General features: G+C 63.4%; 45 protein-coding genes and 1 pseudogene (2 of these 46 cut by a window edge). 20 read left to right on the forward strand and 26 right to left on the reverse strand.

All coding sequences use genetic code 11. The features are described from left to right. The 11 genes from ABD906_RS15770 to ABD906_RS15820 form a co-directional block, all read right to left on the reverse strand. Nucleotides 1-2,016 carry the 5' portion of a sodium-translocating pyrophosphatase gene (locus ABD906_RS15770; RefSeq protein WP_345100621.1) on the reverse strand. The gene continues 123 nt to the left of window position 1, outside the view, so only the first 2,016 of its 2,139 coding nucleotides appear in the window; it begins with the start codon at nt 2,014-2,016; its stop codon lies off the left edge, out of view. 301 nt (nt 2,017-2,317) lie between these two features. Further along, nucleotides 2,318-3,532: an MFS transporter gene (locus tag ABD906_RS15775; RefSeq protein WP_345100623.1), complete on the reverse strand. Its 1,215-nt coding sequence runs from the start codon at nt 3,530-3,532 to the stop codon at nt 2,318-2,320. Then, on the reverse strand, nt 3,529-4,038 hold the full coding sequence (nusB, locus tag ABD906_RS15780) for a transcription antitermination factor NusB (protein ID WP_345100625.1): 510 nt from the start codon (nt 4,036-4,038) through the stop codon (nt 3,529-3,531). Before nusB ends, ABD906_RS15775 begins: the two co-directional genes overlap by 4 nt. A gap of 1 nt (nt 4,039) precedes the next feature. Continuing rightward, nucleotides 4,040-4,507 (reverse strand): 6,7-dimethyl-8-ribityllumazine synthase, encoded by a 468-nt coding sequence (gene ribH / locus ABD906_RS15785; RefSeq protein WP_165278747.1) that lies wholly within the window; start codon nt 4,505-4,507, stop codon nt 4,040-4,042. 186 nt (nt 4,508-4,693) lie between these two features. Continuing rightward, nucleotides 4,694-5,323, reverse strand: a complete 630-nt coding sequence (locus ABD906_RS15790; protein WP_165278748.1) for a riboflavin synthase — start codon at nt 5,321-5,323, stop codon at nt 4,694-4,696. Continuing rightward, complete coding sequence (ribD, locus tag ABD906_RS15795; RefSeq protein WP_345100629.1) at nt 5,323-6,453, reverse strand: bifunctional diaminohydroxyphosphoribosylaminopyrimidine deaminase/5-amino-6-(5-phosphoribosylamino)uracil reductase RibD; 1,131 nt, start codon at nt 6,451-6,453, stop codon at nt 5,323-5,325. Before ribD ends, ABD906_RS15790 begins: the two co-directional genes overlap by 1 nt. An 18-nt stretch (nt 6,454-6,471) precedes the next feature. After that, a complete protein-coding gene (gene nrdR / locus ABD906_RS15800) occupies nt 6,472-6,936 on the reverse strand; it encodes a transcriptional regulator NrdR (protein WP_165278750.1) in 465 nt (154 codons plus the stop codon). A gap of 105 nt (nt 6,937-7,041) precedes the next feature. Next, a complete protein-coding gene (gene glyA, locus ABD906_RS15805; RefSeq protein ID WP_165278751.1) occupies nt 7,042-8,352 on the reverse strand; it encodes a serine hydroxymethyltransferase in 1,311 nt (436 codons plus the stop codon). Between the two features lie 192 nt (nt 8,353-8,544). Beyond that, nucleotides 8,545-9,801, reverse strand: coding sequence for a L,D-transpeptidase family protein (locus ABD906_RS15810; RefSeq protein ID WP_165278752.1), 1,257 nt, complete (start codon nt 9,799-9,801; stop codon nt 8,545-8,547). Between the two features lie 231 nt (nt 9,802-10,032). Further along, nucleotides 10,033-10,548: a transcriptional regulator LdtR gene (gene ldtR / locus ABD906_RS15815; RefSeq protein WP_165278753.1), complete on the reverse strand. Its 516-nt coding sequence runs from the start codon at nt 10,546-10,548 to the stop codon at nt 10,033-10,035. A gap of 153 nt (nt 10,549-10,701) precedes the next feature. Further along, entirely contained in the window at nt 10,702-11,127 is a 426-nt protein-coding gene (locus ABD906_RS15820) for a DUF6163 family protein (protein WP_345100634.1), read from the reverse strand. 215 nt (nt 11,128-11,342) lie between these two features. Between ABD906_RS15820 and hemB the strand changes: the two genes are divergently transcribed. The 3 genes from hemB to ABD906_RS15835 all read left to right on the forward strand — a co-directional run bounded on the left by hemB (nt 11,343) and on the right by ABD906_RS15835 (nt 17,059). Further along, nucleotides 11,343-12,371: a porphobilinogen synthase gene (gene hemB, locus ABD906_RS15825; protein ID WP_345100636.1), complete on the forward strand. Its 1,029-nt coding sequence runs from the start codon at nt 11,343-11,345 to the stop codon at nt 12,369-12,371. 170 nt (nt 12,372-12,541) lie between these two features. Further along, nucleotides 12,542-13,306: an arginyltransferase gene (locus ABD906_RS15830; RefSeq protein WP_165278756.1), complete on the forward strand. Its 765-nt coding sequence runs from the start codon at nt 12,542-12,544 to the stop codon at nt 13,304-13,306. 264 nt (nt 13,307-13,570) lie between these two features. Continuing rightward, nucleotides 13,571-17,059 carry a hypothetical protein gene (locus ABD906_RS15835; RefSeq protein WP_345100638.1) on the forward strand — a complete coding sequence of 1,163 codons (3,489 nt, stop codon included), beginning with the start codon at nt 13,571-13,573 and terminating at the stop codon, nt 17,057-17,059. A 270-nt stretch (nt 17,060-17,329) separates the two neighbouring features. Here ABD906_RS15835 and ABD906_RS15840 read toward each other — a convergent pair whose 3' ends face one another. Beyond that, a complete protein-coding gene (locus tag ABD906_RS15840) occupies nt 17,330-19,792 on the reverse strand; it encodes a DUF7507 domain-containing protein (protein WP_345100640.1) in 2,463 nt (820 codons plus the stop codon). Nucleotides 19,793-20,592: 800 nt separating this feature from the next. Further along, nucleotides 20,593-22,848 (reverse strand): DNA topoisomerase IV subunit A, encoded by a 2,256-nt coding sequence (parC, locus tag ABD906_RS15845; protein ID WP_165278759.1) that lies wholly within the window; start codon nt 22,846-22,848, stop codon nt 20,593-20,595. A 197-nt stretch (nt 22,849-23,045) separates the two neighbouring features. On the opposite strand from parC, the gene ABD906_RS15850 reads away from it, so the two are divergent. Beyond that, nucleotides 23,046-24,230: a hypothetical protein gene (locus tag ABD906_RS15850; protein WP_345100642.1), complete on the forward strand. Its 1,185-nt coding sequence runs from the start codon at nt 23,046-23,048 to the stop codon at nt 24,228-24,230. Nucleotides 24,231-24,584: 354 nt separating this feature from the next. On the opposite strand, the gene aspS is transcribed toward ABD906_RS15850, so the two are convergent. Next, nucleotides 24,585-26,369, reverse strand: coding sequence for an aspartate--tRNA ligase (gene aspS, locus ABD906_RS15855; RefSeq protein WP_345100644.1), 1,785 nt, complete (start codon nt 26,367-26,369; stop codon nt 24,585-24,587). A 219-nt stretch (nt 26,370-26,588) separates the two neighbouring features. Between aspS and rnd the strand changes: the two genes are divergently transcribed. After that, on the forward strand, nt 26,589-27,764 hold the full coding sequence (gene rnd, locus ABD906_RS15860) for a ribonuclease D (RefSeq protein ID WP_345100646.1): 1,176 nt from the start codon (nt 26,589-26,591) through the stop codon (nt 27,762-27,764). A 336-nt stretch (nt 27,765-28,100) separates the two neighbouring features. On the opposite strand, the gene ABD906_RS15865 is transcribed toward rnd, so the two are convergent. From ABD906_RS15865 to ABD906_RS15875, 3 genes are all read right to left on the reverse strand, one after another. Then, entirely contained in the window at nt 28,101-29,360 is a 1,260-nt protein-coding gene (locus ABD906_RS15865; RefSeq protein ID WP_345100647.1) for a serine hydrolase domain-containing protein, read from the reverse strand. Between the two features lie 79 nt (nt 29,361-29,439). Continuing rightward, nucleotides 29,440-30,960: an exopolyphosphatase gene (gene ppx, locus ABD906_RS15870; RefSeq protein WP_345100649.1), complete on the reverse strand. Its 1,521-nt coding sequence runs from the start codon at nt 30,958-30,960 to the stop codon at nt 29,440-29,442. Between the two features lie 6 nt (nt 30,961-30,966). After that, entirely contained in the window at nt 30,967-33,171 is a 2,205-nt protein-coding gene (locus ABD906_RS15875) for an RNA degradosome polyphosphate kinase (protein WP_165278839.1), read from the reverse strand. 166 nt (nt 33,172-33,337) lie between these two features. Here ABD906_RS15875 and ABD906_RS15880 point away from each other — a divergent pair, with 166 nt between their 5' ends. Then, nucleotides 33,338-33,583, forward strand: a complete 246-nt coding sequence (locus ABD906_RS15880) for a zinc-finger domain-containing protein (RefSeq protein ID WP_165278764.1) — start codon at nt 33,338-33,340, stop codon at nt 33,581-33,583. Between the two features lie 14 nt (nt 33,584-33,597). Next, the gene (locus ABD906_RS15885; RefSeq protein WP_345100652.1) at nt 33,598-34,800 is read left to right on the forward strand and encodes an FAD-dependent monooxygenase; all 1,203 of its coding nucleotides are present in this window, start codon (nt 33,598-33,600) and stop codon (nt 34,798-34,800) included. A gap of 237 nt (nt 34,801-35,037) precedes the next feature. On the opposite strand, the gene ABD906_RS15890 is transcribed toward ABD906_RS15885, so the two are convergent. Both ABD906_RS15890 and ABD906_RS15895 read right to left on the reverse strand, forming a co-directional pair. Continuing rightward, nucleotides 35,038-35,484, reverse strand: a complete 447-nt coding sequence (locus ABD906_RS15890) for a DNA polymerase III subunit chi (protein ID WP_165278766.1) — start codon at nt 35,482-35,484, stop codon at nt 35,038-35,040. Nucleotide 35,485: 1 nt separating this feature from the next. Beyond that, nucleotides 35,486-36,982 carry a leucyl aminopeptidase gene (locus ABD906_RS15895; protein ID WP_345100654.1) on the reverse strand — a complete coding sequence of 499 codons (1,497 nt, stop codon included), beginning with the start codon at nt 36,980-36,982 and terminating at the stop codon, nt 35,486-35,488. A 295-nt stretch (nt 36,983-37,277) separates the two neighbouring features. Here ABD906_RS15895 and ABD906_RS15900 point away from each other — a divergent pair, with 295 nt between their 5' ends. The 6 genes from ABD906_RS15900 to rsmA all read left to right on the forward strand — a co-directional run bounded on the left by ABD906_RS15900 (nt 37,278) and on the right by rsmA (nt 44,818). Beyond that, nucleotides 37,278-38,483 carry an LptF/LptG family permease gene (locus ABD906_RS15900; RefSeq protein WP_165278768.1) on the forward strand — a complete coding sequence of 402 codons (1,206 nt, stop codon included), beginning with the start codon at nt 37,278-37,280 and terminating at the stop codon, nt 38,481-38,483. Beyond that, nucleotides 38,480-39,565 carry an LPS export ABC transporter permease LptG gene (gene lptG / locus ABD906_RS15905; RefSeq protein ID WP_165278769.1) on the forward strand — a complete coding sequence of 362 codons (1,086 nt, stop codon included), beginning with the start codon at nt 38,480-38,482 and terminating at the stop codon, nt 39,563-39,565. Before ABD906_RS15900 ends, lptG begins: the two co-directional genes overlap by 4 nt. 34 nt (nt 39,566-39,599) lie before the next feature. Next, a complete protein-coding gene (locus tag ABD906_RS15910; RefSeq protein ID WP_345100657.1) occupies nt 39,600-41,903 on the forward strand; it encodes an LPS-assembly protein LptD in 2,304 nt (767 codons plus the stop codon). Between the two features lie 73 nt (nt 41,904-41,976). Continuing rightward, nucleotides 41,977-42,936 carry a peptidylprolyl isomerase gene (locus ABD906_RS15915; protein ID WP_165278770.1) on the forward strand — a complete coding sequence of 320 codons (960 nt, stop codon included), beginning with the start codon at nt 41,977-41,979 and terminating at the stop codon, nt 42,934-42,936. An 18-nt stretch (nt 42,937-42,954) separates the two neighbouring features. Further along, complete coding sequence (pdxA, locus tag ABD906_RS15920) at nt 42,955-43,983, forward strand: 4-hydroxythreonine-4-phosphate dehydrogenase PdxA (RefSeq protein ID WP_345100659.1); 1,029 nt, start codon at nt 42,955-42,957, stop codon at nt 43,981-43,983. 7 nt (nt 43,984-43,990) lie between these two features. Continuing rightward, nucleotides 43,991-44,818: a 16S rRNA (adenine(1518)-N(6)/adenine(1519)-N(6))-dimethyltransferase RsmA gene (gene rsmA, locus ABD906_RS15925; protein WP_165278772.1), complete on the forward strand. Its 828-nt coding sequence runs from the start codon at nt 43,991-43,993 to the stop codon at nt 44,816-44,818. Nucleotides 44,819-45,062: 244 nt separating this feature from the next. Here rsmA and gmk read toward each other — a convergent pair whose 3' ends face one another. From gmk to fabD, 7 genes are all read right to left on the reverse strand, one after another. Next, a complete protein-coding gene (gene gmk, locus ABD906_RS15930) occupies nt 45,063-45,716 on the reverse strand; it encodes a guanylate kinase (RefSeq protein ID WP_165278773.1) in 654 nt (217 codons plus the stop codon). A 3-nt stretch (nt 45,717-45,719) separates the two neighbouring features. Then, entirely contained in the window at nt 45,720-46,604 is an 885-nt protein-coding gene (locus ABD906_RS15935) for a YicC/YloC family endoribonuclease (RefSeq protein WP_165278774.1), read from the reverse strand. A 128-nt stretch (nt 46,605-46,732) separates the two neighbouring features. Continuing rightward, on the reverse strand, nt 46,733-47,926 hold the full coding sequence (gene mltG / locus ABD906_RS15940; protein ID WP_345100663.1) for an endolytic transglycosylase MltG: 1,194 nt from the start codon (nt 47,924-47,926) through the stop codon (nt 46,733-46,735). Between the two features lie 98 nt (nt 47,927-48,024). Next, nucleotides 48,025-49,281, reverse strand: coding sequence for a beta-ketoacyl-ACP synthase II (gene fabF, locus ABD906_RS15945; RefSeq protein ID WP_165278776.1), 1,257 nt, complete (start codon nt 49,279-49,281; stop codon nt 48,025-48,027). A gap of 40 nt (nt 49,282-49,321) precedes the next feature. Then, a complete protein-coding gene (locus ABD906_RS15950) occupies nt 49,322-49,564 on the reverse strand; it encodes an acyl carrier protein (RefSeq protein WP_165278777.1) in 243 nt (80 codons plus the stop codon). Nucleotides 49,565-49,809: 245 nt separating this feature from the next. Then, a complete protein-coding gene (gene fabG, locus ABD906_RS15955) occupies nt 49,810-50,547 on the reverse strand; it encodes a 3-oxoacyl-[acyl-carrier-protein] reductase (protein ID WP_345100665.1) in 738 nt (245 codons plus the stop codon). A gap of 130 nt (nt 50,548-50,677) precedes the next feature. Further along, complete coding sequence (gene fabD / locus ABD906_RS15960; protein ID WP_165278779.1) at nt 50,678-51,619, reverse strand: ACP S-malonyltransferase; 942 nt, start codon at nt 51,617-51,619, stop codon at nt 50,678-50,680. A gap of 296 nt (nt 51,620-51,915) precedes the next feature. Here fabD and ABD906_RS15965 point away from each other — a divergent pair. The 7 genes and pseudogenes from ABD906_RS15965 to ABD906_RS15995 form a co-directional block, all read left to right on the forward strand. After that, nucleotides 51,916-52,841, forward strand: a pseudogene (locus tag ABD906_RS15965) (ABC transporter ATP-binding protein). Then, nucleotides 52,838-53,599, forward strand: coding sequence for an ABC transporter permease (locus ABD906_RS15970; RefSeq protein ID WP_345100668.1), 762 nt, complete (start codon nt 52,838-52,840; stop codon nt 53,597-53,599). The pseudogene ABD906_RS15965 and the gene ABD906_RS15970 overlap by 4 nt, the downstream one beginning before the upstream one ends. Before the next feature lie 296 nt (nt 53,600-53,895). Beyond that, the gene (gene rpsF, locus ABD906_RS15975; RefSeq protein WP_165278781.1) at nt 53,896-54,321 is read left to right on the forward strand and encodes a 30S ribosomal protein S6; all 426 of its coding nucleotides are present in this window, start codon (nt 53,896-53,898) and stop codon (nt 54,319-54,321) included. Further along, nucleotides 54,321-54,569 (forward strand): 30S ribosomal protein S18, encoded by a 249-nt coding sequence (rpsR, locus tag ABD906_RS15980; protein WP_011581252.1) that lies wholly within the window; start codon nt 54,321-54,323, stop codon nt 54,567-54,569. The genes rpsF and rpsR overlap by 1 nt, the downstream gene beginning before the upstream one ends. Before the next feature lie 196 nt (nt 54,570-54,765). After that, nucleotides 54,766-55,344, forward strand: a complete 579-nt coding sequence (rplI, locus tag ABD906_RS15985) for a 50S ribosomal protein L9 (RefSeq protein ID WP_165278782.1) — start codon at nt 54,766-54,768, stop codon at nt 55,342-55,344. A gap of 219 nt (nt 55,345-55,563) precedes the next feature. Then, nucleotides 55,564-56,823 (forward strand): cyclopropane fatty acid synthase, encoded by a 1,260-nt coding sequence (locus ABD906_RS15990; protein ID WP_378188501.1) that lies wholly within the window; start codon nt 55,564-55,566, stop codon nt 56,821-56,823. A 305-nt stretch (nt 56,824-57,128) separates the two neighbouring features. Next, nucleotides 57,129-57,671: the 5' portion of a replicative DNA helicase gene (locus ABD906_RS15995; protein WP_345100681.1), read on the forward strand. 948 nt of this gene lie beyond the right edge of the window; 543 of the gene's 1,491 nt are visible here — the first part of the coding sequence; the start codon lies at nt 57,129-57,131; its stop codon lies off the right edge, out of view.

Below are 57,671 nucleotides of genomic sequence, written 5' to 3' on the forward strand. Positions count from 1 at the left end.
CTTGTGCGCGTCGGAGGCCTTCTCGTGCCGCACCCCGTCCTTGTCGACGAAGCCGTCCTCGAAGCTCTTCTTGGCGTTGTCCCAGGCGCCGCCGCCCGAGGTCATGGAGATCGCCACGAACAGGCCGTTGACGATCACGCCGAGCAGCGAGGCGCCGAGCGCTGCGAAGGCCGAGGCCTTGGAGCCGGAGATGAGCAGAACGCCGAAATAGACCATGAGCGGCGCCAGCACCGGCAGCAGCGACGGGATGATCATCTCGCGGATTGCAGCCCTGGTGAGCATGTCCACCGCGCGGGCGTAGTCCGGCCGCTCCTTGCCGGTCATGATGCCCGGCTTCTCGCGGAACTGCCGCCGCACCTCCTGCACCACCGCACCGCCCGCACGGCCCACCGCCGTCATTGCGATGCCGCCGAACAGATAGGGGATCAGGCCGCCGAAAATGAGGCCGGCCACCACGTACGGATTGGAGAGGTCGAACGAGACCTCGCCCAGCCCTGCGAAATACGGGAACTCGCCGCTGTTGGCGGAGAAGTACTGCAGATCGTAGTTGTAGGCCGCGAAAAGCACCAGCGCGCCGAGACCGGCAGAGCCGATGGCGTAGCCCTTGGTGACAGCCTTGGTTGTGTTGCCGACCGCGTCGAGCGCGTCGGTCGAATGCCGGACCTCCTTCGGCAGGCCGGACATTTCGGCGATGCCGCCCGCGTTGTCCGTCACCGGACCGAAGGCATCGAGCGCCACGATCATGCCGGCGAGACCGAGCATGGTCGTCACCGCGATCGCCGTGCCGAACAGACCCGCGAGCTGGTAGGTGAAGATGATGCCAGCCACGATCACGATGGCCGGCAGCGCCGTGGACTCGAGCGACACCGCGAGGCCCTGGATCACGTTGGTTCCGTGGCCCGTTACCGACGCCTGCGCGATCGAGTTCACCGGCCGCTTGCCCGTTCCCGTGTAGTACTCGGTGATCATCACGATGAGGCCGGTGACGATCAGGCCGAGCAGGCCGCAGATGAACAGGTTGAGGCCGGTGATCGGAATACCGTCCACCACGCCGATCTCGCCCCAGCCGATGGTGAGCGATGTCGCAGCGCCCACGCCGAGGATGGAGAGAAGCCCGGTCACGATCAGTCCCTTGTAGAGAGCGCCCATGATCGAGCCGTTGGGACCAAGCTTCACGAAGAATGTGCCAGCGATCGAGGTGATGATGCAGGCGCCGCAGATGGCCAGCGGATAGAGCATGGCGCTGCCGAGAACCTCGCTGCCCCCGAAGAAGATGGCGGCCAGCACCATCGTCGCCACGGTCGTCACGGCATAGGTCTCGAAAAGGTCCGCGGCCATTCCGGCGCAGTCGCCGACATTGTCGCCCACATTGTCGGCGATGGTGGCAGGGTTGCGCGGATCATCCTCCGGAATGCCCGCCTCGACCTTGCCCACAAGGTCGCCGCCGACGTCAGCGCCCTTGGTGAAGATGCCGCCGCCAAGACGTGCGAAGATGGAAATGAGCGAGGCGCCGAAACCGAGCGCCACAAGCGCGTCGACGACGGAGCGGCTCGACGGGTCTAGCCCCATTGGACCGATGAGGATCCAGTAGTAGACGGAAACGCCGAGCAACGCGAGGCCGGCCACCAGCAGGCCGGTGATCGCACCTGCCTTGAAGGCGAGATCGAGGCCAGCCGCGAGACTGTTGGAGGCAGCCTGCGCCGTCCGCACATTCGCGCGGACCGAAACGTGCATGCCAATGAAACCGGCCGCGCCTGAAAGCACCGCGCCGATCAGGAATCCGAAGGCGGCTTCGGCATTAAGCAGCAACCAGGTCAGGATGAAAACGACTGCCCCCACCCCTGCAATGGTCGTGTACTGACGGGTAAGATATGCCTGCGCCCCCTCCCGAATGGCCGCAGCAATCTCCTGCATGCGTGCATTGCCCTGATCCGCCGCGAGGACGGATTGCGTAGCCCAAATGGCGTACAGGACGGAAAGCAAGCCGCAGGCAATGACTACATAAAGCATCGTCATGCCAATTTCCCTCTGATGTGGCCCAATGAACTCCTCCCGAGCCATGAGAAAAGCTGTAATTTTACGATAACAGCCCCACAGCAAATTTATGCGAGAGCCTTCCGGCAAGGTCAAGCCAATGAGGAAAAAAGAAAATTTCCGCTGCATCGCGGATAATGGACGCGCTTCATTCACGTATTCATTGCAGGTTTGAAATAAACATCACGGAAAATGCGCCCTTGTGGGGCGTGTCCAAAGATTAACCCTTGTCAAGTTCTTATCCAGGGCGCGAAGGAACGGCTGAGGCGGAAACCGCAGGCGGTCAGGCGCCGCGACGGGCCGGCTGCGCCCGCGTCCTGTTGAGCGCCAGGACGAGCAGGCTGAAGCCTGCGATCGGGAAGACGATCCAGTTCAGGGTCTCCCAGCCGAACGTGTTATAGACCGTTCCGGACAGCAGCGACCCGATCGACACGACCAGGAACAGCACGAAGTCGTGGACGCCCTCGACCTTGTTTTTCTCCGAGGGGCGATAGCAGTCGGCGAGCATCGCGGTCGCGCCGATGAAACCGAAGTTCCAGCCGACGCCGAGCAGGACGAGCGACAGCCAGAACTGCCACAGCTCGATACCGGAGAGCGCCACGGCCCCTGCCCCCATGATGAGGAAGAGACCGACTGCCACCATCAGGTCCTTGCCGAAACGCGTGATCAGGTGGCCGGTGAAGAAGCTCGGGCCATACATGGCCACCATGTGCCAGGAGATGCCGAGCGCGGCCTCGTCGGGGGAGAAGCCGCAGCCGATCATGGCGAGCGGCGCGCCGACCATGACGAAGTTCATGAGCGAGAAGGAGCTGACCCCGCAGACGACAGCGGTAACGAGCCGCCGCTGCCTCAGGATTTCGCCGAGCGGCCGCGCTGGCGCCGCGCCGCCCTGCCCTTCGGCAATCTTCAGTTCGGCAGGCTTGAGAAACGAGAGAATTGCCGCGCCAACGGCGGCAAGGCCGATGATGGACGCGAAGGAACCGGCGAACAGCACGGGCTCGAACAGGTCACGTGTATAGATGACGACCTGCGGTCCGAGCACGGCGGCAACGATGCCCCCGAGCATTACCCAGGAAATCGCCTTTGGCCGGAAGTCGGACGGTGCGCCGTCCGCGGCCGCGAAGCGGTACTGCTGAAGAAAGGAACTGCCGCATCCGATGATGAGCAGCCCGAGCGCGAACACCCAGAACAGGTTCTGGAACAGGGCGAGCGTGGCGACCAGCCCGCCGAGCGCCGTGACGCCCGCGCCCGCGATGAAGCCGGCGCGCCGCCCCGCCCGACGCATCAGCATTGCGGCGGGAATGGCGAAGAAGGCTGTTCCGAGGGTGAAGGCCGTGATTGGCGCAGTGGCCAGAGACTTGTCCGCGCCGAGCAGATATGCGCCGGCCAGTCCACCCATCGACATGACGATAGGCTGGCCAGCTCCTACCACCGCCTGGGCTCCAAACAGGACCCCCGCGTTATGCCTGGCGACGCGGTAGGAGTCGGCAACCGTCAAGAAGCAGTGCTCCGTTTGCGGGGCGCGCGGTGCTCGCGCGCGATGCGGTCCAGCACGGCGTTGACCAGCCTGGGCTCCTCGTCATCGCTCTCTGTATAGAACGCCCGGGCGATGTCGAGGTACTCCGTGATGATGACGGGAACCGGAACGTCGAGCTTCTTGAGGAGCTCGAACGTGCCCGCGCGCAGGATGGCGCGCAGCGTCGAGTCCAGGCGTGAGAGCGGCCAGTCCTCGGTCAGCGACTTGCGGATGATCGGGTCGATCAGCTTCTGGTTCTCGACCACGCCGGCGAGGATCGCGCGGAACCACTGCGGGTCCGCCTCGCGGTACTGGACCCCGTCGATCTCCTGCCCCAGACGGAAGGCCTCGTATTCGGCCGTGGTCTCCAGCAGGCCGGAGCCGCCAATGTCCATCTGGTAGAGCGCCTGCACCGCGGCAAGCCGCGCGGTGCCACGCTTGTTGGCCGGACGTGGATGTTCTTCGTTGTCCTTGGGAGCCGACGTCACATCACGCTCCGAAACGTTTCTTGAGGGCGATCATTGTAAGCGCGGCCTTGGCTGCCGCATAGCCCTTGCCGCCTTCCTTGCCGTCTTCGGTGCGGGCGATGCGCGCCAGCGCCTGCGCTTCGTTCTCGACCGTCAGGATGCCGTTGCCGATGGCAAGGCCGAGCATGGTCGAGAGGTCCATGATGCCGCGCGCGGACTCGTTGGCGACCACGTCGAAGTGATAGGTCTCGCCACGGATGACGCAGCCGAGGGCGACGTAACCGTCATAAACCACGCCGCCGTTCTCACCCGCTTCCGCGGCGAAGGCGATGGCAGCCGGGATCTCCAGCGCGCCCGGGACGGTGACGATATCGTAGCTCGCTCCCGCCTCGTCGAGCGCAGCCTTCGCACCCGCGAGCAGGCCGTCGGCCAGATGATCGTAAAAACGCGCTTCCACGATAAGAAGCTTCGGGGGATTGGTATCAGCCATTCGTAACTCCAGGATCGCGGCTGACTTAGGCCGAAGGCCAATTCTTATCAAGTCGTTCTTTTCGATTTCGGCAATGCTGTACACGCAACCCTGAGCAAAGCGCGCCGCGCGCTTTGCCGCAGCGAAGGCTATGCGAACACTACCCGGCAAGTATCGAGCCGGACCAGGGTCCGGCGCACGCCGCAATCAGGCGGAAGCCGCACCCGCCACGCTCTGAGCCTCGGCCAGCCGGGCAGCGTAACGGGCCATCGTATCCACCTCGAGGTTCACGGCATCTCCCACCTTCCGCTCGCCCCAGGTCGTTACCGCCAGCGTGTGCTGAATGATGAGCACATCGAACCGGTTGCCGTCGACCCGGTTGACCGTAAGCGATGTACCGTCGAGGGCAACGGACCCCTTGGGCGCGATGAACTTCGCGAACTCGTCCGGAGCTTCCAGGACGAAGCGCACCGCCTCACCCTCCTCCCGGCGCTCGCGGATAACGGCCTGTCCGTCCACGTGGCCTGAAACGATATGGCCGCCGAGTTCGTCGCCAACCTTCAACGCCCGTTCCAGGTTGATCCGCGTGCCCGGCTTCCAGGCGGAAGCAGTCGTGAGCCGCAATGCCTCTTCCCAGGCTTCCACCTCGAACCAGCGCTCGTTGGAGCCCGGGTCCGGCAGCGCGACCACCGTCAGGCAGACGCCGGCGCAGGCGATGGACGCACCGATGGCGATCGTGGCGGGATCGTAGTTCGTCGCGATCCGCAGCCTGATGCCCTTGTCGAGCGGCTGGATGGACTCGATGCGTCCAATGTCCGTCACAATGCCGGTGAACATCAGTCTTCCCTCACATACTCGAAATAGTCGTCCTCGCCGTAGCGCTCGCGGCGGATGAGCCGGAAGCCCTGCGGAATGCTCTCGGGCGTCACCGGCGCGACCACGGCCTCCTCGCCCTCCCCGAGGCGTATGGGGGCGACGAACAGACAGATCCGGTCCACCAGTCCGTCATTAAGGAACGCGCTCGCCGTGTAGGCACCGCCTTCCACCAGAAGCTTCGTGAAGCCCTTGGCGGCGAGGTCTTCGACCAGCTCCGGCAGAGCCACGTCGTTGTCCACGCTGTCGATCGCGATGAACTGGACGCCGGCTTCCGCATAGGCCTCCCGCCGCGCCACCGGACAATCGCTGGCGATGGTGAGGTAAAGCGGCACGCGACGCGCCGACGACACCAGCGTCGAATTGAGCGGCAACCTCAGGTGCCGGTCGAGCACGATGCGCGCGGGCGACCGGTGCTCCAGACCCGGCAGTCGGCAGGTGAGCGCCGGGTCGTCGTTCAGCGCCGTACGGATGCCGATCAGGATCGCGTCCGCCTCGGCGCGCATCATGTGCACCTGGCGGGACGCGATCTCGCCTGTGATCTGCACCTGGCCCCGGCCCTGGCGCCCGATCTTCCCATCGGCGGAAAGCGCCAGTTTCAGAGTCACTTCCGTGCGTTTCTTCTCGGACCGGATGAGATAGCCGCTGAGTACTTGACGAGCTTCTTCAGCAAGCACGCCGGACACGACCTCGATGCCAGCCTCGCGCAGCATCGCATAGCCGCGGCCAGCGACGCGGGGGTCGGGGTCGTCCGCCGCACCCACCACCCGGGCAATGCCGGCGCGGATCAGCGCCTCGGCACAGGGCGGCGTCTTTCCGTGATGCGCGCAGGGCTCGAGCGTCACATAGGCCGTGGCGCCCCGCGCCTTCTCGCCAGCCTCTTCCAGCGCCTGCGTTTCCGCGTGGGGCCGGCCGCCGAGTGCTGTCACGCCGCGCCCGACGATCACCGGCTGGCCGCCTTGCTCGGCAACGATGAGGGTTGCGACCGAAGGATTGGTTCCTGTCAGTCCGAGATGACGCCGGGAATAGCGGATTGCGGCGGCCATGAACCGGCAATCGCGCTGTTCCCGGCTTTCCGCTAGCGATGCTGTCATGTCCCCCCTGGGCATCAGCTATTCAACCTCCGGTTCGCCTTTGAGTTCGCCGAGCACTTCCTGGAAGTCGCGGGCTTCGCGGAAGTTGCGATAGACCGACGCGTAACGGACATACGCCACGTCATCGAGCGACTTCAGCGCCTCCATCACGAGAAGACCGATCTGCTCGGAAGGAATTTCGCTTTCGCCCGAGCTTTCGAGCTGCCGCACGATGCCGTTGACGGCGCGTTCCACGCGGTCGGGATCCACGTCACGCTTGCGCAGCGCAATGTCGAAGGAGCGCATGAGCTTGTCCCGGTCGAACGGCACCTTCCGGCCCGACTTCTTGATGACCGTCAGCTCGCGCAGCTGCACGCGCTCGAAAGTGGTGAAGCGGCCGCCGCAGACCGGGCAGGAGCGCCTGCGCCGGATGGCACTGCCATCGTCGGCAGGACGGGAATCCTTCACCTGTGTGTCTTCAGACTGGCAATAGGGGCAGCGCATCCGGTCCGGTTCCTCGCATGACCAATCGCCCTGAAGGCGATCTCTCCCTGTGGTCAGAAAAGGTTCCGGTCCCCCGCCAATGCAGGGGACCGGCAGAGCGTGTTATCAGAGATACTGATAGATCGGGAAGCGCTCGGTGAGCGCGATGACCTTCTGCTTGACCGCTTCCTCGACGGCATGGTTGCCCTCGTCGGAGTTGGCGGCCTTCAGGCCATCCAGCACCTCGGCGATGAAGCCGCCGATCTCGCGGAACTCGGCCTCGCCAAAGCCGCGGGTCGTCCCCGCAGGCGTGCCGAGGCGGATGCCGGACGTGATGAAAGGCTTCTCCGGATCGTAGGGAATGCCGTTCTTGTTGCAGGTGATGTTGGCGCGGCCAAGGGCAGCCTCGGCGCGCTTGCCGGTCGCGTTCTTGGGACGCAGATCCACCAGCATCAGGTGGTTGTCCGTGCCGCCGGACACGATGTCGAGGCCGGCCGCCTTCAGGCTCTCGGCGAGCGCCCGGGCATTGGCCACCACCTGCTTGGCATACTCCTTGAAGGTCGGCTGCAGCGCCTCGCCCAACGCCACGGCCTTGGCGGCGATGACGTGCATCAGCGGTCCACCCTGCAGGCCCGGGAAAACCGCCGAGTTGATCTTCTTGGCCATCTCCTCGTCATTGCAGAGGATCATGCCGCCGCGCGGACCGCGGAGCGATTTGTGGGTCGTGGTCGTGACCACATGCGCATACGGAATCGGCGACGGATGCACGCCGCCCGCAACGAGGCCCGCGATATGAGCCATGTCGACCATCAGATAGGCGCCGACGGAATCGGCGATCTCGCGGAAGCGCTTCCAGTCCCAGATGCGCGAATAGGCGGTGCCGCCCGCGAGGATCAGCTTCGGCTTGTGCTCGTGAGCCTTGCGCTCCACCTCGTCCATGTCGATCAGGTGGTCATCACGGCGCACGCCGTAGGAGACGACGTTGAACCACTTGCCGGACATGTTGACCGGGGAGCCGTGGGTCAGGTGACCGCCGGAGTTGAGGTCGAGACCCATGAAGGTGTCGCCCGGCTGCAGCAATGCGAGGAACACGGCCTGGTTCATCTGCGAGCCGGAATTGGGCTGCACATTGGCGAAGTTGCAGCCGAACAGCTGCTTGGCCCGCTCGATGGCGAGCTCCTCCACCACGTCGACATACTGGCAGCCACCGTAATAACGCTTGCCCGGATAACCTTCGGCATACTTGTTGGTCAGGACCGAACCCTGGGCTTCCATCACCGCGCGGGAGACGATGTTCTCGGAGGCGATCAGTTCGATCTCGTGCCGCTGGCGGCCGAGCTCGTTGCGGATCGCTTCGAAGACGGCCTTGTCGGCCTCCTCCAGCGGACGGGTGAAAAAGGCCTCGGTGACTTTCGGATCGGCTGAGGCAGTGGCCATAGCGCTATCTTCCTTTGACTTGCACTCATGATAGGGCGGCAGAATGTGGGCGGCTTAGCACTTTTCACCCCCCTCCACCAAGGACTATCCGCCGCATTTCGTATCGGGGCAGTGAATTTTTCTTTGCCCGCCGGCCAAAACAGCAAGGCCGCCCCTTGGGACGGCCTTGCAAAGCGGAACGGGTCGTGCCGGTCAGAGCGTGCTGGACATCTGCAGTTCGCGGGCGCCGTCGAAGCCGTAGATGTCGTCACGGAAGTGGACGACGCCATCGCCCGTGGCCCAGCTCGAGATGTAGACGAAATGCACCGGCACCGGATCGGCGACCGGGATATGCTTGTCGACCTCCGTCTGGATGGTGCGCTCGATGGTCCGGCGATCCCAGCCCGGCGTGTCGCGCAGGATCCAGGTGACGAGGTCGCGCACGTTCTGGACGCGCACGCAGCCCGAAGAATGGAACCGCTCCTGATCGCGGAAGATGTGCTGCTCGGGCGTGTCGTGCATGTAGACCGCGTGCGGGTTCGGGAAGTTGATCTTCACCGAGGCCATCGCGTTGATCTTGCCCGGATCCTGGCGGAAGCGGTACTTGGCCGCCTCGTCCGTGGACCAGTCGATCGTCATCGGATCGACCTCGCGGCCGTCCGGGGCGATCAGGCGGATGTTGTTGTCCCGCAGGTAGTTGGGGTTCTTCCGCATGACCGGGATGATGTCCTTCTTGACGATCGAAACCGGCGCATTCCAGTACGGGTTAAGGATGATCTCATTGATCTTCGAGGACAGGATCGGCGTCTGACGGTCGACCTTGCCGACCACGGCCGTATGGTTGAGCGCGACGCGGCCGCCCTCCACCGCCTGGATCTGCGCGGCGGGAATGTTGACCATCACGAACCTGTGGCCGAGGTCACGCGCCGTCCAGTCCATGAGGCGTTGCAGGTTGGTCTGCAGCTGCCCGAGGCGGACCTCCGCGCTGACATTCATGGCCGAATAGGTGTAGCGGCCCGTGACGCCATCGGCCGGCAGGCCGTGACGGGCCTGGAACCGCCGCAGCGCCGCCTCGACATAGGTGTCGAAAGCCGGCGACATGCCCGCCTGCGGGGAAAGGTCGCCGGAGATCATCAGACGGCGGCGCAGGATTTCCACGTCCGGATGGACGACGCCGATCTGCAGCTTGTTTTCGGGGGGCACCATCGGCCATCCGCCATTCGCGACGATCTGGGAGTATTGCGCGATGGCGTTCTGCACGTACCCGATGTTGATCGGATTGAGGATTGCCTGATTGCTAGACACGCGCTGCGCGGAGGAGACCCCCGCGTCGAACTGGTCGTTCCAGACACCGCGACGCGGTGCTCGCAGAATGGAGTCAATGACATTCTGCGCATAAGCCGAACCGGCGACCGCGGAAGCAACCGCCGCACCGGCACCGGCAAGGAAATGACGGCGACTGGATTTCATCTGTTCACCCGACCTGTTAACTCACGCACGATCCATGCAGCATTAATGGTCGGAACACCGTTAACATTCTGAGAATATGAACGTGCCCCGGTCCCATGTTTTTGAAATGGGTTCATCTCCTTCTGATTGAAATATGGTATTAGCGTGACTGATCCACTCACGCTTATTTGAAACCGGCCCGCAAGGGGTAGCTGTTGCATTTCCGCAACATGGAAATACGGGGCCGTACCGTCATATGCGGTGCTCCATGCTGTCGTTCCAGACCTTCTCGAGGCGCTGCAACGCCTGATTCATCCGGCCGAACTCCTCCGCGTTGATCTCCCCGGCCTTCTCCATCGCGCGAATGTGGCGGTCATAGAGCCGGGCGACGATAGCCGCGACTTCCTTGCCCTTTGGCGTGAGGCTGATACGGACGGTTCGCCGGTCCGCGTCGGACCTCTGGTGATGGATGTAGCCCAGCTCAATCAGCTTCTTGAGGTTATAGGTGACATTCGACCCCTGATAGTAGCCGCGCGAACGCAGCTCCCCGGCCGAGAGTTCGGAATCGCCGATGTTGAACAGCAGGATGGCCTGGATGGCGTTGATGTCGTCCCTGCGCTGCCGCTCGAACTCGTCCTTGACGACCTCCTGCAGCCTGCGGTGCAGCCGTTCGACCAGGTTGAGGGTCTGCAGATAGAGCGTCCGCAGCCGTGCGCCACCCTGACGGGGCGAGGACGGACTCCGGGAGCCAATTCCGGGATTGATCATGACAGTGCCTTTCGTGTGACGCCTGGTGAGCTTGTTGTTTTTCTTCACCTTGGCGGCACTTGTAGGCCCCGCGTCTAAAATTGTGCTTAAATGGCACACTTAACAGAGCTTTACGCCCGCGGGTTCGGGCGCCACGGCTGAACGCCCGGAAACTCACTCCTGTTCCTGCTTCTTTTCCTCGCGGTGGACGGCGATGCGAAGCGCCACGTAGCACGCCGCCGTAAGCAGATGTCCGGCAACGACCCAGGGACGGAAACCGAAGAGATCGGACATGAACGTAAACATGACCGTCTCCGACGCGGCGCACACGAACCAGATGACTGGGCCCCAGGAGGCCAGCGTCCAAAGTCCGACAGACGCGAAGGGGAACAGGACGGCGAGCGAACCTGCGGCGATGCGCCAGTAGGCCGGCAGCAGGTCGAACCTCCATTCCTCGGACGGATAAAGACCGATGAGCCGCGTCCAGTACAGCACGCCCTGCACAAGACACAGGAGCGCGACGGCGCGCTGAAGTATCTCCAGGCCATATTGGGCAGGCGACGGCCTGACGGCGATCTGCCCAGTGAAATGTTCCGACACTGATACCCTCGCCGGGACTGCAGGATCCCGGTTTCCCTTTGCCCTCTCGCCGAACGATGATAGTGCATCCTCGTGATTCCTGATAGGTTTGCAAGAATATGGTCAAACCCGCCGTCACTCGGTGCCGCCCGTCGCGCCGGATTCGTCCGGCTGCCATGCCTTGTTGATTGGACCGTCAGCGGTGATGTAGCTTTTGTGGAAACAGGAGAGTTTCAATGAACAAGATGACCCCCTCCAAGACCGCTCTCCGCTCTGTGGATGAAATCACGTCGAGCCGGCGCCTGCGCCGCATGCGCAAGGCCGACTGGTCGCGCCGGCTGGTGCAGGAGCACCACATCCGCGTGGACGATCTGATCTGGCCGATCTTCCTGATCGAGGGCGAGAATCGCGAGGAGGACGTGGCGGCCATGCCCGGCGTGAAGCGGATGACCGTGGATCTCGCCGTGCGCGCTGTCGAACGCGCCGCCAAGCTGGGCATCCCGGCGGTTGCCACCTTCCCGAAGATCGACATTTCAAAGAAGGATGACCGCGGTTCGGCGATCCTCGACGCCGATAACCTTATCAACAAGGCGACCCGCGCCATCAAGAAGGCGGTGCCCGAGATCGGCGTCATCACCGACGTGGCGCTTGATCCCTTCACCAGTCACGGGCACGACGGCATCCTTTCCAACGGCGTCATCCTGAATGACGAGACGGTGGAGCAGATTGCCCATGCGGCGGTTCTGCAGGCCGCCGCCGGCGCCGACATCATTGCCCCGTCCGACATGATGGACGGCCGCATCGGCGCGATCCGCGACGCGCTGGACGCCAACGGCTTCCAGGAAGTGGCGATCATGTCCTACGCGACCAAGTTCGCCTCCGCCTTCTACGGGCCCTATCGCGACGCCATCGGCACCGCCGGCCTCCTGAAGGGCGACAAGAAGACGTATTACATCGACCCGGCCAACACGGACGAGGCGATCCGCGAGACCGAGCAGGACCTGGTCGAAGGCGCTGACATGATCATGGTCAAGCCCGGCCTGCCCTATCTCGACATCATCCGCCGGCTGAAGGACACCTTCGCGGTGCCGACCTTCGCCTATCAGGTCTCTGGCGAATACGCGATGATCAAGGCCGCGGCGATGAATGGCTGGATCGACGGCGAGAAGGCGATGCTGGAAAGCCTGCTCGCCTTCAAGCGCGCCGGCTGCGATGGCATCCTGACCTATTTCGCCGTGGAAGTTGCCGAACGCCTGAAGGCCTGACCTCTCCCTGCACAACGGGCCCTGATTTCGCCCCCGGTCTTTCCGACGGAAGGCCGGGGTTATTTTTTGATGCCGGTGCCGCAGGGTATGTTGCCAAGCCGGGGCTATGGGGTACTATTTTCATTCGCCCGCCCTTCGTGGCGGGAAGCGCAATTACGGTCAGAGCGCACATGATGCAGCAGCTGGGTCATACGCCACAGTTCTTCCTGACGGCACCGTCTCCCTGCCCGTACCTGCCCGGCCAGTTCGAGCGCAAGGTATTCACGCATCTGGTCGGCGACCGCGCGGCGGAACTCAACGACGTGCTGACCCAGGGCGGCTTCCGCCGTTCCCAGAACATTGCCTACCGTCCCGCCTGCGAAAGCTGTCGGGCCTGCGTTTCGGTGCGTATCCTCGTGCGCGAGTTCGAGCCGTCGCGCAACATGCGCCGGATCCTGAAGATGAACGCTGACCTGATCGGCGAGGAGCGGAACCCGGAGGCCACGGCGGAGCAGTATTCCCTCTTCCGCACCTATCTCGACGCGCGCCATCCCGACGGCGGCATGTCGGACATGACAATGCTCGACTATGCGATGATGGTGGAGGACACGCATGTGCCCACCCGCGTGTTCGAGTACCGCTTCCGCGGCCCCGATTCAGGGGTGACGGGACGCGGAGAAGGCGAGCTGGTCGCGGTGGCGCTGACCGACCGCCTCTCCGACGGCCTGTCAATGGTCTACTCCTTCTACAACCCCGAACTGGAGCGGCGTTCCCTCGGATCCTTCCTGATCCTGGACCACATCCGCCGCGCCCGCGGCGACGGCCTGCCCCATGTCTACCTGGGTTATTGGGTCAACGGCTCACGCAAGATGGGTTACAAGATCCGCTACCAGCCCCAGGAGCATCTTGGCCCGAGCGGCTGGCAGCGCTTCGCGTCTCCCGAACTTTCCCGCTGACGGCCCGCCCCCGGGCCTCCCCGCCAGCGCAGGGACCATACGTCCCCACCACACACCGCCGGAGCTGAACCATCCTGCTGTCTTACGGTAACGATACCGGAGGTCCGGGGACGTACGCTTCCTGATGTCTTAGAATACGCGGGCCAACAACCCGCATGCATTACGTGAAAAGGATGACGTATTGCATGAAGTCTACACATAATACTTCGAAAATAATATTAAGCCTCAATGAATAGCTCATAAGCAAATATACTTTGAAAGCTCATGACACCGACAAAATCTGGCCCTGCAAGACTTATCGGGATTCTTTCCGGCACTGTTCTGCTGGTTCTTTCGGCGCCCACGACCTCGCAGGCCCAGACTTCGCCTGCCATTCCCGTGGTGGACTGTTTCACCGGTGCCTCCATTTTCAACACCGGGATGACCGACAACAGCGGGACAATATACTGGACCGTCAAGCGGACGACGGAAAATGTGCAGAATAATACCAACAACGCCTACTACATGAACCCGACTTTCCGCGACACCACCGCATATCCGCCACCCCCGGGTCCGTGGCAGCCAACGTCGGTCGTACTGAACAGACCTGGTTGGCATGTGCCGACGGGGGGCGCGCTCTGGATTTCACATGCTACTGATGGGGTTCACGGGCCGCTAAACGAGACATACCTGGAGGATTTCTACTACAGGTTTGTTTTCGTCATCGACAATGCGGTCAATCTGGAATCCTTCAAGCCGCAGATGTCCTTCTATGCCGATGACACGATCTATGACATTTACGTCAATGGCCAGCGTGTAGTGCCGCGCTGGATTGAATCGATCGGGGACTACAACCCTTGGCACGTACAGTCCTTCATGACAGGCCAGGGCGCCTCCTACAAGTTCGATAGCACCTGGTGGCAGCATGGACAGAACGAACTCATCGTCCATATCAGATCGATAGGAACTGTGCAGGGATTCCTGGCAGAGTTCACCAGCGAGAGCCTCTGCGAACCTTCGCTGACTCTCCGAAAGACCGTCAACGGCGGAACCATGACACCGGCCGACTTCACCCTGGTTGCGTCCGGTCCCGCTCAAACGATTCAGGGCAAATCCGGCAATCCTGCGGTCACCAGCGTGGTTGTGGAACCCGGAACCTACGCCCTTTCGGAACAGCCTGCCCCCGCGCAGGTTGGCTATGCGCAAGACATAACCTGCAACATTGAGACTGCATTGCAGGGCGGTGGTACCTCGTCCTCGACGGTGACCGGAACTTCAGTTTCCCTCACGCCCTATGACACGGCGGTATGCGAGTTCGTGAATACCTACATTCCGCCCACCAGCCTCACCCTGAAGAAGGTGGTTCAGAACACGCGAGTGGGCACGCTCACTCCGGACCGCTTTACGCTCCGTGCCAGCGGCCCGACCTCGTTCAGCGGGCGTCATGGTTCTCCAGCCGTCACCTTGGTCGAGGTGGAACCCGGTGTGTACACCCTCTCCGAGGATCCGGTGAATGGCTACAAGGCCGCGGGTACGTTCGTGTGCGAGGAACTCTCGGGCGCTTCGATCCCGGTTTCCCCCTCGAACCAGATCACCGTGGACAGGGGTCAGAAGATCACCTGCACCATCACGAATGTCGACATGGCAGCGGAACTCACGTTGAGCAAGGAGGTGATCAACGACAGCGGTGGCACGGCATCTCCGTCCGACTTCACCCTGATTGCGGGCAGTGGCACCGCCGAATACCGCTTCGCGCACGGCCAGACCCAGTCGGTTCCGGTCGGCACCTACACGCTGTCCGAAGAAGGTCCCGCCGGCTACGGTGCAAGTCTTTTTACCTGTACGCTCAACGGAGTCACCACCGTTTCCAACACCATCACCCTGGCCGACAACGACGTTGCCAGCTGTACAGTCACCAACAATGACATTGCCATCGAAAAGTCCCTCACCGCGGAAAGCGGAAGCCTGCCTGGTGTCGCCGAACCCGGCGAGATCCTGACCTATACCGTCACGCTGACCAACGACGGGACAGCCAATGCGCTCTACAATCTGGTCGACAACCTCGACACCAACCTGACCTACGTCCCGGGTTCGACGGGAGGCGTCGCCACCGGAATGGAGCCGGTTTCCACCCGCCCCCTGAAGTGGAATGGCCTCGTCCTTCCCCCGGGAACTTCAACCGTGACCTACCAGGCCAGGGTATCGGCCGTCCTGCCACAGGGAAAGGCCCGCATCACCAACTGCATTGGCACGGTTTGCACTGAAACCGTGGCTTCCGGTTGGGTAAGCATCAGCAAGAAGCTGATTGGCGAGTCCGGCGGAAACCAGCCCGATCTTGCCGAACCGGGAGAAATCCTCACCTATGAGGTGACGCTCACCAATGAGGGCGAAGCGCCCGCGATATTCGATCTTGGCGACGTGCCTTCCGACTATTCGACCTATGTGCCCGGTTCCACGCGGGGCACTGCAGGCGCGGCCGAGCCGGAAGGTCCGATTCCGCTTGTCTGGCGCAACATCCCGGTCCACCCGGGACAGCCCGTGACTGTCGTCTACGACGTCAGGGTAGCCGACGTCCTGCCTCCCGGCACCGCCTCGCTGCGAAACATTGCATATTCCCCCCGGGTTTTCGAGGCCGAGCTCGAGGAACAGGGCGGTGGCGACGGCAGCGGCTCCGGCGGTCGCGGAGATGGCGGTTCCCAGCAGCGCTATCCCGGCGCCGACTATTGCAACAGAGCCGGAGCGGGCTGTCTGGATTTCGAGACGCTGAACATCAGCTTCGCCAAAGTTGCCCACATGCCCACGGCCGACCGGGGGATGAACCTCCCCTTCTCGATCGAGGTGACCAACCACGCGAGCGCCCCGGTTCAGAACGTCGTCGTCACTGACGTCATGCCCGCGGGCTTCACGTTTGTGGAGGGATCGGCAACCATCGATGGAAAACCGGTCACGCCCATCGTGAACGGCCGTTCGGTCCAGATCACGATCGCCCGCCTGGAACCCCGCTCCACCACGACCGTCGACCTGCAGATGCGGGCGCAACCCTCGCTCAAGCCTGGCTCCTACAGCAACCGCGCTGGACTGCGTGATCCGAGCGGCAGAGAGATTGTCGGCACCTCCGCCGCCTTCGAGATCTCTGTCGAACCGATGTTCGACTGTGGCGACATCATCGGCAAGGTGTTCGACGACGAGAACCGGAACGGCTATCACGACGACGGCGAAGGCGGCATCTCGGGAGCTCGCGTGGCAAGCCCCGAGGGCGTACAGGTCGTCACGGACAGCCACGGTCGCTTCCACATTCCGTGCGCTGATCTTCCCGACAGCAGGATCGGCCGAAATTTCATCCTCAAGCTGGATCCTCGCTCCCTCCCCTCCGGTTACCGGATCATCAGCGAAAATCCCCGGGTGGTGCGCCTGACCGCAGGCAAGCTCACCAGTATCGACTTTGCCGCCTCCGTCACGCGTGTGGTGCGCGTCGACGTGAACGATAGCGCCTTCGAAACCGGATCGGTGACCCTCTCGCCGAGATGGGAGCAGACCATTCCCGAACTGATTGCCATGCTCGAGACCGAGCCGTCTGTCCTTAGGATCGTCTATCACGGCCAGGCGGGCAACGGGGCTGGACACCAGCGACTGCGCGAACTGCGTCGTCTCATCATCGATCACTGGACGCAAAAGTCCAGCCGGTACAAGCTGGACATCGAGATAATCGTCATCTCCGGCGGCGCCATGCGGTTTCCGGAAGCATCACCGCCTATTGTATTCCAGCCGAACTGACGGCCTGTGAGGGGTAAGGTGGCCGCCGGCCCGAGGCAACCCGCGGGTCACAACATCGGGGGAAACGGCGGCCGGGGGCGCCCACCGGCCCCACTGGCTCATGGAAAGGCTGTCCACCCGACCACCGCCCTGCCGCTTCCAGCTTTCGCGATTCACCATGCAGAAACCAGGAGCGGGCGGAGAGGCGTTCCACTTCACCCGTATGCAGCGGCTGTCTCGCGTGTTCATAACTGATGGCTCGCAGACCAGCCTGCCGCAATCTGCTCGGGTTTACCCTCCGGATGTCATGGCGGGGCCGCCATTCATGAGGCTCGTCTCGATCTCGAGGCGGTAGCGGTTGGGGCTGGTGCGCCATTGCTCCTGGACGATGCGGCGCAGCTGCCGCAGACGGTTCCTGGCAAGCGCTCCCTCATCCCCCTGCGCCCGGTATACGATGCGCAGCACGGAGGGTTCTGCTTCCAGCGTCGCAATCAGCGCGATGATCCGCTCCTGCCATTGCGTCATCAGCTGCTCCGAGCCCTGCTCGAAGGCGCTGCCGGTGATGTCCAGCCGCACCACCCGGGTGAAGGCCGTCGCAAAACTCACGTCGGTGGTCTTGCCCGCCGTCAGCCGCACCGCCCGCGGGTTTTCGCTGATGATCCGGTAGCCCGACGGCAGCGACCGCGGATCGAGCTTCATCATGTAGGTCTTCCCGATGCGGCTGCCGGGAAGGTCGGCGCAGGCCACATGGAAGCGGCCGTGCGCGTCCGTTGTGGTCTGGACGCCTTCCAGGCTCACCACCCTGGCGCCGGCAACGCCCGGCTCGCCTTCATCGTGGTACCCGTTGCGGTTCCTGTCGTCGAACACCTTGCCGATGATGTCGCCGCAGTCGAACACCGGCTCGGGGATGATCTCCACCGTCGCCTGCCCCTTGCGGCGGTAGACGACGTCATTGTCGATGCGCTCGGCCTGGGCCGTGTTGGTGAACTCGCCGAACGGCGCGGAGGCCGACACGCCCAGCGTAAGCTGGACCTCGACGTCCTTGCCGGGATCGACCTCCAGCTCCCAGGACAACCGCCGCCCCTCGACCACGGGCTCGTGTGGCACGCCGTCGACGGTCGCCGTCCCGGGAATGTAGCCGAAGCCGGCGGGCATGATATCGACGAGGCGGATGGGAGAGCGCTTGATCAGCTCCATGGGCTTCAGGATGAGGACGTAGGGCACCCTGCCGCCGCGCTGGGTCTGGGTGATGAGCGCCTGCTTCTCGACACCGAAGCCGGGCATGGTGAGCGCCATCGGGCTGGGCATCTCGCCCTTGAGCGGAGCGCCGGTGGGGTCGGTGGCATTGACCGAAGCCTGGTTCTTCACGGAGTCCTCGAGGCCTGAGCCGTAGGCGATGTCCTCCGTGGACAGCGTGTAGAAGGCGGTGAAGACGACCGACTGGCCCGGCAGGATGGTCGAGGGTCCGGGCGTGAAGGGCGACATGACGCCGGTGCCGGGCTGTCCGTCGAAGGTCGGTCCCGGGTCCTCCGGGTAGACGTCGAAAGCGGTGATGTTGCCGTCATTGGTGACGGTGATGTCGAAGCGCAGCCGTTCGCCGGGGTCGGGCAGCCCATCGCCGTCGTCGGTTTCGGGATCGAAGCGACCCTCCTTGACCATGGAGATGCTGGGAATGTGGGGAATGGGCTCGGTGTGGTCGCTGGAGGCGGTGAGCTGTGGCTGGTCCGGATAGCCGACGATGGAGGCGGTTGCGGTGGCGACGTTTTCCTTGATGCCGCTGTCGACGTCCTCCTGGGTGAGCGTGTAGCTGGCGACAAAGACGGCAACGCCGCCCGGCGGCAAGGTTCCGTCCGCCTCCAGGGTCGAGCGGGACGGATCAAGCGTCGGGGTGCCGATGATGGTGTCTGTGACGATCAGATCGGTGAGCGCAATGTCGCCTGTATTGGTGACGATGAACTCGTAGTCCATGCGGTCGCCGGCATTCTTGATCGGCGAGCCGTCCGGGGCGATGCCGCCGGCGACATCGACGAAGGTGCCGATCTTCTGCAGCGCAATGTGGGCGTCGAGGATCGTGTAGGTCGCTGTGGCGATACCAGGCGCCCCGCATACTTCGGTGCTGAAAACGCGATATCCTCCTTCCCCGGGCTTATCAATGAGGCGGAGGGCAAACTGCTCGCGGTTTTCCTGCACCCCATCCGGGAGGATGCCCAGCGGAATCTGGAACGCCGTCCCGGCATAGTTGCCCGGCGGAACTGTTATGGTGAGTGTCGTTGTGGTGAGGTCGTTGGCGTCGGCAGTGATTGGTTCGACCACCACGTCCACCTGGAGCGGGACTTCAGGCTTGCCGCTGACTAGAAGCTGGATGGGGAAGTTGGCCTCGGTGTCCACGCCTTCCAGCTCCTCATGATAGTCTTTGGAGAATTGCACGATCGGTGTGATGCCCTCAAGTGAGATCGAGTCGAGAAAGTTGCCAACCGATCTGTTTGCCGATGCTGTCTCCTTCGCTACGAAGCCGAACCGGCGCAATGCCGCCTCCCCTTCCCAGACGAAGCTGCCGCTGTAGACAGTCCAGTTGTTCTCCACGAGAACAGCATTGCAAGTCACGCTCGCTAGACCGCTCCCTTCCGTCCCGCAGGCTTCGACCTGGCCGTGATTGCTCGGCGTGGATGTTCCCGGTGTGGTCACCTCGACGATTAGCCTCGGATTTTCCCATACCGTCTTGTCGTCGAGCGCATCGGATATTTCGAAAGCCATGCCATCCTTACCGCCGGCGCCCCCCGACACACGGGCACGATGCGCGAAACGCCAGGTGACGATGTCGCCAGGAAAAAGACACACCGTCTGATAGAGATTGGAGGGCTCATCCGCGTTCAGTTCCGCAAACCAGCTGCCGTCATGGGCATTGAAAGACTGGAAACCGTCCTTCCACAATTCGATTAGCTGCCCATTGATATTCGTGCAGGCTCCACCTGACCTTACGGAATGCGTCGTTTCCCAGCCTGGCACGACGGAGCTGGCTACCTGGTAAGCACCAGTCCCGGAGGGCAGCGTGCACCCCACCAGCGGGTCTTCGAAGCTGAGGTTGATAAAACTGCGCTGAACCTGTGAGTACGCCGGCGTGCCCAAGCCAGCCAGTGCCGCAAGGCAAAACAGCCAGCGCGCGGAGAAAGGCAGGTGACAGATGGATTGCGCCATCCGGATATCATGCGTTCCAACATTCATGAGAAGTTCCATTGGCCCCCTGGCGATCCAAATATGTCTCTCCAGTCTTGAGGACGTCGATGTGCCGGCAGAACTCGCTACGAATTTCAGTCCTCCGTGTGCACAACCATATCTATTTCTGCCAGTAGGTTACCGTAGCAATACAGGCCACGATCGGAGGGCGCGTCGAATCGCGACGGTACAAGCAGCCGCCTGCCGCCGAGGTCACAAAACACGATGTTGTTGGAGGTCTTTTCGCCGGACAAGCTGATAAAAAAGGCCGCCTTGCGGGCGGCCTCTGGCAGGATGGAAGAAGCAGCCAGCCGGTCAGAAGCGACCGGCTGAAAAACCCGTCAGCCGAACTTCCCGGTGCGCGGGAAGCCTTTGGGCGCCATGCGACCCGCCGCGGCCCGGTCGCCCGTCCATTCGAGGAGCTCTTCGCGGCTGCGCGTGTAGACGCGGTCGGCGGAATCGCGCCAGGTCAGGCCCTCGGCGATGTTGAACGTCTTCACATCGTTCACGCCACCGTCCTTGTACCGCTGCAGGCGCACGCCCTTGCCGCGCGCCATCTCCGGGATCTGCGAAACCGGGAAGACGAGCAGCTTCCGGTTTTCTCCAATGATGGCAACCGTGTCGCCCTCGACCGGCACGCAGAACCGCGCTTCGTCCGGCGCCTTGACGTTCATCACCTGCTTGCCCTTGCGCGTATTGGCGAGCACTTCCTTTTCGGGAACGATGAAACCGTTGCCGGCGTAAGAGACGACCAGCAGCTTGCGATCCGGATTGTACGGGAACGCCGTGACGATGTCCTGGTCCGCCTCGAGGTCGACGATGATGCGCACCGGCTCGCCGTGCCCCCGCCCGCCCGGCAGCCTGTCAGCGCCGAGCGTCAGGAACTTGCCGCCCGTGGACAGCATCAGGATCTTGTCCGTCGTTTGCGCGTGGAAGGCGAGCTTCAGGCCATCGCCCTCCTTGAACGACAGCGACGACAGGTCGGTGATGTGCCCCTTCATGGCGCGGATCCAGCCCTTCTCGGACAGGATCACGGTAATCGGCTCGCGCTCGATCATCGCCTGCTGGACGTCCTCGAGGTCATGCTCGGCCACCTGGCCGAAGGTCGTGCGGCGCCTGCCGAGCGACGGGTTCTTGTCCGGATCGAAGGTCTGGCGGACCTTGCCGACCTCCCAGCGGATGGTCTTCCACTGCTTTTCCTCGGATCCGAGCAAGCCCTCGATCTGCCGCTTTTCCTCGGAAAGCTGATCGAACTCGGTGCGAATCTCGATTTCCTCGAGCTTGCGCAGGGCGCGCAGGCGCATGTTGAGGATCGCCTCGGCCTGCACGTCGGTGAGGCTGAAGCGCCTCATCAGCTCCTGCTTCGGCTCATCCTCCTCGCGGATGATCCGGATCACCTCGTCGATGTTGAGATAGGCGATGAGGTAGCCGGCCAGGATCTCCAGTCGCTTCTCGATTTCACCGAGGCGATGGCGTGACCGGCGCAGGAGCACGTTGCGGCGGTGGTCCAGCCACTCGCGCAGCACTTCCTTGAGGGAAAGCACGCAGGGGACCTTGCCGCGCGACAGGACATTCATGTTGAGCGGGAAGCGGATCTCGAGGTCCGTAAGCCGGAACAGCGACTCCATCAGGAGATTCGGCTCGATGGTGCGGCTCTTCGGCACGAGCACGAGTCGGATGTCCTCGGCACTTTCATCCCGCACGTCGTCGAGCAGAGGCAGCTTCTTGCTGAGGATCAGTTCCGCGATCTTCTCCACCAGGCGCGACTTCTGCACGCCATAGGGGATCTCGGTGATCACGATCTGCCATTGCCCGCGGCCGAGATCCTCCTTCTCCCAGCGCGCGCGCAGGCGGAAGCCGCCCCGACCCGTCTCATAGGCCTCGCGGATGGCCTCCGGGCTCTCCACGAGAACGCCTCCGGTCGGGAAATCAGGCCCCTTGACGTATTTCAGCAGGTCGTCGGTGGTGCAGTCGGGATTGTCGATGAGCGCGATCGCCGCGTCACAGACCTCCGCCGCATTATGCGGCGGGATGGACGTCGCCATGCCCACGGCGATGCCCGATGAGCCATTGCACAGCAGGTTCGGGAACGCGCCCGGCAGGACGACCGGTTCCTCGTCCTCCTCGTTGTAGGTCGGTCGGAAGTCGACTGCGTCCTCGGTGATGCCTTCGAGCAGCTCGACCGCCACCTCGGTCATGCGCGCCTCGGTGTAGCGCATGGCCGCCGCACCGTCGCCGTCGATGTTGCCGAAGTTGCCCTGGCCATCGACCAGCGGATAGCGCATCATGAAAGGCTGCGCGAGGCGCACGAGCGCATCGTAGATCGACTGGTCGCCGTGCGGGTGGAACTTGCCCATCACGTCGCCGACAATGCGGGCGCACTTGGCAAAGCCCTGGTCGGGGTTGAGCCTCAGCAGGCGCATCGTGTGCATGATGCGCCGATGCACTGGCTTCATGCCATCCCGCACGTCCGGCAGGGCCCGGTGCATGATGGTCGACAGCGCATAGGCGAGATAGCGCTCTTCCAGCGCTTTTTTCAGGTCCACCGGTACGGCCGAATCGCCGCCGTCAGAGGGCGGAAGCATGTCTTTTCCCATGGGTTTCGGTTAACGGACGAAGTGATTCGGAACAAGTGTGACGACAGAAAGCCGACAGATTCAGGGCCTCCTGTGCAGTGAATGTGCAGGAAAATTGACAGGCATCCGCGAGAAAGGCCATGTTGCCAGCCGGCTAAACAGTCAGTCCCCCACAGCCATTGCGCATGCGGCGAACACTCGAGAACTGGAAGGAACCGATGAAACGAACCGGACTGAAGACCTTTCTGCTGGCCAGCGCCGTGTCAGCCCTTTCCCTCTCCGCTGCTCAGGCTGTGGAGGCCCTGGACGCGGCAGAGCGCCTGAAAGGCATTCTCGCCGAACAGCAGACCCAGCTTACTTATGAATCGGCGGATGTCGACGGCGACGACGTCGTCCTGCGCGGCGCCAAGCTGTCGTTTGAGGAAAGCGACGATCCCGTGGAGCTTGGCGACGTGCTTCTGGAGGATGTGTCCGAAGACGCGGACGGAGCCTATCGCATCGGCCGCCTCTACGTCGAGCGCGCCGTGCAGGAGACCGACGTCACGACCGTGGAGATGGAGGAGTTCGAGATGCTCGGGCTCATCCTGCCGAAGGATTCCGACTCCGATCCCTTCGCGGGCGTCACCCGCTACGACGCGGTCAACATCGCCACCATCGAAGCGGATCTTTATGACCAGGATCTTCTTTTGGTCGAGAACGTCACGACGCGCGTCACGGTCGATGCCGACGGTGCCTTCAGGAACGTGACCGAAGTCGAAAGCTTCAACATCAACCTGATGGCCCTGGATGACAAGGATGACGACGAGGAGTTCGTCGATATGCTCCAGGAGATCGACTACGACGACATCACCGGCAGCATGCAGATGACCGGTCTCTGGAATCCGTCCGACGGTCGCTTTGCCCTCACCAAGTTCGAGATCGCGATGGAGGAGGTCGGTGCGCTGAACCTGACCACAGACCTCAGCGGCTACACGCCCGACTTCATCAGGAGCCTCAGGGCGATTGTTGCGGAGAGCGACGGCGATACCCAGGATTCCGACATGGGCATGGCCGCGCTGGGACTGATGCAGCAGCTCATGTTCCACGGTCTTTCGATCCGCTTTGACGACGGCAGCGTCACGGGCCGCCTGCTGAACCACATCGCCGACGAGCAGGGTGTTGAACCGGGTGTTCTGATCCAGGCGGTTCGCGAAACGGTGGAAAACCAGCTGGCCCCCTTCACCGGCAATGATTTCGCGAAGTCGGCGGCAAAGGCCGTTGGCGATTTCCTCGACAATCCGCGCAACATCGAACTGGCGGCCAAGCCTGCCACGCCGGTTCCCTTCATGATGTTCGCGGCGGCCATGGCAGCCCCTGAAATGCTGATCAAGCAGCTCGGCCTGACAATCACGGCCAATCAGTAGTTTTCCAACCAAATATTCCCGTGCAGAAGGACCTCTTCTTCAGGTCGAAGAGGTCCTTCCCATTTTTCACCATACATTGCTTCTGGAAAGAAGTTTGGGGATGCCGCGCGGGCCGAAGCGCTCGAAGCCCTCCTTGACCATCCCCGCCCCAAGATTGCGCTGAAGCCGGATATATCCCACCCGCTGGCGCTGATGCTGGCCAATTCCGGCCTGGAAGCAATGCTGAAAAGTTGGGCTTCACGACACGGCCAGCCGGGAATGATCCGGAGCAGCGGGGACTGCCCCAAAGAAAAGGCTCTTCGCGCGGTCGCGAAGAGCCCTTTTCCTTTGATCCGTGACGGATGCCGGGGCCCGTCAGTCCTGGCGCGGAGCGAGCCGGATGTGCAGCTCGCGCAGCTGCTGCGGTGTGGCTTCCGCCGGGGCACCCATAAGCAGGTCGACCGCCTGCTGGTTCATCGGGAACATGGTGATCTCGCGCAGGTTCTTGGCGCCGCAGAGCAGCATCACGATGCGGTCGATGCCGGCCGCCATGCCGCCGTGGGGCGGAGCGCCGTAGTGGAACGCGCGGTAGAGGCCGCCGAACCGCTCCTCGACTGTCGTGCGGTCAAAGCCGGCGATCTCGAACGCCTTCACCATTACCTCCGGCAGATGGTTGCGGATGCCGCCCGAGGCGATCTCGTAGCCATTGCAGACCATGTCGTACTGATAGGCCTTGATGGTGAGCGGATCCTGCGTATCGAGCGCCTCGAGGCTGCCCTGCGGCATGGTGAACGGGTTGTGGCCGAACTCGATCTTCTTCTCCTCCTCGTTCCACTCGTAGAACGGGAAGTCGACGATCCAGGCGAGTTCGTAGCGGTCGCGGTCGATAAGGTTCAGCTCCTCGCCCACGCGGGTGCGCGCCGCACCGGCGAAGCTCACGAACTTCTTCGGATCGCCCGCGACGAAGAAGCAAGCGTCGCCATCGTCCAGGCCGAGCTGCGTGCGGATGGCTTCCGTGCGCTCCGGACCGATGTTCTTGGCGAGCGGACCGGCGCCCTCGAGCACGTCGCCTTCCTTGCGCCAGAAGATGTAGCCGAGGCCCGGCTGGCCTTCGCTCTGCGCCCAGGAGTTCATACGGTCGCAGAAGGCGCGCGAACCGCCGGTCTTGGCCGGGATTGCCCACACTTCCGCCTTCGGGTCGTTGGCGAGAATGTTGGCAAACACCTTGAAGCCCGAGTTGCGGAAGTGCTCCGATACGTCCTCCATGACGATCGGGTTGCGAAGGTCCGGCTTGTCCGAGCCGTACTTGCGCATCGCCTCGTCATAGGGAATGCGTGGCAGCTTCTGCGTGACCGGCTTGCCGTCGGCAAAAGCCTCGAAGATGGAGCGTATCACCGGCTCCATCGTCTGGAACACGTCTTCCTGGGTAACGAAGCTCATTTCCAGATCGAGCTGGTAGAACTCGCCCGGCAGGCGGTCGGCGCGCGGGTCCTCGTCGCGGAAGCAGGGCGCGATCTGGAAGTACCGGTCGAAGCCGGACACCATGATCAGCTGCTTGTAGATCTGCGGGGCCTGCGGCAGCGCGTAGAACTTGCCGGGGTGCAGGCGCGACGGCACCAGGAAGTCGCGCGCGCCTTCCGGCGACGAGGCCGTCAGAATCGGTGTGGAGTACTCGGTGAACCCGGCCTCCTGCATCCGCTTGCGCATCTCGGCGATGATCTTCGTGCGGCGCACGATGTTCTTGTGCAGCGTCTCGCGGCGCAGGTCGAGGAAGCGGTACTTGAGGCGGATGTCCTCCGGATAGTCCGGCTCGCCGAAGACCGGCAGCGGCAGCTCGGCCGCCTGCGAGAGCACCTCAAGCTCGCCGGCATAGACCTCGATCTCGCCGGTGGCGAGATTCGGGTTGATGGCCTCGGCGGCGCGCGCCTTCACCTCGCCGTCGACGCGGATGACCCACTCACCGCGAACGCGCTCGGCCAGACTGAACGCGGGCGAATCCGGATCCACGACGATCTGCGTGACGCCATAGTGGTCGCGCAGGTCGATGAACAGCAGTCCGCCGTGATCTCGCACGCGATGCACCCATCCGGAAAGGCGCACGGTCTGGCCGACATGAGAGGTTCTGAGTTCAGCGCAGTTATGGCTGCGGTAGCGGTGCATGGTCTCTATCCATTCCTTGGTGCTGGGCAAACACCCAGAAGGCCCACAAAAGTTGGCGGGAGAAGCGCATGACAGCCCGCCTTTGTCAAGGCGTGGCAATCGGATGCGGCTCTTCTAGCCGATCCCGCGTAAATGCTCCACACCAATCAGCTGGTGGCAACTTGCGGTGACTCTTCGCTTGCGCTTCACATTTGAAAAAACAGCGCATAAACAAGGCCAATGGAACTTTTGCGCACCCCTCAGGAACTCCGGGAAGCCGTCAATCGCCTGTCGGAATCCCCGTTCGTCACGGTCGACACGGAATTCATCCGGGAAACGACATTCTGGCCCGAGCTTTGCCTCATCCAGATGGCGACACCCGGCATGGCCGTTCTGGTGGATCCGCTCGCCCCGGGCATGAATCTCGCCCCGTTCTTCGAGTTGATGCGCAACGAGCATGTGACGAAGGTCTTCCACGCCGCCCGCCAGGATATCGAGATCATCTACCATCTGGGCGGCCTGATCCCCTCACCCGTGTTCGACACGCAGATCGCCGCGATGGTTTGCGGCTTCGGCGACAGCGTCTCCTATGATCAGCTGGTTGCGAAGATCACGGGCGTTCAGCTCGACAAGACCTCCCGTTTCACCGACTGGCGCAACCGGCCGCTCTCCGAGCGCCAGCTGGAATACGCGCTGGCTGACGTCACGCACCTGATCCCGGTCTACGAAAACCTGCGCGACCGCCTGGAGCGCGAGCAGCGCGCTGAATGGTTGAAGGAGGAGATGGCCGTCATCACCTCCCGCGAGACCTACGACCTGCATCCGGACGATGCCTGGAGGCGCCTCAAGATGCGGGCCCGCAAGCCGATCGAGCTTGCCGTCCTCAAGTCTGTCGCGGCCTGGCGCGAGCGCGAGGCGCGCGAACGCAACATTCCGCGCGGCCGCGTGCTGAAGGATGACGTGCTCTACGAAATCGCCCAGCAGCAGCCGCGCGACCTCGCGGCCCTGGGAAGGCTGCGCGGCATCCCGAGCGGCTGGGAGCGGTCGAACAATGCCGCGGGCCTGCTCGAGGCCATCAATGCCGCCTTCCGCATCCCGAAGGACAAGCTGCCCAAACTGCCCCGCCCTCCGGCTCTGCCGGAAGGAACCTCGGCGGCCGCCGAGCTCATCCGGGTCGTGCTAAAGCTGGTCTCGGAACAGATCGGCGTGGCGCCGAAGATGCTGGCCTCCAGCGACGACATCGAGCAGCTGGCGGCCTATGGGGAGAAGGCGGACGTCCCCGCCCTCACCGGCTGGCGCCGTGAGGTCTTCGGCGAGCAGGTGCTGAAACTGCTCAATGGCGAGCTCGGCATCCGCTTCGAAAACCGCCGTATCAGGGTGTTTCCGATCGAGCCCGCGGCGGAGGAGCAGGAGTGATCTGAAGGCCCCGTCCGCGGGCGGCCAAGCCGTTGGCACAACAGAAGCAGAGCGACTCTACTGCAGCGTTTACCGCACCGCGAGCGGGCAGGCTCTCAAAGGAAAATGCAGGAACGGAGGCATCAAGACAGTCCGGTACCCTGCCGGACCGCCCATGTTCGTCAGGCGTACCATGAAGGCCGGTTTCAGCTTGCCCAACCTGCCCTGCCTCGCACACGGAGCAGACCTTCCCCGCCCATATTCTAAGCCACCAACCCCGCTCTTCATCCTGAGCCTGCCGAAGTATGAAGCAAGGCAATTAACTGGCAAGAGAGCGGCTCTCTTTCCGTCTATCCTCTACTGCTCCACCTCCGCCAGACCTTCCTCCCCTTCGCCCACCGCCACGATGATCTCCTCCACGAGCCGGCGGAGTTTGTCGAGGTAGCCGTTGCTGGCGGAGGGCCGGCTTTCATCGGAAGTCATCACCACCGTGAGCTTCGCATCGGGGCAGATGTAGATCATCTGTCCCCCGAAACCCCAGGCGTAATAGACCGTCCGGTCCGCCATGCGGGTGATATGCCAACCGTAGCCGTATTCGTCGTTGCTGCGGATAGAGCGGGTGCGGGGCGTCCAAGACTGCTCGATCCAGTCTTCCGGGACCACCTGCGCGTCGCCTGCCCTGCCTCGGTTTCGGTAAAGTTCGCCGAAGGCCAGCATCGAGCGCGGGCTCATGGCCATCTGATTGCCGCCGATATAGATGCCCTTCGGGTCACGCTGCCAGTGCCCGATGCGGAATCCCGGAACGGGCTTGAGCCATTCCTTCGCCAGCTCCGCGGTGGGCTTGCCCGCCCTGCGCGTGAGGATGGCCGAGAGCAGATGCGTGCTGCCGGTCGAATAGAGCATGGCGCCGCCGGGGTCGTCATCAAACGGCTGCGCCAGCACCGACGCCACCCAGTCGCGCGTGACGATCCAGCGGCCGTAGTTCTCGCCCGACGTCGGTTTCAGTCCCGCCTGCATCGAGAGAAGGTGCCCGATGGTGATTTCATCGAGCCTGGGATCCGGATCCTTCGGCAGCTTGTCCTTCAGGATCGGTGCGATCTTCTGGTCAACGCCCTCTAGAATGCCCTTTTCGATGGCGATGCCTACCAGCGCCGACATCACCGACTTGGACGCCGACTTGATGTTGGTCGTCGCCGTGGTGGTGTGCCCGCGGAACCCCTCCTCCACGAGAATTTCGCCGTCGCGCGCAACGATCAGCGTTTCGAGCGCATCGAGCTCTTTGGCCTGCTCGACAATGCCTGCGAGCGAGGACGCCGGCGCCTCCGCTTGCTCTGACGGCTCTGATGGCTCCGACGGCCCGGTTGGCCGTGCCGGGGCATTGGCCGCCGGTTCGGTCTCTGTTGCCGGCTCGGTCGCGTCTTCGGCCTGCTCTCCCGGACCGGCAGGAGCCTCGGCCCGTCGCTCGGGTTCCGCAGGCACTGCGGCCCGCGCCGCCTGACCGGGCGGCGCTTCCGTCTCGGCCTGCTGATGTGCGGGAGCCTCCTCGGCGGAAGCGATGGCCAGTGGCCCTGCAACGGCCAAGGCGCAGGAAAGGATCAGGGCAAGAATCGCTTTCATGTAGACTAGTTATGCCCCGAAAGTGGCAACTTCCGGCGCGCCCTCTGAGCCTTTCCCCACGGAAAACTTGTCGCGCCGCTCACTCCCCGGCGAGCTCGAAGCTGAGCTTCAGGCCGCTGATCTTGGCGAGCTGGTCGAGCCGTCCCTGCGGCCGCTCGCCGAGCAGCGCTTCCAGCCGCTGCGGCACGACGAGCGCTCGCGCGTCCTCGCCGCGCCGCTCCCAGCGAAGCTGCGGAATGATGCCAGGCATGGATGCGGTCAGCACATAGACGACGCGCAGCAGTCCACCCAGCAACTGCGCGAGATGGACGTAGCGCGGGGTGGCGAGCTCCCGCATCTCGGGCGAGATGACGTCCTCGTAGAGCCCCTCATGCCGGAACAGGTTGGCAAGCGCGATATAGGCGCGGCCCGGATGATCGATCCCGACGAAGGAGCCGTTGGCGATGATATTGAGCGACTGCAGCCCGCGATAGTCCGGATGCGCGCGCCACCCGATGTCGGCGAGCAGGCAGGCGGCGCGGCGATAGCGCGCCTCGTCCTCGGTCTCGGTGACGCCCAGTGCCTCGAACGCATGGCCCGACCACTCGGCGAGTTCCCTCGCATGGGCCACGGAGCGCGAGCGCAGGATGGCCAGCTCTTCCGCCGCCGACAGCAGCGGATCGGCCTGCCGTTCATCCTCCGGCAGCAGGGTCTGCAGATACCCTTCCCGCACGCCATTGGCGGAAATCACGATCTCTGCCGGCTTCATGTGACGGATGACCTCGAGCAGCACGATCGCTCCATATGGCAGCAAACTGCGCCGGCTCTTGGAAATACGGTCCGCCCCCTTGATGTCCTTCACATCGCCGCGGGCGACCTTCTTGAGGAATTTCCGGTGCCCCTCCGGGTCGAGCGTGTAGGCGTGCATGACCTGCAGCGGATAGCCGGTCGAAAGCATGTGCAGCCGCGCGAGATTTCGCCACGTGCCGCCCACACAGTAGAACGCCCTGCCCTCCCCCTGCCGTAGCCATTCCGCCTGCGCGAGTTCCCGACGCGCGATCTTTGCGGCTTCCTCCAGCGACCCGCCCGCCATGTCCTTGAGACGCAGTCCGCCGAGCGGCAGGGTGATGCCGTTGCCGATCGCCTCACCCCGTACATCCACCAGCTCCAGGCTGCCGCCGCCGAGGTCGCCCACGATGCCGTCAGCCCTGTGGAAGGACGAAGTGACGCCGAGAGCGGCCAGATGCGCCTCTTCCCGTCCCGACAGGACGCGGATCTTCGCACCCAGGATCTTTTCCACCTCGGCAATGAACTCGGGCCCGTTGCGAGCCTCGCGCGCAGCCGCCGTGGCGATCACGTGCAGCGTTTCCGCTCCGGCCTGGTCCGAGAGTGCCTTGAAGCGCCGGAACTCGCCGAGCGCCCTGCGCACGCCTTCTGGATCGAGCTCGCCGGTCGTCACGATGCCCTTGCCGAGGCCGGCCAGCATCTTCTCGTTGAACAGGATGGACGGGGACCGCGCGATCCCCTCATAGATGACGAGCCGGATCGAGTTCGAGCCGATGTCGATGACGGAAACCGGGCGCCGGTCCTGCAACCGGCCTTGGGATTTTTCGATGCCCACGACGGATCAGCTCTCGGCGGATGCCTTCTTGCGCCGCTTGTAGGCGACGATGCGTTCGGGCGCATGGGATTTCAGCGCCGCGCCGCGGCCGGACAGACTGGGATTCTTCATGAAGTATTCCTGGGCGTTGAAGGGCTTCTCTCCGTCCTTTGGCACGATCCGCCGGGATGTCCCGTCGGGCAATACTTCAAAGCTCTGCTGGTTGTCCATCAGGTTCGCCAGCATGATCTGATCCACGATCTGCTCATGCACGGTCGGGTTGGTGATTGGCACGAGGCATTCGACCCGCCTGTCGAGGTTGCGCGGCATCAGGTCCGCCGAGCCGATGTAGACGATCGCCTGCTCCGACGGTAGGCCGTGACCGTTGCCGAAGCAGTAGATCCGGCCATGTTCGAGGAACCGCCCGATAATCGACTTCACGCGGATGTTGTCCGACAAGCCCGGCACCTGCGGCCTGAGGCAGCAGATGCCGCGCACCACCAGATCGATTTCCACGCCCGCCCGGCTCGCCTGGTAGAGCGTGTCGATCACCTCCGGATCCACGAGCGCGTTCATCTTCATCCAGATCTGCGCCGGCCGTCCCGCCTCGGCATGCGCGATCTCGTTACGGATGTGACCGAGGATGCGCTTGCGCAGCGTGAAGGGCGACATGGCGAGCTTCATGTTCACGTCCGGTTCCGCATAGCCGGTGATGAAGTTGAACACCTTCGTGATGTCGTGGGCGATCGCCGGATCGACCGTGAAATAGGACAGATCCGTATAGAGGCGCGCCGTGATGGGATGGTAGTTGCCGGTGCCGATATGCACGTAGCTGCGCAGCTTGCCGTCTTCGCGCCGCACCACCAGCGACATCTTCGCGTGCGTCTTGAGCTCGATGAAGCCGTAGACCACCTGGACGCCGGCGCGCTCGAGGTCGCGGGCCCAGCGAATGTTGGCCTCCTCATCGAAACGCGCCTTGAGCTCCACCAGCGCCGTCACTGACTTGCCCTGCTCCGCCGCGTCGATCAGCGCGCGCACGATGGGGCTGTCGTTGGAGGTGCGGTAGAGGGTTTGCTTGATCGCCACCACGTCGGGATCGAACGCCGCCTGGCGCAGGAACTGCACCACCACGTCGAAGCTCTCGTAGGGATGGTGGACGATGATGTCCTTCTCACGGATGGCAGCGAAACAGTCGCCGCCATGCTCGCGGATGCGTTCCGGGAAGCGCGGGTTGTAAGGCTTGAACTTCAGATCCTCCCGCGGGATCTTCACGATCTCGGCAATCTGGTTGATGGCGAGCGGTCCGGACAGCACGCTCACGCGCGACGGCGGCACGCCAAGCTCGCTGGCGACGAACTCGCGCAGGTCCTCCGGCATCGACCTCTCGAACTCGATGCGGATCACCGATCCGCGCCGCCGGCGCTTGAGTGCCGTCTCGAACAGGCGCACCAGGTCTTCAGCCTCTTCCAGCACCTCGATATCGCTGTCGCGGATGATGCGGAACGTGCCGGACCCGATCACCGTGTAGCCCGGGAAGAGCTGCGGGATGAACATGCCCACCACATCTTCCAGCATGATGAAGCGGAAAACGTTGCCTGCGGCGGGCAGCTCGATGAAACGCGGCAGCGCGTTGGGCAGGCGCAGGAGCGCCGTCATCTTCCCCTTGCCCCCGGCGTGTTGCAGCGAAAGCGCGATGGAGAACCCCAGGTTCGGGATGAACGGGAACGGGTGCGCCGGGTCGATCGACAGCGGCGTCAGCACCGGAAAGATGGTCTCGTGGAAATGCGTCTCGATCCACGTGCGGTCAGCCTCGCTGAGCGAGTCGGGCCGCGAGATTTCCACCTTCTGCTCTTTCAGGAGGTCGAGCAGCAGCATGAGGCTCTGGTGCTGTTCCTCCTGAAGCTTGCTCACCTCCTCCAGCACCTGTTCGAGCTGCTCCTCCGGGCGCAGTCCGTCGGCGCTGCGCGCCGTGATGCCCTCGCGGATCTGGCCGGCGAGGCCCGCCACGCGCACCATGAAGAACTCGTCGAGGTTGTCAGCGGAGATCGACAGGAACCGCAGGCGCTCGAGCAGCGGATGGTTGGGATTGAGGGACTCCTCGAGCACACGCCGGTTGAACTGGAGCCACGAGAACTCGCGGTTGATGAAGCGCTCCGCGCCAAAGCCGAAGAGAACCGGTTCAACCCCCTGCTGTTCCGGCAAATCGGTCTTCAGTGGCTTCAGTTCGTTCATTGGTATGCTCTTTTTGATCCCGCCTGCGCCAAAGCGCAGCACCCTCAACTCGAGTATGATACAATATCCTGTGTTGTGATAGAGCTTTGCGGCACTTTGATGAGGGGTTGCAAAGCGGCGTTTTATGTATCAAACCGCCCGTAACATCAGAGCTTGGAGAAACGAGATGGCGGGACATCCGACATTCCATTTCCACAATACCGAAGGCCATCCATCCATCGAGATCGGCGTGAAGGAATTCATGTGCATGGGTGCCAAGCCACCCTTCGATCATCCCCATATCTTCATCGACATGGGCGATGAGGTGGAGAGGGTGTGTCCCTATTGCTCGACCCTTTACAAGTACAATCCGAACCTGAAGGCCGAGGAGACCGTGCCGCCGGGTGCGCTCTTCGAGGAAGAAATCGCCTGATCGGGAGCCCGGCCATGGCCGGTCAATCCGTTGCAATCATCGGCGCGGGCATTGCGGGACTGACCGCCGCCCTCGCCTTCGCCGCCCGCGGCGCGGCGGCGACCGTGTTCGAGCGCGCCCCGCGCATTGAAGAACTGGGCGCCGGACTCCAGCTTTCCCCCAACGCGACGCGCCTTCTTGCCCGCCTGGGCGTTCTCGACGAGGTGAAGCGCAAGGCTGTCGAGCCGAAGAGCGTCGTCATCCGCTGCGCCCGCGACCTGCGGCCTCTGGCGGAAGTCCCCCTGCACATGGCCGAGCGGCGCTGGGGCGCGCCCTATCTGGTGATGCGCCGGTCCGACCTGCAGGGCGTGCTGCTCGAAGCCGCTCGCGGGAACGACGGGATCGCCATCCGCACCGGTACCGAAGTCAGCAACCTGTGCCTGGATCGCACGGGCGGCAGCGTCCGCCCGAACATCGCGAATTCTTCCGAGCTCGCTCCCGCCTTCGACCTGGCCGTTGCCGCCGATGGCGTCTGGTCGGCAACGCGCCAGCGCATGGGCGGACCGAAGAGCCGGTTTACCGGCGACATCGCCTACCGCGCCATCCTGGACGCCGGCAAGGCCGGCCCCTTCCGCGACCGGCTTCTGCCGTCGGACCAGGTGGTCACCTTCGCCTCGCCGGGTTTTCACCTGGTCGCCTATCCGCTGCCGGACGGAGCCTTCAACCTGGTCATCATCGTGCGCGGGCAGGACATGCCACGCCACTGGACAAACGTAGCCGAGGCGGCTCAGATCTCCGGGACGGCGCGCAACATTGCCACGGAACTCAAGCGGCTGATCACGGTCACGGGCATCTGGCACGCCTGGCCGATCCACGAGGTGAAGTCCGCGGCCCCTTGGTGCCAGGCGGGCAGGATCGTGCTGATCGGCGACGCCGCCCACGCGGTCGCCCCGCACGCGGCCCAGGGTGCGGCCATGGCGATCGAGGATGCCGTGCTGCTGGCGAACCTGACGACGCGCTCCGGCGCGCCCGGCAGGACGCTGGATCTCTTTGAGAAGCTGCGGCGGCCCCGCCTGATTCGCGTGGCCATGCGCGGGCAGTTCAACCACTTTGCCTGGCAGGTTGGCGGCCCGATTGCCCTGGTGCGCAACCTGATCCTCAAGGCGCGCTCGGGCGAGAAGCTGGCGGCCGATTTCGATTGGCTGTACGGCTACGACGTCGAAAAGGCCGCAGCCTGAAATCGGGATAGCTCAGAACTTCGCGGAAGCTCCGGGCTATCCCCATTCTCGCGCCCAGCCGCCATGCGGTGGCGGCAAACGGACATCAAAAGCGAACATTGAGAAATGTCGCGCCAAGCGTGCGCGCTGGTGCCGGACGCCGGGGTGGCGTGGCAAGATCGTTCGCTGCCCCGCTGACGGCTCCCCTCGCGCAAGATCGCCGTGAGGGCTGCGCGGAACCTGCCTCTGGGCCGGAATTCAGGCCTTCTTCGTCCAGCGCCGGTCCGGTCCCTGCTGCCAGTAGGTGACCGTGTGGCCGGCCGCCTTCATGGCCCTCCACTGGGCCCGCGCGGCTTCCACCTGCGCCATGTCGTGACCGTCAAAGAGAAAACCGGCGCGCTGGTACCCGTCCAGAGAGCCTGGCTCCACCCCGTCCACGAAGAAGCGGACATCAGCGTTGTTGAGATTTTCGGCGCCGGTGGTGATCAGCACCGGCTGGCGCGCCGCGTGCGGCTCACGGTCCGTTCCGTGCGGGACGAAGCTCTCCTCCGAATAGGTCCACAACCGCGAATCCAGGGCGTCGCGGCGTTCCTCGGAGCCCGTCTGAATGGCGACGCGCCACCCCCGCTCGAGGCATTTTTCCACGAGCGGAGGCAGCGCCTCCTCAAGCGTCGTTTCCGTCAGATGGTAGAACAGGACGTCCAACCTATCCCTCGTAATGATCGGCCACCAGCCGGTCGAGCAGACGCACGCCGAAGCCGGATGCCCAGCCCTGGCTGATCTCGTTGGTGGGCGAGCCCATCGCCGTGCCGGCGATGTCCAGATGTGCCCACGCCGTGTCACCGACGAAGCGCTTCAGGAACTGCGCCGCGGTGATCGAGCCCGCATAGCGGCCGCCGGTATTCTTCATGTCGGCGTTCGGCGTGTCGATCATCTTGTCGTACTCCTGGCCCATGGGCATACGCCAGACCTTCTCGCCCGTCGCCTTGCCGGCCGCGGCCAACTGCTCGGCAAGCGCGTCGTCATTGGAGAACAGGCCCGCGTGGTGGCTGCCGAGCGCGACCATGATGGCGCCGGTGAGCGTCGCCAGATTGATTATGATCTGCGGCTTGAACTGCTCCTTGCAGTACCAGAGCGCGTCCGCGAGCACCAGGCGGCCCTCAGCGTCGGTATTGATGACTTCGATGGTCTGGCCGGACATGGAGGTGACAATGTCGCCCGGACGCTGCGCGTTGCCGTCAGGCATGTTCTCGACGAGACCGATGACGCCGACGGCATTGACCTTGGCCTTGCGGGCCGCGAGTGCATACATGGTGCCAACCACCGCGGCTGCGCCGCCCATGTCGCCCTTCATTTCCTCCATGCCATTGGCGGGCTTGATGGAGATGCCGCCAGTGTCAAACACCACACCCTTGCCGACGAACGCGACCGGCTTCTGCCTGGCCTTGCCGTTCAGCCACTGCATCACCACCAGGCGCGGCGGACGGGCCGAACCCTGAGCGACACCGAGCAGCGCCCCCATGCCGAGCTTCTTCATCTCGCGCTCGGTGAGGATCTCGACCTTGACGCCCAGCTTCTCGAGCTCCTTGGCGTGCGCCGCGAATTCGACCGGACCCAGCACGTTGGCCGGCTCGTTGACGAGATCGCGGGCGAGCAGCACGCCTTCGCCCACCGCCGCGAGCGATGCGTGAGCCTTCTTCGCACCGTTCGGGTCCGCGCACTGGATGGTGACCTTGGCCGGCTTCTTCGGCATCTTGCCGTTGCCGTTCTCGTCCTTCTTGGTCTTGTACTTGTCGAACCTGTGGGCCCGCAGCAGCATGCCGAGACCGATGGACGCAGCCTCCTGTGCCCCGGCCTCGATGCCCTCCACCTCGGCGATGACGGTCACTTCCGTCGCATTCTTGACCGCGGCCTGGGCAGCGCCGCCGATCCTCACCCAGGCGTACTCGTCCAGCTCCTGAACCTTGCCAACGCCGATGGCGACGATGCGGTCGAACGGGGTTCCCTGCGGCAGGAACGCCTCGACCGTGCTGGCAAACTTGCCCTTGAACTCCGCGGCGGCGAAGACCTTGGGCAGGATGCCCTCCGGATCACAAGCGGCAGCGGCTTCCGAGAGCTTGCCGCCCTCCGGCACCAGGATGATGACGCTTCCTTTCTTTGGGGCTGCGTATCTGGCAAAAGCCAGCATCGGTTTTTCAGACATGGACTTTCCTATGCGATAACAACTGACTGAAGCGACCGTTCAGAGGGATGGAACGAATTGACATGGAGCAACGAAGAAATGCAAGGCCGTCCCGTTGGGTAAGCCTCCGCAGGCAGCTTGTAAGTACACCGTTAACCCTGTTTCTTACCAATTCGTTATTCCTGTCGCCTGCAAAATGGAACTGATAATCTGGATGGGTGGCTTTTCAGACAAGGACTGGGTGTTGTACGTCACCGGAGCCTAATTGCTGCGTCGGTCTTGGAGTGGCCACGAACACCGGGAAAAAGAAAGCGCCATGAAGGTCCTCGAATTTTACATTCTCCGGCGCACGGTGACGATCTTCTTTGCGGCGCTTGTCTGGGTTCTGGTGATTGCCTGGACGACTCAGGTTCTGAACCGCATCGACTTTGTCTCCGGAGGCGGCCAGTCGGCTGCGGCCTTCTTCAAGATCGCCGCCCTTCTGCTTGTGCCGATCATTCCGATCGTGATCCCCTTCGCGATCGGCATCGCCGTGTCCCAGACGCTGGCCACGATGAACCAGGATTCGGAGCTGGTTGTCATCAGCGCCGCCGGCGCGCCGCGCACGACAGTGGTCCGGCCGATGCTGATCCTGGCCATCCTGGCCGCCCTCGCCTCCTTCGCCATCAGCAATACGCTGGAGCCCTATGCCCGGCAGGCGCTGCGTTCGTCGCTGGCCAACGTGAACGCCGACATCATCACCTCGGTCGCCCAGGAAGGCGTGTTCTACAAGATTTCCGACGATCTCTTCGTACAGATATCCAAGCGCCTTCCGCAGGGGCAGCTGGCCGGCATCTTCGTGGCCGACACGCGCGACAAGGAAGCGAAATACATTTACCACGCCCTGCGCGGCGCGACGGTCGAGCGCGCCGAGGGTCCCGTTCTGGTGCTTGAGGAAGGCATCCTGCAGCGCCAGACCGCCAAGGGCGAGGTCTCGACGGTCCAGTTCGATTCCTACACGCTGGACCTGTCGCAATTCACCGAGCAGGTGCAGAACGTCCCGACGCTGCATCCGAAAGACCATTACCTGCCCTATCTGCTCAATCCGGACCCGCGCGACCGCTTCATGCGCAACAACCCGCAGCTCTTCCGCGCGGAGCTTCACATGCGCCTTTCCGAGTGGCTCTATCCGATCGTTTTCGCCCTGATCGGTCTGGCCGTGGCGGGTGATGCCCGCTCCTTCCGCGAGGCGCGCCTGCACCCGATGGTGACCGCGCTCGGCATCGGCCTGCTGGTACGCTGGGCCGGTTTTTATTCGGGCGGCGCGGCGGAGACGAACCCGCTCTTCTCGTTCATGCTCTACGCGATCCCGATTGGCATGAGCATTGTCTGTATCTGGTTCATCGCGACCAGCAGGCCAATGGAACTGCCCACGGCCTGGACGGAAAGGCTTGCCACCAGATGGCAGAAGGACCGCGACCGGATGGAGCGCTTTGCCGGGCGCCTGTCCCGCCTGTTCGGGCTTGAAAGGAACCGGGCATGATCGGTCGCACGCTGGGCCTCTATTTCCTGCGCCGCTACGCCGCGATTGCCGCGTGGAACTTCATCGGCATCGCCGCCCTGGTCTTCATCGTCACCTTCACCGAGGTGTCGAGCCGCTCCAGCGGCTTCGAAAACTACAGCGTCACCTGGGCGCTGGCGGTGGCGGCCCTGCAGCTGCCGATCCTGATGCAGCAGGCAGTGCCCTTCATCGGCCTGATTGCCGCGATGGCCACCCTCATCAGCCTGAACCGCAAGTACGAGCTGGTAATCGCCCGCGCCGCCGGCATCTCGGCCTGGCAGTTCCTGACACCGATCGCCTTCGGCTCATTCCTGTTCGGCCTGCTGGCCGTGCTGGTCCTCAATCCCGTCGCGGCAATGGGCTTCGCCCGCTCCGAGATGCTGCAGGCCGAGGTGCGCGGTGCGAAGACCCTGGCCAACTCCGAATCAACCCGCTGGCTCAAGCAGCGGATGGAGGACGGTGAGGCGCTGATCGGCGCCGATGCGACCGCCAACGGCGGCACGACGCTCATCCGTCCCGTGTTCCTGATGGTCGGTTCGGATGGCCGCATCACCGAGCGGCTCGACGCCAATACGGCAAATTTGCGCGATGGTTACTGGGAGCTTACCGGAGTTGTGCGCAATCCTATCGACGCGCCGGCCGAGCGGATTGCATCCCTGGAAATCCCGACCAGTCTTCGTCCGCGATACGTGAGTCAGGAGCTTCTCGACCCGCAAGCCCTTTCAATTTTTGAACTTCCGTTCCGTCTGAAGGAAGCCGAGTCCCTGGGCATGCGGGTGAGCAACTTCGCCACCCAGTTCCATTCGCTGGTTGCTTTGCCGGCTTTGCTTGTCGCGATGACGCTGATCGCGGCGACCGTATCCATGCGTTTTACACGCCTCGGTCAATCGGGCACAATGATTCTGGGTGGCATCCTCGCCGGCTTTCTGCTTTATGTCATATCGGTTCTGATGAAGGCGTTCGGTGGAGCGGGGGTAGTGCCTCCTCTGGTCGCTGCCTGGACCCCTGTGCTAATCGCAACGTTTTACGGAATCACATTCTTGCTGTTCAAGGAGGATGGCTAGTTTGGGGGCGCTACCCGTTAAGAAGAGCTCGTTCATGGGCCTGCTGAAGCGCGGACTGCGTATGAAGGCCGGCGTGGCGCTGATAGCGCTCGCCGCGTCGCTGTCTGCTGCCGGTGCCCAGGTGGAAGAGCTCGTCGGCGAAGTTCCTTCCGGACAGCAGATGGTGCTTGTCGGCGACACCCTCATCTACGACTTCGACAATGCCACGGTAACGGCGGTCGGCGGCGTTCAGATCGAATATGGCGGCATCCGCGTGGTCGCCCAGCGCGTCTCGTACAATCAGAAGACGTCGCGCGTGGTTGCCAGCGGCGGTGTGGAGATCCAGGACCGCGACGGCAACAAGTACTACGCCGAAGAAATCGACATCACGGAGGATTTCAGCGACGGCTTCGTTCGCGCCCTGCGCGTCGAGACGACCGAGCGCACCTACATGGCTGCCGAGAGCGCCGAGCGCAGTGACGGCAACCTGACTACCTTCATGAAGGGTGTCTACACCGCCTGCGAACCCTGCGAGGAGAATCCGGAGCGTCCGCCCCTCTGGCAGATCAAGGCCCAGCGGGTGATCTGGGACGGCAAGGCGAAGACGATCCGCTTCGAGCGTTCCCGCTTCGAATTCCTGGGCATCCCGCTGGCCTACCTGCCCTATCTCGAGGTCGCCGACCCGACGGTGAAGCGCAAGTCGGGCTTCCTGATGCCTGGCATCGTGGGCGGTTCGGAACTCGGCGTCGGTGTGAAGGTGCCCTACTACTTCGCGCTGTCGCCCACTTACGACCTCACCCTCTCGGTTACGGGCTACACGAAGCAAGGCTTCATGGCAGAGGCGGAATGGCGCCAGCAGTTCGACAATGGCGCCTACACGCTGAAGCTCGCCGGCATCCACCAGAACCGGCCGGACGAGTGGCCGTCGCATTACATCGACTCCACCGTCGAGAACCGGGGCATGATCGGCTCCAAGGGCGACTTCGAGATCAACCGGCGTTGGAAGTTCGGCTGGGATGTTCTGGTCCAGAGCGACAAGAACTTCGCCAATACCTATCGCATCGAAGGCTTCGCCGACGCGGTTCACACCTCGACGGTTTATCTCACCGGTCTCAACGACCGCAATTACTTCGACCTGCGCGCCTACAAGTTCGACGTGCAGGAATACCGGCTCGACACCAACCCGAACGCCCGCAATCGCAAGCAGCCGGTTGTCCTGCCGCTTCTCGACTATTCCTACACGCTGGACCGTTCGGTCATGGGCGGCGAGCTGAGCTTCGACGTGAACGCCCAGAACCTCCACCGCACGGAGGGCATGTACGGCGTCAAGCTCGCCGGTCTTGAAGGCAGCGACGGCCGCTTCACCGCTGAAACCGAGTGGAAGCGTTCCTTTGTTACTGGTGGCGGCCTTGTCCTCACGCCCCTCCTGCATGCCCGCGGCGACTCGATCTACACGGACCTTTCCGCCGACGCGATTTCCCGCATCGAGACATTTGCCGGCGACGCTGCGGACATCCGTACCCATTACTTCCGGGCCATGGTCACCGCCGGCCTCGAGGCCCGCTGGCCGATCCTCTTCTCATCCTCCAGCTCGACGCACATTCTCGAGCCGATCGGCCAGATCTTCGTGCGTCCGGACGAACCCTATGCCGGCCGTCTTGGCATTCCGAACGAGGACGCCCAGTCGCTCGTGTTCGATGCCAGCACGCTGTTCGAGCGCGACAAGTTCTCCGGCTACGACCGTATCGAGGGCGGCACGCGCGCCAATCTGGGCATCCGCTATTCCGGCAACTTCGGCAACGGTTGGAGCGCGCAGGGCATTTTCGGCCAGTCGTTCCATCTGGCCGGCAAGAACTCTTTCGCCGAGCCTGATCTCGTCAACGTCGGCGCCTATTCGGGTCTCGAAACCGATCGCTCCGACTATGTGGCGATGCTGGGCGTGACGACGCCATACGGCATTTCCGCCTCGGCCTCTGCACGCCTCGACGAAGAGACCTTCGAGCTGCAGCGTCAGGAGCTGAAGGTGGGCGCCACCGTATCCAAGCTGTCCGCCTCCGCCAGCTACGCCTTCATTTCGGCCCAGCCAGGCTACGGCTTCAATACGGACCGCCAGGAGGTTTCCGGCAACGCCAGCCTGCGCTTCAACGAGAACTGGCGCGTGTTTGCCTCCGGAACCTACAACATTCAGGAGAACAAGCTGGTCCGCAATGCGCTCGGCTTCGGCTACAGCGACGAATGCTTCATATACACGATGACGTTCTCGCAGACCCGGGATAACGGCCAGACGGAGAATCGCTTCGGCTTCAACATTTCCTTGCGCACGCTGGGAGAAATTGGCAGCAGCACTTTCTCTCAGTAAGGGATATTTTCGCCACGGTTTCGTGTATTCTGAGCGCCTACCCTGGGCGAAGGGCGCGTAGGTTGAGGATGGTATGAGAAGTCTGAACTTGCATGGAACTCTGAAGGCGATCCTGTGCAGCGGGGCCATTCTGGCAGCCGCGGCCGTGACGACGGCTCCGGTGTTGTTGCCAGCGCCTGCCTACGCGCAGGCTTCGTCCGTGCGCTTCATCGTGAACGACGTTGCCATCACCAGCACGGATATCGACCGCCGTGTCGCGTTGCTCAGGCTGATGGGCCGCAGCGGCAACCTGCGCGACATCGCCAGCAAGGAAATGATCGACCAGGTTCTGCGCCAGCAGGAGATGGCTCGCCTGCGCGTGACGCCGCCCGACGAGCAGGTCAACCAGGCCTACGAAAATTTCGCGCGCTCGAACAAGCTCACCACCGCCCAGATGGACCAGATCCTCAACGAGGCCGGCGTGGGGCGCGACCACTTCAAGAGTTTCATCAGGACCCAGATCGGCTGGGGCAGGGTTTTGCAGGCCCGCAACCAGTCGTCCGGTAGCCTGAGCGAACAGGAGGTCGTGGCCAGGATCCTGCAACAGGGCGGCAAGAAGCCGTCGACCACCGAATACACCTTGCAGCAGTTCATCTTCGTGGTGCCCGCCGCGGAGCGTGGCCGGATCATGGGCCAGCGCAAGTCCCAGGCCCAGGCCATGCGCAACCGCGTCAGGGGCTGCGAAAACTCGCACGAGCTCGCCCGCTCCCAGCTCGACGTTACCGTCCGCGATCTCGGCCGCTTCCTCGCTCCGCAGCTTCCGCCTGACTGGAAGGATCAGATCGAGAAAACCAAGGCTGGCAGCGCGACGGCGATCAAGGAGACCGAGCGGGGAGTCGAGTTCATCGTCGTCTGCAGCACGCGCCAGGTCTCGGATGACTACGTCGCCCGCCTGGTGTTCCAGAGCCAGCAGCAGAACGACAAGTCCGCCGAGAAGCTTTCCGAAGAGGTCATGGCGGAGCTGCGCAAGAGGGCGCGCATTGTCCGGCGTTGATCGGAATTCCGGCAACAGATGACGAGCAACCAGAACCGACTTCCGCTCGCCATTTCCATTGGCGAGCCTGCTGGCATAGGTCCGGAAATCATTCTGGCCGCCTGGAAGCGGCGCGCCGAAGCGGAGCTGCCGCCCTTCTATGTTCTGGGCGATATAGCGCTGCTGCGCTCCCGCGCAAACGCGCTGCAGATGGACGTGCCGATCCTGGACACGGAGCCTGAAGACGCCGCGAGGCTTTTCGACATCGCCCTGCCCGTCTATCCGCTTGGCAACAAGCTGGACGACCGACCCGGTACGCCGGCGCTCATGAACGCGGCTGGAGTCATCGAGGCGATCGAGCGCGGCGTGGATCACATCTTCGCCGGACGTGCCGCCGGGCTCGTCACCTGCCCCATCGCGAAGAAGCCGCTCTACGACGCCGGATTCCAGTATCCCGGACACACCGAGTTCCTGGGGCACCTTGCCCAATTGCGCACGGGCCGCGCGGCAACCCCCGTGATGATGCTGGCTGGCCCCGAGCTGCGCGCCGTCCCGGTCACCGTCCACCTGTCGTTGAAGGACGCGATCGCTTCCCTCACGCCGGAGCTGATCGTTTCGACCGCGCGCATCGTCGATGCCGACCTGAGGAAGCGCTTTGCCATTGCCCCCCGCCTGGCAATTTCGGGTCTCAATCCGCACGCCGGTGAGGATGGCTCCATGGGCCGCGAGGAGATCGACGTCATCATTCCGGCCATCGAGGCCCTGCGCGCGGAAGGCATCCACGTGCACGGGCCGCTTCCGGCCGACACGATGTTCCACGCCCGCGCCCGCGCCACCTATGACGCGGCGCTGTGCATGTACCACGACCAGGCGCTGATCCCGGCGAAGACGCTGGCGTTTGACAGCACGGTCAATGTGACACTTGGCCTGCCGTTCGTCCGCACCTCGCCGGACCACGGCACGGCCTTCGACATTGCCGGCAAGGGCATCGCCCGGCCGGACAGCCTGATTGCCGCCATTCGCCTTGCGCGCGAACTCGCCGACAATTCGGCGGCCATTGTCCTGTGAGCGTCCGATGAGTTTCGACGGCCTTCCCCCGCTGCGCGAGGTGATCCGCGCCCACGGTCTCTTCGCCAAGAAGGCGCTGGGCCAGAACTTCCTGTTCGACCTCAACCTTACGGCCAAGATCGCGCGCAGCGCCGGTGGCCTGGAGGGTGTCACCGTCATCGAGGTGGGCCCGGGCCCAGGGGGGCTGACGCGCGCCCTGCTTTCCGAAGGCGCAAGCAAGGTCATCGCCATCGAGCGCGACGAACGCTGCCTTTCCGCTCTCGCGGAGATCTCGGAGCGCTATCCCGGCCGTCTGGAAGTCATCCCGGGTGATGCGCTGAAAACCGATTTCGCAGCGCTCGTGGCGGGCGTCTCACCGGTCAAGATCGTGGCCAACCTGCCCTATAACGTCGGCACCGAGCTGCTCGTCCGCTGGCTCACCGTCGAGCCCTGGCCGCCCTTCTACGAGTCCCTGACGTTGATGTTCCAGCGCGAGGTGGCCGAGCGCATCGTTGCCCAGCCCGGCGACAGCAGCTATGGGCGCCTGGGCGTTCTCGCCGGCTGGCGGACCGAGGCGCGCATCGTCTTCGACGTGCCGCCGCAGGCCTTCACGCCGCCGCCGAAGGTCACGTCCTCAGTGGTCCACATCGTCCCGCGCACCAATCCTCTGCCCGTCGATGGAGCCAGGCTCGCCCGCGTGACCGAAGCTGCCTTCGGCCAGCGCCGCAAGATGCTGCGCCAGAGCCTGAAGAGCCTCGGCGGCGAAGCCCTGCTCGAAAAGGCCGGCATCGACCCCACCCGCCGCGCCGAAACTCTGAGCATCGAGGAATTCGTGCGCCTGGCGCAATGCATTTGAGCGCAGCGCCCGTAAGGCTCTCGAAATCGCTGACGGCGGATCTTCCGCATACCGAGAAACCAAGAAGCCCGACCATCCGCAGGGATGACCAGGCTTCCTTGTTCCGTGGGACAATGTGGGAAGTTGCTTGCGCAACCGCGACCCACAAAGCCATCGCCACCTCAATTATTGCGCAACGGGGCTGAATTTCAATCTACACTTGCCGCCGCATCGATCGTCGCCAACGGTCGGCCAACACTGTGCATCAAACCGGCTCCTCCGTGAGCAGCCCGTTCACGAATCCCTCCAGCCCCGGACGGCGGGTGCTCTTCAGACGTTCGGCCAGGATGATGCTGCGGACCGACTCGTAGGCCCGGTTCAGGTCGTCGTTGACGATCACGTAGTCGTAGTTGCGCCACTGTTCGATCTCGGCGCGGGCGTTGGCGAGACGCATGGCGATCACGTCCTCCGGGTCCTCGGCCCGGCGCTTGAGCCGCGAAAGAAGCTCCTTCATGGACGGCGGCAGCACGAAGATGGAGACAATGTCCTCCGGCATCTTCTGGCGCAGCTGCTCGGCGCCCTGCCAGTCGATGTCGAACAGCATGTCCTTGCCGGCGGAAAGCGCCTTTTCCACCGGCTCGCGCGGCGTGCCGTAGAAGTTGCCGTGCACCTGCGCCCACTCCAGCAGCTCGCCATTGTCGCGGCGTATCTCGAATTCCTTCTGGCTGATGAAATGGTAATGCACGCCCTCGATCTCGCTCGGCCGCCGCTGCCGCGTCGTGACGCTGACCGACAGCTCGAAGCCTGGCACCGTGTCCAGGATGTTGCGGGCGATCGTGGACTTTCCCGCCCCCGAGGGAGAGGACAGCACCAGCATCAGGCCACGCCGGCGGATCGTGTCGGAGGGAAGCACTTCCATGTATTACTCCAGATTCTGTATCTGCTCGCGGAACTGGTCGACAACGACCTTGAGTTCCAGGCCGATGCCGGTGATCGACGCGGCGTTGGACTTGGAGCAGAGCGTATTGGCTTCGCGGTTGAATTCCTGGGCCAGGAAATCGAGCTTGCGGCCCACCGGGCCGTTGCCGTTAAGCAGCGCCCTCGCGCTGCCGACATGGGTCAGCAGCCGGTCGAGTTCCTCCCGGATGTCGGCCCTGGTGGCGAGCAGCGCGACCTCCTGGTAGAGCCGCGTCTCGTCCAGCGTGGAAACGTCCAGCAGCGGCTGCAACTGTGCCTCGAGCCGCGCGCGGATGTTCGCCGGGTCCCGTGCCGGATCGCTTTCCGCCTTCAGCGTGAGCTTCTCGATCGTGTCGACATGGCCGAGCAGAACGTCGCGCAGCGCGGCCCCTTCATTCTGCCGTGCGCTGACAAGCGCGGCCGTCGCCTCCTCCAGAACCGACAGGACCAGGCTGTCGAACCGCTGGCGCGCCTCTTCGTCCTCCTCGTGGTCAGGGACTTCGAGCACGCCGCGCAGGTTGAGCAACCCGTCCGCCGTAGCGGGCGCGGCGCCGTGGTTCTCGTGCAGGTCACGCGCCACGGCGGCGAGCTCCATCAGCAGCTGGCGGTCGATGACCGGGCGCCGCGCGGCGCTGTTGCGCTCGATCGTCAGCGTGGCCTGGATATTTCCCCGCGCGAACGGCTTGAGGAGGATGGTCCTGACCGGCTGTTCGAGCCGTTCATAGCCCTGGGGCAACTTCAGGCGGACTTCCAGTCCCCGGCCATTGACCGAGCGCAGTTCCCAGACCACGGAGGCCATGTCGTTTTCGCCATGTGCACGGGCAAACCCCGTCATGCTTTGCAGATTCATGCCTTGCCTCTGCATCCTGGTCTCGCTCGGCGGACATCAGGACATTCCCTGCTGCTAAGCGCAGGGAACGGGACGCTCGCCCGGCAGGTCAGCCCCGAGCAATCCCCTTGCCCGTTGCTCGATCCAGCCTAGTTCTCTTTGGGCTCGCTGCCGGCATCATCTCCGGCCTCGCTCTCCTTCGCCGCGGCCTCCGCCGCCGCCTCGGCTGCCTTGGCGCGTTCGCGCTCGATGCGGCGCCAGCGGGCGACGTTCTCGTTATGCTCTTCCAGCGTCTTCGCGAAGGCATGGCCGCCGTCGATCCCGTTGGCGACAAAATACAGATCATCCGTCCGCGACGGATTCGCCACCGCCTCGAGCGCCGCCCTGCCGGGATTGGCGATCGGCGTCGGCGGCAGTCCCTTGATGACATAGGTGTTGTACGGCGTCGGCTTCTCGAGGTCGCTCTTGTAGATCGGCCTGTCGGCCGGCTTGCCGTCACCGCCGAACAATCCGTAGATCACCGTCGGGTCGGACTGCAGCCGCATGCCCTTCCTGAGCCGGTTGATAAACACCGCGGCCACGCGGGGGCGCTCGTCGGCCTTGCCCGTCTCCTTCTCAACGATGGAGGCGAGCGTGACGAACTCGTCGATGGTCTTGATCGGCAGATCCTCGGCGCGCCGCTCCCAGATGGACTGCACCAGCGCCTTCTGGTCCGCCATCAGCTTCGCCACCACCTCCTTGCGGGACAGCCCGCGCGTGAAGCGGATCGTATCGGCGGCAAGAGAGCCTTCCGGCGGAAGTTCCTCGGGCAGCTCGCCCGACAGTTCCTCCGTCTTGGCGATGCGGTCGAACACCTGCTTGACCGTCAGGCCCTCAGGGATCGTCAGGGAATACAGGACCGACTTGCCGCTCTGCAGCAGCTCCATGACGTCCTTCATGGATGCGCCCGGCTTGATCTCGTATTCGCCTGCCTTCAGGCTGCTGTCGGCCTTGTTGATGCGCAGCCCCACCAGGAAGACGCGGGAGTCGCGGATGATGCCTTCCCGCTGAAGCAGGTCGGCGATCTCGCGCGTGCCGGTATTGGGCTTGATGAGAACGGTTTCGGTCGTCGTCGTCGGGCCGGGGCGGACGAACTCGCGATAGCCGAGATAGAACACGCCGCCGGCGATGAGCACTGTGAAAACAACGAGTGAAAGCAGGAAGTTAAGGAACGTGACAACCTGATTCCGCGACTGCCGCGAACGGCGCGGCGGCGGTGGTGTACCCTCCTTGGGACGAAGGCGGCCCCGCGACGTGTCGATTGCTACGGGGCGCGCCAAAAACTCGTTCTGTTCTCCCTGCATCCTGCTCGCTAGTCTCCTGTGGCCGCATCAGACTCAAGTGTCGGATGCTGCACAATAGCGACATTTTTCCGGCTTCAAAGCCCGAACGGATAGAATACTCAGGCTTCGTAGCGACGGAAGAGCAGCGACGCGTTCGTGCCGCCGAAACCGAAGGAATTCGACAGCGCAACGTCGATCTTGCGCTTGCGCGGCTTGTGGGGAACCAGGTCGATCGGCGTCTCGACCTCGGGATTGTCGAGGTTGATGGTGGCCGGAGCGATCTGGTCGCGAATCGCCAGGATCGAGAAGATGGCCTCCGCCGCGCCTGCGGCACCAAGCAGGTGCCCGATGGACGACTTGGTCGAAGACATGGACGCCTTCTCCGCGGCCCCGCCGAGGAGCCGTTCGACGGCCCTGAGCTCGATCGTGTCGGCCATGGTCGAGGTGCCATGGGCATTGATGTAGTCGATGTCCGCCGGGCTGATGCCCGCGCGCCTGACCGCCGCGGTCATGCAGCGGAACGCGCCGTCGCCGTCCTCGGACGGCGCGGTGATGTGGTAGGCATCACCGGACAGACCGTAGCCGATGACCTCGGCATAGATCTTTGCGCCGCGGGCTTTTGCGTGCTCGAGCTCCTCGAGCACCACGACACCCGCGCCCTCGCCCATCAGGAAGCCGTCGCGGTCCACGTCATAGGGACGGGACGCCTTCTCGGGCGTGTCGTTGAATTTCGTGGTCAGCGCCTTGCATGCCGAGAAGCCTGCGATGGACAGGCGTACCACTGGCGCTTCAGCACCGCCGGCAAGCATCACATCGGCATCGCCGAACGCGATCAGGCGTGCAGCGTCGCCGATGGCATGGGCACCGGTGGAACAGGCGGTGACGACCGCGTGGTTCGGTCCCTTGAGCCCGTGCCGGATCGAGACCTGCCCGGACACCAGGTTGATGATATTGCCGGGAATGAAGAACGGGCTGATGCGGCGCGGGCCCTTCTCCTGAAGGGTAAGCGCGCCTTCGGCAATGCCTTGGATGCCTCCGATGCCCGAGCCGATCATCACGCCGGTGGCGCAACGATCCGCCTCGGTCTTCGGTTCCCATCCGGAATCAGCCAGGGCCAGATCCGCCGCAGCTATTCCATAGATGATGAAATCCGACACCTTCCGTTGTTCACGCGGATCAAGGAAGGCATCGGGATCGAACGCGCCCTCGCCCTCACGGGGAATCAGACTTGCAATCTTGCAAGGCAGATCTTCGACATCGAAATGTTCGATACGACGAGCACCTGATTTCCCTTCAAGCAGCCGTTTCCAGCTCAGCTCGGCCCCGAGGCCGAGGGGAGAAAGAAGGCCCAAGCCTGTGACGACGACGCGCCTCATCTCTGGATTGTCTCGTTTGCTATATTGTTCGGGCGACTGCTCAGGCCTTGTTGACAGCCTTCTCGATGAAGTCGACAGCGTCCTTGATCGTGAGAATCTTCTCGGCGTGCTCGTCGGAAATCTCGACGCCGAACTCTTCCTCGAACGCCATCACCAGCTCGACGGTATCCAGGCTGTCTGCGCCAAGATCGTCAATGAAGTTCGCATTGTCGACCACCTTCGCCTCGTCGACGCCGAGATGCTCGGAGACGATTTTCTTGACGCGCTCTGCAATATCGCTCATGTGAGAACCCTCAACTTAAGGAATTTCCTGTTTCGTTAGCCGCAGGCTTGCAGCTAATCAAGCTTGAAAGAAAGCCGGCCCGCGGCAAACAAGTCGGCACCGGCCATTCCCTACACTGGGCTATTTTGTGCCCGTTTGCGCCAGGGCAATACCACGGCGCAATCTTATAGCCAAGACACATAAAGCGTCCTGACAATGTCCACAGCCACCCATGCACCACGCGGGCAAGCATCGGCGGCCGCGAATTAAACCATCAACATTCCGCCGTTCACGTGAATGGTCTGCCCGGTCACGTAACCGGCTTCGTCAGACGCCAGATACAGGACTGCGGCCGCGATGTCAGCCCCCGATCCCATCCGGCGCATCGGAATGCTTGCCATGATGGCCTCGCGTTGCTTGTCGTTGAGCTTGTCGGTCATCGCGGTTTCGATGAAGCCCGGCGCCACGCAGTTCACCGTGACGTTGCGGGTGGCGATTTCCTGCGCCAGCGACTTGGTGAAGCCGACCAGGCCCGCCTTGGACGCGCAGTAATTGGCCTGACCCGGGTTGCCTGCGACGCCGACGACGGACGAGATGTTGATGATCCGGCCGAAGCGGCGGCGCATCATCGCATGCGTCAGCTCGCGCGTCAGGCGGAAAGCGGAGGTGAGATTGACCTCCAGCACCTTGTCCCAGTCCTCATCGCTCATGCGCACGAACAGGCCGTCGCGCGTAATGCCCGCGTTGTTGACGAGAATGTCCACGCCTTCGAGCTCTTCCTCGGCTTTCCTGGCGAGCTCCTTGACCTGGTCGCGGTCGGACATGTCGGCAGTGAATACCTTCACGCGCTCGCCCAGCTCACCGGCCAGTTCATCGAGCTTCTCGCGCCGGGTGCCATGCAGGCCGACGATGGCGCCCTGGGCGTGCAGCGACCGCGCAATGGCTTCTCCGATTCCTCCCGAAGCCCCCGTGACGAGCGCCTTGCGGCCCGTGAGATCAAACATGGATTGTACCTCTCGTGCAGTATGTGGAAACACATCGGCCGGGCACATCCTGTTCCGTTTCCGCAGTGTCTGCCGTTTCTGTTAGCACAAACACGCGCGGAAAGGAAAATCCTGGCCGGCAACCAACCTGTTAAAGAAGCGCCTTCAGCACCGCCTCGATGTCCGCCGGGCCGTTGACGGCAACGGCGGAAATATCGCGGTTGATGCGCTTCGCGAGCCCCGTCAGGACCTTTCCGGAACCGATCTCGTAGAGGGTCGTGACGCCGTTTGCGCCGAACCACTCGACGGTTTCGCGCCAGCGCACGCGCCCGGTCACCTGCTCGACCAGTTTTTCGGCGATCGTCTCGGGATCGGTGAGCGGACTCACCGTCACGTTGGCGACGACCGGCACGGCCGGAGCGCTCTTGGCGACGGTGGCCAGCGCTTCCTTCATGCGCTCGGCGGCGGGCGCCATCAGCGCGGAATGGAAGGGAGCGGAGACCGGAAGCATGATGGCGCGCTTGGCGCCCTTCTCGCTGGCAAGCTTCGCGGCCTCTTCCACAGCCTCCTTGGCGCCGGAAATCACGAGCTGCCCGCCACCGTTGTCATTGGCGATCTGGCAGACACCGGAACCCGACGCGGCCTGGCAGACCGCTTCCACGTCCGCCGTTTCCAGGCCGATGATGGCGCACATTGCACCCTCTCCTACCGGGACCGCCGCCTGCATCGCGTCGCCGCGGATGCGCAGCAGGCGCGCCGTGTCGCTGAGGCTGAAGGTGCCGGCCGCGCACAGCGCGGAGTACTCGCCCAGCGAATGACCGGCCACGTAGGAGACCTTGTCGGCAAGCTTCAGGCCACCCTTCTCCAGGACGCGCATGACGGCGATGGAGACGGCCATCAGTGCCGGCTGGGCGTTGGCCGTGAGCGTCAGTACGTCTTCCGGACCGTCCCACATGATTCCCGACAGCTTCTGCCCCAGCGCCTCGTCAACCTCCTCGAAGACCGCGCGGGCTTCGGGAAACGCTTCAGCGAGCTCGCGGCCCATGCCGACGGCCTGGCTGCCCTGCCCGGGAAACGTGAAAGCAATAGTCATGCAGCGCTCCATGATCCTTGGAGATGAGGTGCAAATTTCGCGTGGTGGTGGCGCAATGCTCGCCTCCCGTCAAGCCTCTTGCGTCCCGGGGCCGCCCGAAAGGGCCAGATTTCCAAGAGAAACGGCCCATTTCGCGAGCTGATTTTTCAATGCGGATATCGAGTCAGCATGTGGCAACAGCGAAGGATGCCTGGCGATCCCGCATGGATTCGGCGCGGCGAATGTCTATATATGGTCCGCACCCGCCGGCACGGCAGCCGCCGGCCACGATCCCTCCAGAAGCGTCCGCCGGTTCCATGCAGAATGCCATCTCCGTCCAGCAGCTGACCAAGACCTATGACACGGGCCTGACGGCGCTCCACGGCATCGACCTCGATATCCGCGAGGGCGAGATACTGGCGCTGTTGGGGCCCAACGGCGCCGGCAAGACGACGCTGATTTCCATCGTCTGCGGCCTCGTGAACCCGACGGGCGGCCGCGTGGAGGTCTACGGCCACGACATCCGGACCGAATACCGCACGACACGCGCCCTCATCGGCCTGGTCCCGCAGGAGCTTCACGTGGAGACCTTCGAGACAGTCTGGAATACGGTCTCCTTTTCCCGCGGCCTGTTCGGCAAGAATCCGGACCCGGCGCTGATCGAATCGATCCTGAAGGATCTCTCCCTGTGGGACAAGCGGGATAGCAAGATCATGTCTCTCTCGGGCGGCATGAAGCGGCGGGTCATGATCGCCAAGGCGCTCTCGCACGAGCCGCGGATCCTGTTCCTCGACGAGCCGACGGCCGGGGTGGACGTGGAACTGCGTCGGGACATGTGGCATCTCATCCGCCGCCTGAAGGAATCGGGCGTAACCATCATCCTCACCACCCACTACATCGAGGAGGCGGAGGAGATTGCCGACCGCGTCGGCGTCATCAACAAGGGCCGGCTGATCGTGATCGAGGAGAAGCGCGAGCTGATGCGAAAGCTCGGCAGGAAACGGCTTTCCATTGAGCTCACCGACCCCCTCGCGGCGATCCCGGACAGCCTGTCTGCCTACGACCTCGAGCTTGCCGATGACGGCCGCCTGCTGGTCTACACCTATCACACCCAGGCCCCCGTTCGGGCATCGGGTCGCTTCTCGCCGACATCCACCGCACTGGCCTGGCCATTCGCGACCTGAGTACGAGCCAGAGTTCCCTGGAAGACATTTTCGTCAGCCTTGTGGAGGCATCCCGATGAACCTTCAGGCAATCAAGGCGATCTACCGGTACGAGATGGCCCGAATGCGCCGGACCGTCCTGCAGAGCATCGTCTCGCCGGTGCTTTCCACCTCGCTTTATTTCGTGGTGTTCGGATCCGCCATCGGCGGCCGCATCGAGACGGTGGAAGGTGTCCACTATGGCTCCTTCATCGTGCCCGGCCTCATCATGCTGACGCTGCTGCAGAATTCCATCGCGAATGCCTCCTTCGGCATTTATTTCCCGAAGTTCGTCGGCACCATCTACGAGGTTCTGTCCGCGCCCGTCTCCTTCGTCGAGATCGTGATCGGCTACGCCGGGGCAGCTGCCACCAAGTCGATCATCCTGGCCTTGATCATCCTGGCCACCGCCCATCTCTTCGTGCCGCTGCGCGTGGAGCATCCGCTTCTGATGCTTCTTTTCCTCGTGCTGACGGCGGTAACCTTCAGCCTGTTCGGATTCATCATCGGCATCTGGGCTGACAATTTCGAGAAGCTGCAACTGATCCCGATGCTGATCGTGACCCCGCTGGTCTTCCTGGGCGGTTCCTTCTATTCCATCGACATGCTGCCAGAGTTCTGGCGCACGGTGACCTTGTTCAACCCGGTCCTCTACCTGGTGAGCGGCTTCCGCTGGAGCTTCTTCGGCACTTCCGACGTGAGCGTCCACGTGAGCCTGGTCATGATCGCCGTCTTCCTGTCCGCCCGCATGGCGATCATCTGGTGGATGTTCCGCACCGGCTACCGCCTGCGCACATGATACCGGGCAGCATGGGGAAAGGCGCCGAAAGCGGCATTTTTCTGCCACCTGGAGGCTGGTTTCGCCTTGCATCTGGGGCAAAACCATGTATAAGCCGCCCATCTGCCGGTCCCGGCTGGGGGCTGAACGGAGGGGCCTTGCGCCTGTGCAAGCCATGAGGCGAGATCGCCTCTGCCTCCCGTGTCTCCGCTCTCGACCGTCTCGATACGCCTTTCTTCCCGGGTCGCTCCGGCAAGATGGGTCGTTGAGGCTCTGCGCCGGGTACAGGCAGGAATGCAACTGAAGAAAGGCAAGACATGGCTCTTTACGAACACGTGTTTCTTGCTCGGCAGGACCTCTCCCCGCAGCAGGTCGAGACGCTCATTGAGCAGTACAAGGGCGTCATCGAGGCTAACGGCGGCAAGGTTGGCCGTGTCGAGAACTGGGGACTGAAGTCCCTCGCCTACCGCATCAACAAGAACCGCAAGGCTTACTTTGCCCTGATGGACATTGATGCTCCGTCCGCTGCCGTGAAGGAGATGGAGCGTCAGATGGGCCTGTCGGAGGACATCCTCCGCTTCATGACCGTGCGCGTCGAGCAGCACGAGGAAGGCCCGTCGGCCATGATGCAGCGCCGCGACGATCGCGGTGAGCGTGGCGATCGTGGTGACCGTGGCGCCCGTGGTGGCCGCCGCGACCGTGACGACCGTCGTTCGCGTGACGAAGATCAGGGAGCTGAATAATGGTCGACATCAACCAGATTCCTACCCGCCGCCCGTTCCATCGCCGTCGCAAGACGTGCCCCTTCTCGGGCGCGAACGCTCCGAAGATCGATTACAAGGACGTGAAGCTCCTGCAGCGCTACATTTCCGAGCGCGGCAAGATCGTTCCGTCCCGCATCACGGCTGTCAGCCAGAAGAAGCAGCGTGAGCTGGCCCGCGCCATCAAGCGCGCCCGCTTCCTGGGTCTCCTGCCCTACGTCGTGAAGTAATCTTCCGGGGGCGCGGCCATCCCGCGCCCTCTCCTCCCCGTGACGGGCACGGGCGAGCGTCTCTCAAATCCCGGGTTGGAGCATCGCGCTCCTAACTGCCTCGGCAGGACAGCGAACTGAGTTTACCGCCTGAGCGGTCCGTTTCCTGGCTTGCCTGAACCGAATGCGGCCCTGCCGCCAGACAAAGGAAACGAAGATGGAAGTCATTCTTCTCGAACGCATCGCACGCCTCGGCCAGATGGGCGACGTCGTCAAGGTCAAGGACGGCTATGCCCGCAACTACCTGCTGCCGCAGGGCAAGGCTCTCCGTGCGAACGAAGCCAACCGCAAGAAGTTTGAAGCCCAGCGCGCCGAGCTCGAGGCCCGCAACCTGCAGCGCAAGCAGGAAGCCGAGGCCGTCGCCGAGAAGCTCAACGGCCAGAGCTTCGTGGTCATCCGCTCGGCTGCCGAGACCGGCCAGCTCTATGGTTCCGTGTCGGCCCGCGACATCGCCGAGGTCCTGGATCAGGCCGGCTTCAAGGTTGGCCGCAGCCAGATCGTGCTGAAGGCCCCGATCAAGAACATCGGCATCGCCGAGGTCGCCATTGCCCTTCACGCCGAAGTGACCGCGACCATCACGCTGAACGTCGCCCGCACGGCCGACGAGGCTGAGCGCCAGGCTCGTGGCGAGAAGCTGGACTCCGCCGAAGCGATCTACGGCGAGGACATCACCGAAGCTTCCAACCCGGAAGCCTTCTTCGAGCCGGGCGCCGCTGAGGAAGGCGAGGAAGAGTAATAGTCCAGTTATTCTGGCAAGAATAATCAGGATGAAGCCGGGCCCTACGCCCGGCTTTTTCTTGGGCTTTTCTTGTGGACAGCGGCCCTGCAATGCGGGTCAACCGGGCACGCAAGCGGCGACATGAACGCCAACTGATCTAATGTGATCCGGTTAACTCTTTTCTTTCAAACACTAATGCCCCATACTTGACAGAGTCCCATGGTCATGGGGGTGTTGATGAATCGCATACTTGCAGGTCTTGCATCGCGCCTCATCCGTAAAGGTACCCTCATCGTAACGGATGCGGCAGGTCAGGTTCACCGTTTCGGTGACGGCACGGGCGAGCCCGTGCACATCAAGATTCATTCATCGAAGGCTGAGCTCCGCATTGCGCTGGACCCGAGCCTAGGCTTTCCCGAAGCCTACATGGACGGCGAGCTCGACTTTCTCCACGGCGACCCGCTGTCGTTTCTGGCCATTGCCTACCAGAACATGGGGCTGAAGGGAGCGCACTCCCTGCCGATGTACATCATGGACGGTTTGCGGCGGCTCGGCCGGCGGTTCCAGCAGATCAACCTGCCGGGCCGATCGCGCAGGAACGTCGCCCATCACTATGATCTCTCCGGCGAACTCTATCGCATGTTCCTGGACGAGGACATGCAGTATTCCTGCGCCTACTTCCCGCGTCCCGGCATGACGCTTGAGGAGGCGCAGCTCGCCAAGAAGCAGCACATCGCCGCGAAACTGGATCTCAAGCCCGGCCAGAAGGTGCTCGACATCGGCAGCGGCTGGGGCGGCATGGGCCTGTTCCTTGCCAAACAGTTCGACGTGGAAGTGCTGGGTGTGACCCTCTCCACCGAGCAGCTGGCTGTGGCGAACCAGCGCGCGAAGGATCAGAAGCTGTCTGACCGCGTCCGCTTCGAGCTGGCCGATTACCGTTCGCTCAGGGGCCCCTTCGATCGCATCGTCTCCGTCGGCATGTTCGAGCATGTCGGCGTGAACCACTTCCAGACTTTCTTCAACAAGTGCCGCGACCTGCTGACGGATGACGGTGTGATGCTGCTGCACACGATCGGCCGCACCTATGTCCCGTCGGCCACGGCGGCCTTCATCCGCAAGTACATCTTCCCGGGCGGCTATATCCCCTCCCTGTCGGAGGTGATGCCGGCCATCGAGAAGTCCGAACTGATTGTCACGGACATCGAGATCCTGCGTCTCCACTACGCCGAGACGCTGAAGGTGTGGCGTGAACGCTTCATGGCCCGTCGCGACGACGTGGTAAAACTCTACGACGAACGCTTTGCCCGCATGTGGGAGTTCTACCTGGCCGGATCGGAAGCCTCCTTCCGCTGGCAGGAGATGGTGAACTTCCAGATCCAGCTCTCCAGGCAGCGGGAGACCTTGCCGCTGACGCGCGACTACATGGTGGACACCGAGCGCCAGCTGGTCGCCTCGGGCTCCCCAGCCCGTCCCGCCTATTCGGACGCTGCCGAATAAGAGGCGAAGGCGGCCCGGACGCCGGGCCGTTCATCACGCTGCCGCGCCTGCCCCATCCGGAACCAGCCAGCAGGTCATCCCGCGGTTGGCGGTTTCGGCGAACTTCCGAACTGCAATAGAATTCCGCCAGACAGGTTGATTCGGCTGTCAAGCGCTTTGAGTGCAGCCTCGAGATAACGGTGGAAAGCGGGCGCATCTGCGCCCGCTTGTCCCCGTAAGGCTTAACCGTGAGCGCCAGACAGCGTAGGACAGTGATGTCCGAGCGGGCGTTCAAGCGCCTGAAACCGTATGAGCGTGGGTAGATCATGGTCGAAGCAGTCCGGAAGCTGGAAGCGGCGGAGTCGCCGGTCTACCGCGAGCCCCCGCACAACATCGAGGCCGAGCAGGCCCTGCTGGGCGCCATTCTGGTCAACAATGACGCCTACTACCGGGTTTCCGACTTCCTGAAGCCCGAGCATTTCTTTGAACCGCTCCACAAGAAGATCTACGAGGTCGCCGGCGATCTGATTCGCATGGGCAAGATGGCCAATCCGGTCACGCTCAAGACGTTCCTGCCGGCGAACGAGAAGGTTGGCGAGCTGACGGTCGCTCAGTACCTGGCCCGTCTGGCGGCGGAAGCCGTGACGATCATCAATGCCGCCGACTATGGCCGCGCCATCTACGACCTGGCGACGCGCCGTTCGCTGATTTCGCTGGGCGAGGAGATGGTGAACCTCGCCTATGACGCGCCAGTGGACATGCCGCCGAACGAGCAGATCGAAATGGCCGAGCGCCGGCTGTTCGAGCTGGCTGAGACGGGCCGTTACGACGGCGGCTTCGAGAGCTTCGCAGAAGCCACCAGGCAGGCC

Origin of the sequence: Chelativorans composti (assembly GCF_039541695.1) — a bacterium.
Classification (GTDB): domain Bacteria; phylum Pseudomonadota; class Alphaproteobacteria; order Rhizobiales; family Rhizobiaceae; genus Chelativorans; species Chelativorans composti.

Bases quoted from the DNA above. Each gene is read 5' to 3' on its own strand.
- ribH (WP_165278747.1), bottom strand. From the start codon at position 4,507: ATGGCTGATACCAATCCCCCGAAGCTTCTTATCGTGGAAGCGCGTTTT.
- ABD906_RS15790 (WP_165278748.1), bottom strand. From the start codon at position 5,323: ATGTTCACCGGCATTGTGACGGACATTGGACGCATCGAGTCCATCCAG.
- ribD (WP_345100629.1), bottom strand. From the start codon at position 6,453: ATGACAGCATCGCTAGCGGAAAGCCGGGAACAGCGCGATTGCCGGTTC.
- nrdR (WP_165278750.1), bottom strand. From the start codon at position 6,936: ATGCGCTGCCCCTATTGCCAGTCTGAAGACACACAGGTGAAGGATTCC.
- glyA (WP_165278751.1), bottom strand. From the start codon at position 8,352: ATGGCCACTGCCTCAGCCGATCCGAAAGTCACCGAGGCCTTTTTCACC.
- ABD906_RS15810 (WP_165278752.1), bottom strand. From the start codon at position 9,801: ATGAAATCCAGTCGCCGTCATTTCCTTGCCGGTGCCGGTGCGGCGGTT.
- ldtR (WP_165278753.1), bottom strand. From the start codon at position 10,548: ATGATCAATCCCGGAATTGGCTCCCGGAGTCCGTCCTCGCCCCGTCAG.
- hemB (WP_345100636.1), top strand. From the start codon at position 11,343: ATGAACAAGATGACCCCCTCCAAGACCGCTCTCCGCTCTGTGGATGAA.
- ABD906_RS15830 (WP_165278756.1), top strand. From the start codon at position 12,542: ATGATGCAGCAGCTGGGTCATACGCCACAGTTCTTCCTGACGGCACCG.
- ABD906_RS15835 (WP_345100638.1), top strand. From the start codon at position 13,571: ATGACACCGACAAAATCTGGCCCTGCAAGACTTATCGGGATTCTTTCC.
- ABD906_RS15840 (WP_345100640.1), bottom strand. From the start codon at position 19,792: ATGGCTTTCGAAATATCCGATGCGCTCGACGACAAGACGGTATGGGAA.
- parC (WP_165278759.1), bottom strand. From the start codon at position 22,848: ATGGGAAAAGACATGCTTCCGCCCTCTGACGGCGGCGATTCGGCCGTA.
- ABD906_RS15850 (WP_345100642.1), top strand. From the start codon at position 23,046: ATGAAACGAACCGGACTGAAGACCTTTCTGCTGGCCAGCGCCGTGTCA.
- aspS (WP_345100644.1), bottom strand. From the start codon at position 26,369: ATGCACCGCTACCGCAGCCATAACTGCGCTGAACTCAGAACCTCTCAT.
- rnd (WP_345100646.1), top strand. From the start codon at position 26,589: ATGGAACTTTTGCGCACCCCTCAGGAACTCCGGGAAGCCGTCAATCGC.
- ABD906_RS15865 (WP_345100647.1), bottom strand. From the start codon at position 29,360: ATGAAAGCGATTCTTGCCCTGATCCTTTCCTGCGCCTTGGCCGTTGCA.
- ABD906_RS15875 (WP_165278839.1), bottom strand. From the start codon at position 33,171: ATGAACGAACTGAAGCCACTGAAGACCGATTTGCCGGAACAGCAGGGG.
- ABD906_RS15880 (WP_165278764.1), top strand. From the start codon at position 33,338: ATGGCGGGACATCCGACATTCCATTTCCACAATACCGAAGGCCATCCA.
- ABD906_RS15885 (WP_345100652.1), top strand. From the start codon at position 33,598: ATGGCCGGTCAATCCGTTGCAATCATCGGCGCGGGCATTGCGGGACTG.
- ABD906_RS15895 (WP_345100654.1), bottom strand. From the start codon at position 36,982: ATGTCTGAAAAACCGATGCTGGCTTTTGCCAGATACGCAGCCCCAAAG.
- ABD906_RS15900 (WP_165278768.1), top strand. From the start codon at position 37,278: ATGAAGGTCCTCGAATTTTACATTCTCCGGCGCACGGTGACGATCTTC.
- lptG (WP_165278769.1), top strand. From the start codon at position 38,480: ATGATCGGTCGCACGCTGGGCCTCTATTTCCTGCGCCGCTACGCCGCG.
- ABD906_RS15910 (WP_345100657.1), top strand. From the start codon at position 39,600: ATGGGCCTGCTGAAGCGCGGACTGCGTATGAAGGCCGGCGTGGCGCTG.
- ABD906_RS15915 (WP_165278770.1), top strand. From the start codon at position 41,977: ATGAGAAGTCTGAACTTGCATGGAACTCTGAAGGCGATCCTGTGCAGC.
- pdxA (WP_345100659.1), top strand. From the start codon at position 42,955: ATGACGAGCAACCAGAACCGACTTCCGCTCGCCATTTCCATTGGCGAG.
- rsmA (WP_165278772.1), top strand. From the start codon at position 43,991: ATGAGTTTCGACGGCCTTCCCCCGCTGCGCGAGGTGATCCGCGCCCAC.
- gmk (WP_165278773.1), bottom strand. From the start codon at position 45,716: ATGGAAGTGCTTCCCTCCGACACGATCCGCCGGCGTGGCCTGATGCTG.
- ABD906_RS15935 (WP_165278774.1), bottom strand. From the start codon at position 46,604: ATGAATCTGCAAAGCATGACGGGGTTTGCCCGTGCACATGGCGAAAAC.
- mltG (WP_345100663.1), bottom strand. From the start codon at position 47,926: ATGCAGGGAGAACAGAACGAGTTTTTGGCGCGCCCCGTAGCAATCGAC.
- fabF (WP_165278776.1), bottom strand. From the start codon at position 49,281: ATGAGGCGCGTCGTCGTCACAGGCTTGGGCCTTCTTTCTCCCCTCGGC.
- ABD906_RS15950 (WP_165278777.1), bottom strand. From the start codon at position 49,564: ATGAGCGATATTGCAGAGCGCGTCAAGAAAATCGTCTCCGAGCATCTC.
- fabG (WP_345100665.1), bottom strand. From the start codon at position 50,547: ATGTTTGATCTCACGGGCCGCAAGGCGCTCGTCACGGGGGCTTCGGGA.
- fabD (WP_165278779.1), bottom strand. From the start codon at position 51,619: ATGACTATTGCTTTCACGTTTCCCGGGCAGGGCAGCCAGGCCGTCGGC.
- ABD906_RS15970 (WP_345100668.1), top strand. From the start codon at position 52,838: ATGAACCTTCAGGCAATCAAGGCGATCTACCGGTACGAGATGGCCCGA.
- rpsF (WP_165278781.1), top strand. From the start codon at position 53,896: ATGGCTCTTTACGAACACGTGTTTCTTGCTCGGCAGGACCTCTCCCCG.
- rpsR (WP_011581252.1), top strand. From the start codon at position 54,321: ATGGTCGACATCAACCAGATTCCTACCCGCCGCCCGTTCCATCGCCGT.
- rplI (WP_165278782.1), top strand. From the start codon at position 54,766: ATGGAAGTCATTCTTCTCGAACGCATCGCACGCCTCGGCCAGATGGGC.
- ABD906_RS15990 (WP_378188501.1), top strand. From the start codon at position 55,564: ATGAATCGCATACTTGCAGGTCTTGCATCGCGCCTCATCCGTAAAGGT.